The organism is Saccharopolyspora sp. 7B (genome assembly GCF_020177435.1).
Classification (GTDB): Bacteria; Actinomycetota; Actinomycetes; order Mycobacteriales; family Pseudonocardiaceae; genus Saccharopolyspora_C; species Saccharopolyspora_C gregorii.
Map to the genome: position 1 here is coordinate 1 of NZ_JAIUKC010000048.1, position 49502 is coordinate 49502.

46 protein-coding genes and 1 pseudogene are annotated in these 49502 nt (G+C 73.7%); 25 read left to right on the plus strand and 22 right to left on the minus strand.

Annotation, left to right across the window (positions count from 1 at the left end; all coding sequences use genetic code 11):
* Positions 1-71: 71 nt before the first annotated feature.
* The 6 genes and pseudogenes from add to LCD33_RS09120 form a co-directional block, all read right to left on the minus strand.
* Positions 72-1088, minus strand: a complete 1017-nt coding sequence (add, locus tag LCD33_RS09095) for an adenosine deaminase (RefSeq protein WP_224961569.1) — start codon at positions 1086-1088, stop codon at positions 72-74.
* A 48-nt stretch (positions 1089-1136) separates the two neighbouring features.
* On the minus strand, positions 1137-1697 hold the full coding sequence (locus tag LCD33_RS09100) for a TetR/AcrR family transcriptional regulator (protein ID WP_224961567.1): 561 nt from the start codon (positions 1695-1697) through the stop codon (positions 1137-1139).
* Positions 1698-1816: 119 nt separating this feature from the next.
* Positions 1817-2941: a mandelate racemase/muconate lactonizing enzyme family protein gene (locus LCD33_RS09105; protein ID WP_224961565.1), complete on the minus strand. Its 1125-nt coding sequence runs from the start codon at positions 2939-2941 to the stop codon at positions 1817-1819.
* A 36-nt stretch (positions 2942-2977) separates the two neighbouring features.
* Positions 2978-3712, minus strand: coding sequence for a zinc-binding dehydrogenase (locus tag LCD33_RS09110; RefSeq protein WP_224961563.1), 735 nt, complete (start codon positions 3710-3712; stop codon positions 2978-2980).
* Between the two features lie 23 nt (positions 3713-3735).
* Positions 3736-4047, minus strand: a pseudogene (locus LCD33_RS09115) (alcohol dehydrogenase); the annotation flags it as partial.
* Between the two features lie 144 nt (positions 4048-4191).
* On the minus strand, positions 4192-5676 hold the full coding sequence (locus LCD33_RS09120; protein ID WP_224977725.1) for an aldehyde dehydrogenase (NADP(+)): 1485 nt from the start codon (positions 5674-5676) through the stop codon (positions 4192-4194).
* A 1098-nt stretch (positions 5677-6774) separates the two neighbouring features.
* Between LCD33_RS09120 and LCD33_RS09125 the strand changes: the two genes are divergently transcribed.
* Complete coding sequence (locus LCD33_RS09125) at positions 6775-7929, plus strand: sugar MFS transporter (protein WP_224965837.1); 1155 nt, start codon at positions 6775-6777, stop codon at positions 7927-7929.
* Positions 7930-7932: 3 nt separating this feature from the next.
* Here LCD33_RS09125 and LCD33_RS09130 read toward each other — a convergent pair whose 3' ends face one another.
* Entirely contained in the window at positions 7933-8439 is a 507-nt protein-coding gene (locus LCD33_RS09130; protein ID WP_224961559.1) for a CGNR zinc finger domain-containing protein, read from the minus strand.
* A gap of 97 nt (positions 8440-8536) precedes the next feature.
* Here LCD33_RS09130 and LCD33_RS09135 point away from each other — a divergent pair, with 97 nt between their 5' ends.
* The 3 genes from LCD33_RS09135 to LCD33_RS09145 all read left to right on the plus strand — a co-directional run bounded on the left by LCD33_RS09135 (position 8537) and on the right by LCD33_RS09145 (position 11485).
* Entirely contained in the window at positions 8537-9415 is an 879-nt protein-coding gene (locus LCD33_RS09135; RefSeq protein ID WP_224961557.1) for an alpha/beta fold hydrolase, read from the plus strand.
* 328 nt (positions 9416-9743) lie between these two features.
* Entirely contained in the window at positions 9744-10304 is a 561-nt protein-coding gene (locus LCD33_RS09140; RefSeq protein WP_224961556.1) for a GNAT family N-acetyltransferase, read from the plus strand.
* A gap of 173 nt (positions 10305-10477) precedes the next feature.
* Positions 10478-11485, plus strand: coding sequence for a 1-aminocyclopropane-1-carboxylate deaminase (locus LCD33_RS09145; protein WP_224961554.1), 1008 nt, complete (start codon positions 10478-10480; stop codon positions 11483-11485).
* A 118-nt stretch (positions 11486-11603) separates the two neighbouring features.
* On the opposite strand, the gene LCD33_RS09150 is transcribed toward LCD33_RS09145, so the two are convergent.
* On the minus strand, positions 11604-12458 hold the full coding sequence (locus tag LCD33_RS09150) for a LysR family transcriptional regulator (protein ID WP_224961551.1): 855 nt from the start codon (positions 12456-12458) through the stop codon (positions 11604-11606).
* Between the two features lie 92 nt (positions 12459-12550).
* Between LCD33_RS09150 and LCD33_RS09155 the strand changes: the two genes are divergently transcribed.
* Entirely contained in the window at positions 12551-13729 is a 1179-nt protein-coding gene (locus LCD33_RS09155) for a YbfB/YjiJ family MFS transporter (RefSeq protein ID WP_224961549.1), read from the plus strand.
* A 154-nt stretch (positions 13730-13883) separates the two neighbouring features.
* Here the strand turns inward: LCD33_RS09155 and map are convergent, their stop codons facing one another.
* Entirely contained in the window at positions 13884-14669 is a 786-nt protein-coding gene (gene map / locus LCD33_RS09160; protein WP_224961546.1) for a type I methionyl aminopeptidase, read from the minus strand.
* Between the two features lie 86 nt (positions 14670-14755).
* Here map and LCD33_RS09165 point away from each other — a divergent pair, with 86 nt between their 5' ends.
* The gene (locus tag LCD33_RS09165; protein WP_224961544.1) at positions 14756-15025 is read left to right on the plus strand and encodes a helix-turn-helix transcriptional regulator; all 270 of its coding nucleotides are present in this window, start codon (positions 14756-14758) and stop codon (positions 15023-15025) included.
* Positions 15026-15070: 45 nt separating this feature from the next.
* Here LCD33_RS09165 and asnB read toward each other — a convergent pair whose 3' ends face one another.
* Positions 15071-16933, minus strand: a complete 1863-nt coding sequence (gene asnB / locus LCD33_RS09170) for an asparagine synthase (glutamine-hydrolyzing) (protein WP_224977720.1) — start codon at positions 16931-16933, stop codon at positions 15071-15073.
* 109 nt (positions 16934-17042) lie between these two features.
* Between asnB and LCD33_RS09175 the strand changes: the two genes are divergently transcribed.
* From LCD33_RS09175 to LCD33_RS09215, 9 genes are all read left to right on the plus strand, one after another.
* Complete coding sequence (locus tag LCD33_RS09175; protein ID WP_224961540.1) at positions 17043-17726, plus strand: FadR/GntR family transcriptional regulator; 684 nt, start codon at positions 17043-17045, stop codon at positions 17724-17726.
* Between the two features lie 71 nt (positions 17727-17797).
* Positions 17798-19630, plus strand: coding sequence for a Na+/H+ antiporter NhaA (gene nhaA / locus LCD33_RS09180; protein WP_224965834.1), 1833 nt, complete (start codon positions 17798-17800; stop codon positions 19628-19630).
* A gap of 227 nt (positions 19631-19857) precedes the next feature.
* Positions 19858-20766 carry a LysR family transcriptional regulator gene (locus tag LCD33_RS09185; RefSeq protein ID WP_224962774.1) on the plus strand — a complete coding sequence of 303 codons (909 nt, stop codon included), beginning with the start codon at positions 19858-19860 and terminating at the stop codon, positions 20764-20766.
* A 176-nt stretch (positions 20767-20942) separates the two neighbouring features.
* On the plus strand, positions 20943-22313 hold the full coding sequence (locus LCD33_RS09190) for an MFS transporter (RefSeq protein ID WP_224965833.1): 1371 nt from the start codon (positions 20943-20945) through the stop codon (positions 22311-22313).
* Between the two features lie 111 nt (positions 22314-22424).
* Complete coding sequence (locus tag LCD33_RS09195; protein ID WP_224962778.1) at positions 22425-23693, plus strand: NAD(P)/FAD-dependent oxidoreductase; 1269 nt, start codon at positions 22425-22427, stop codon at positions 23691-23693.
* Positions 23694-23772: 79 nt separating this feature from the next.
* Positions 23773-24219, plus strand: coding sequence for a RidA family protein (locus tag LCD33_RS09200; protein ID WP_224962786.1), 447 nt, complete (start codon positions 23773-23775; stop codon positions 24217-24219).
* Positions 24216-24887 (plus strand): DUF1028 domain-containing protein, encoded by a 672-nt coding sequence (locus LCD33_RS09205; protein WP_224965832.1) that lies wholly within the window; start codon positions 24216-24218, stop codon positions 24885-24887. Before LCD33_RS09200 ends, LCD33_RS09205 begins: the two co-directional genes overlap by 4 nt.
* A complete protein-coding gene (locus LCD33_RS09210) occupies positions 24884-26008 on the plus strand; it encodes a M20 family metallopeptidase (protein ID WP_224965831.1) in 1125 nt (374 codons plus the stop codon). The genes LCD33_RS09205 and LCD33_RS09210 overlap by 4 nt, the downstream gene beginning before the upstream one ends.
* Positions 26009-26206: 198 nt before the next feature.
* Positions 26207-26959 carry an HAD family acid phosphatase gene (locus LCD33_RS09215; RefSeq protein WP_224965830.1) on the plus strand — a complete coding sequence of 251 codons (753 nt, stop codon included), beginning with the start codon at positions 26207-26209 and terminating at the stop codon, positions 26957-26959.
* A gap of 224 nt (positions 26960-27183) precedes the next feature.
* Here LCD33_RS09215 and LCD33_RS09220 read toward each other — a convergent pair whose 3' ends face one another.
* A complete protein-coding gene (locus tag LCD33_RS09220) occupies positions 27184-28071 on the minus strand; it encodes a DedA family protein (RefSeq protein WP_224977721.1) in 888 nt (295 codons plus the stop codon).
* A 244-nt stretch (positions 28072-28315) separates the two neighbouring features.
* On the opposite strand from LCD33_RS09220, the gene LCD33_RS09225 reads away from it, so the two are divergent.
* Complete coding sequence (locus LCD33_RS09225; protein WP_224965828.1) at positions 28316-29215, plus strand: alpha/beta fold hydrolase; 900 nt, start codon at positions 28316-28318, stop codon at positions 29213-29215.
* 7 nt (positions 29216-29222) lie between these two features.
* On the opposite strand, the gene LCD33_RS09230 is transcribed toward LCD33_RS09225, so the two are convergent.
* Both LCD33_RS09230 and LCD33_RS09235 read right to left on the minus strand, forming a co-directional pair.
* Entirely contained in the window at positions 29223-30515 is a 1293-nt protein-coding gene (locus LCD33_RS09230) for an MFS transporter (protein ID WP_224963087.1), read from the minus strand.
* The gene (locus LCD33_RS09235; RefSeq protein ID WP_224963090.1) at positions 30512-31774 is read right to left on the minus strand and encodes a lyase family protein; all 1263 of its coding nucleotides are present in this window, start codon (positions 31772-31774) and stop codon (positions 30512-30514) included. The genes LCD33_RS09230 and LCD33_RS09235 overlap by 4 nt, the downstream gene beginning before the upstream one ends.
* Before the next feature lie 186 nt (positions 31775-31960).
* Here LCD33_RS09235 and LCD33_RS09240 point away from each other — a divergent pair, with 186 nt between their 5' ends.
* A complete protein-coding gene (locus LCD33_RS09240; RefSeq protein ID WP_224963092.1) occupies positions 31961-32722 on the plus strand; it encodes an IclR family transcriptional regulator in 762 nt (253 codons plus the stop codon).
* Between the two features lie 297 nt (positions 32723-33019).
* Here the strand turns inward: LCD33_RS09240 and LCD33_RS09245 are convergent, their stop codons facing one another.
* Both LCD33_RS09245 and LCD33_RS09250 read right to left on the minus strand, forming a co-directional pair.
* Positions 33020-33604, minus strand: coding sequence for a TetR/AcrR family transcriptional regulator (locus LCD33_RS09245; protein ID WP_224977722.1), 585 nt, complete (start codon positions 33602-33604; stop codon positions 33020-33022).
* A gap of 57 nt (positions 33605-33661) precedes the next feature.
* Positions 33662-34792, minus strand: a complete 1131-nt coding sequence (locus tag LCD33_RS09250; protein ID WP_224965826.1) for an NAD(P)/FAD-dependent oxidoreductase — start codon at positions 34790-34792, stop codon at positions 33662-33664.
* Between the two features lie 72 nt (positions 34793-34864).
* On the opposite strand from LCD33_RS09250, the gene LCD33_RS09255 reads away from it, so the two are divergent.
* From LCD33_RS09255 to LCD33_RS09265, 3 genes are all read left to right on the plus strand, one after another.
* Entirely contained in the window at positions 34865-35548 is a 684-nt protein-coding gene (locus LCD33_RS09255; RefSeq protein WP_224957635.1) for a TetR/AcrR family transcriptional regulator, read from the plus strand.
* Positions 35549-35795: 247 nt separating this feature from the next.
* Positions 35796-37286, plus strand: a complete 1491-nt coding sequence (locus tag LCD33_RS09260; RefSeq protein ID WP_224957634.1) for an FAD-dependent oxidoreductase — start codon at positions 35796-35798, stop codon at positions 37284-37286.
* Positions 37287-37324: 38 nt separating this feature from the next.
* The gene (locus LCD33_RS09265; protein WP_224957633.1) at positions 37325-37780 is read left to right on the plus strand and encodes a hypothetical protein; all 456 of its coding nucleotides are present in this window, start codon (positions 37325-37327) and stop codon (positions 37778-37780) included.
* On the opposite strand, the gene LCD33_RS09270 is transcribed toward LCD33_RS09265, so the two are convergent.
* Together LCD33_RS09270 and LCD33_RS09275 are read right to left on the minus strand one after the other, a co-directional pair.
* The gene (locus LCD33_RS09270; RefSeq protein WP_224957632.1) at positions 37777-38784 is read right to left on the minus strand and encodes an amidohydrolase family protein; all 1008 of its coding nucleotides are present in this window, start codon (positions 38782-38784) and stop codon (positions 37777-37779) included. The two genes, LCD33_RS09265 and LCD33_RS09270, sit on opposite strands and share 4 nt — an antisense overlap.
* Positions 38781-39488: an SDR family NAD(P)-dependent oxidoreductase gene (locus LCD33_RS09275; RefSeq protein WP_224965825.1), complete on the minus strand. Its 708-nt coding sequence runs from the start codon at positions 39486-39488 to the stop codon at positions 38781-38783. The genes LCD33_RS09270 and LCD33_RS09275 overlap by 4 nt, the downstream gene beginning before the upstream one ends.
* 67 nt (positions 39489-39555) lie before the next feature.
* Here LCD33_RS09275 and LCD33_RS09280 point away from each other — a divergent pair, with 67 nt between their 5' ends.
* Positions 39556-40602: an Lrp/AsnC family transcriptional regulator gene (locus tag LCD33_RS09280; protein WP_224977723.1), complete on the plus strand. Its 1047-nt coding sequence runs from the start codon at positions 39556-39558 to the stop codon at positions 40600-40602.
* Between the two features lie 75 nt (positions 40603-40677).
* Here the strand turns inward: LCD33_RS09280 and LCD33_RS09285 are convergent, their stop codons facing one another.
* Genes LCD33_RS09285 through LCD33_RS09300 form a run of 4 tightly spaced genes read right to left on the minus strand, consistent with a single transcriptional unit; the run spans position 40678 to position 44320 of the window.
* Positions 40678-41511 carry a class II fructose-bisphosphate aldolase gene (locus LCD33_RS09285; protein WP_224965823.1) on the minus strand — a complete coding sequence of 278 codons (834 nt, stop codon included), beginning with the start codon at positions 41509-41511 and terminating at the stop codon, positions 40678-40680.
* Complete coding sequence (locus LCD33_RS09290; protein ID WP_224965822.1) at positions 41505-42959, minus strand: four-carbon acid sugar kinase family protein; 1455 nt, start codon at positions 42957-42959, stop codon at positions 41505-41507. The genes LCD33_RS09285 and LCD33_RS09290 overlap by 7 nt, the downstream gene beginning before the upstream one ends.
* 1 nt (position 42960) lies before the next feature.
* Entirely contained in the window at positions 42961-44058 is a 1098-nt protein-coding gene (locus LCD33_RS09295) for an isocitrate/isopropylmalate dehydrogenase family protein (protein ID WP_224965821.1), read from the minus strand.
* Between the two features lie 34 nt (positions 44059-44092).
* The gene (locus LCD33_RS09300) at positions 44093-44320 is read right to left on the minus strand and encodes a GntP family permease (protein WP_224977724.1); all 228 of its coding nucleotides are present in this window, start codon (positions 44318-44320) and stop codon (positions 44093-44095) included.
* Here LCD33_RS09300 and LCD33_RS29350 point away from each other — a divergent pair.
* The 4 genes from LCD33_RS29350 (at position 44251) to LCD33_RS09320 (ending at position 48332) form a co-directional block, all read left to right on the plus strand.
* On the plus strand, positions 44251-44508 hold the full coding sequence (locus LCD33_RS29350; RefSeq protein WP_224977726.1) for a copper transporter: 258 nt from the start codon (positions 44251-44253) through the stop codon (positions 44506-44508). The genes LCD33_RS09300 and LCD33_RS29350 overlap by 70 nt on opposite strands.
* Before the next feature lie 256 nt (positions 44509-44764).
* Entirely contained in the window at positions 44765-45712 is a 948-nt protein-coding gene (locus LCD33_RS09310) for a helix-turn-helix transcriptional regulator (RefSeq protein WP_224968401.1), read from the plus strand.
* Positions 45713-45932: 220 nt separating this feature from the next.
* Positions 45933-47630 (plus strand): CTP synthase, encoded by a 1698-nt coding sequence (locus LCD33_RS09315; RefSeq protein ID WP_373689962.1) that lies wholly within the window; start codon positions 45933-45935, stop codon positions 47628-47630.
* 21 nt (positions 47631-47651) lie between these two features.
* Positions 47652-48332, plus strand: coding sequence for an NUDIX hydrolase (locus LCD33_RS09320; protein WP_308011254.1), 681 nt, complete (start codon positions 47652-47654; stop codon positions 48330-48332).
* A gap of 701 nt (positions 48333-49033) precedes the next feature.
* Here the strand turns inward: LCD33_RS09320 and LCD33_RS09325 are convergent.
* On the minus strand, positions 49034-49315 hold the full coding sequence (locus LCD33_RS09325) for a TM2 domain-containing protein (protein WP_224962214.1): 282 nt from the start codon (positions 49313-49315) through the stop codon (positions 49034-49036).
* Between the last annotated feature and the right edge of the window lie 187 nt (positions 49316-49502).

Sequence of the window (49502 nt, forward strand, 5' to 3'; positions counted from 1 at the left end):
CCGCCCCCCCCCCCCCCCGCCCCCCCCCGGGGGGCCCCCCCCCCGGGGGGGGGGCCCCGACGCCGGTTCGATCACGGTTCCGGGAACGCCGCCGCGCACCGGTCGACATCGGCCACGTGCGCGGCGATCCGCGCCGGATCGTCGAAGGACGCGCGGAATCCGTTCCGGGCGAGCTCGGCCAGCGCGGCGCGGCCCAGCCCGAGGTGGGCGCGCACCGCCTCGTAGTTGTCGTTGAGGTAGCCGCCGAAGTACGGCGGGTCGTCCGAGTTGACGGTGACCAGCACCCCGGCCTCGACCAGGGCGCGCAGCGGGTGCGCCGCCATCGAGGGCACCACGCGCAACGCGACGTTCGACAACGGGCAGACGGTCAGCGGCACCGCCGCATCGCGCAGCCGCGCCACCAGCTCCGGGTCGTCGATGGCGGCGACGCCGTGGTCGATGCGGTCCGGCCTGCACACGTCGAGGGCTTCGCGCACGTACTCGGCGGGCCCGTCCTCGCCCGCGTGGATCGTGGTGCGGTAGCCGCGGGCGCGGGCGGTCGCGTAGTAGTCGGCGAACTTGGCCGGCGGGTTGCCGCGCTCGGCCGCGCCGAGCCCGACACCCAGCACCCGCTCGCCCCAGGGCCGGATCAGGTCCAGGACTTCCAGCGCGGCGCCCTGCGTGCGGTGCCGCTGGCTGGTGACGAGCAGCGCGCCGTCGATGCCGCACTCGGCCCGGGCGTCGTCGATCGCGGCCAGCACCGGGTCCAGCTGGTCGGCGATCGGCACGCCGGCGTCGAGGAAGGTCTGCACGCCGAGGAACATCTCGGCGCGGCGCACCCCGTCGGCGTCGGCGCGGGCCAGGTAGGCGTGCGCGAGGTCGTAGAAGTCCTGGCCGGTGCGCAGCACCGACGCCGCCCGGAACAGCAGGGCGAGGAAGTGCTCCAGGCCGGTGAACTCGTAGGCGGCGCGCACCTGCTCGACGTCCGGCCAGGGCAGGTCGACGCCGTTGCGGGCGGCGAGCGCGAACAGCAGCTCCGGTTCCAGCGTCCCTTCCAGGTGGACGTGCAGCTCGGCCTTGGGCAGCGCCGGGATGAACGGGTCCGTCATGGCACGACTCCTCAAAAGTGAACTGAACGATTCACTTCTAGTCGTACCCTATCCGAGCAGCCCGCCGATGGCGCGGACGTGCGCCGCGTCCACCCGGGACCGCGGCTCACCGCAGATCAGCTGCAGCTGCAACCCGCGCCACAGCGCGACCACCGCGACCGCGGTCGCCTCCGGATCCGCGACCTCCGGCGCGTCCCGCAACGCCTCGGCGACCACCGCGGTCCACCGGTCGCGGACCTCCGCGAGGAACCCGGCGTACTTGTCGGGCAGGTCGACGGCCATGCCGACGCGCGCGAAGAACAACCGCAGGTGCGGCAGCCGCTCGGGGTCGGCGAGGTGCCCCCAGGCGGCCGCGAGCCGATCCGCGGTCCCGCCCGGCCCGCGCAGCAGCTCCGCGAGCCGGTCGAGCAGCACCGTGCCGCCGAGGATCTCGTCGATCGCCGCGCCGAGCAGCTCGTCCAGCGAACCGAAGTGGTAGAGCAGCATGCGGTTGTTCGAGCCGATCCCCCGCGCCAGCTCGCTCAACGACAACCCGATCACCCCGCGCGCCAGGACGAACTCGCGCGTCAGGCCCAGCAACCGCGCCCGCTCACCAGAACCACTCGCCACCGCCGGATCGTAACCACGCCCGCCCGGGTCGCCGGGAACTCACCGCCGGCCCGACGAACTCACGGCCGGGCGGAGCCGTCCGCGGTACCGCCCCGCGCCGCCCCGCGGTCCGGCCGGGGTCAGCCGCCCCAGCTCGCGATCGGAGCGCCGAGCACCTCCCGGTCGACCTCGATGCCGAGACCGGGTGCGGTTCCGGGCAGCACTCTCCCGCCGATGATCCGGGCGCCCGAGTCCGCCGTGCGCCGGGTGACCATGTCCGCGCAGTTGAGCACGCAGCGCAGCAGCCTCGGCGGCACGGTGGCGCCCAGATGCAGGATCGTGGCGAACGCGATGTCCGAACCCACGGTGTCCTGCACGCTCGCGGTGAGCCCGGCCGCGCGGCAGAGGTCCCGGTGGCGCCGGCTCGGGGTCAGGCCACCCGCCTTGGAGATCTTCAGCCCGATCCCGTCGGCGACGTCCGCCGCGACCAGGTGCGCGAGGTCCCCGTCGGCCTGGGCGAGTTCGTCGACGACGATCGGGACCGGGCACCGGCGGCGCAGCGACGCCGTCTCCCGCCACGTCGCGCAGGGCGCTTCCAAGGTGAAGTCCAGGCCTTCCGGGAGCAGCCGGATCATCCGCAGCGCCGTCTCCGGCAGCAGCCCGCAGTTCGCGTCCACCACGAAGTACTCGCCGGCGCGCCGATCGGCCAGGCAGGCGGCGATGCGTTCGGCGTCCAGCGCGGGCCCGCCTTCGCCGTCCAGCGCGCCGATCTTGATCGAGTGGCCGCGGTAGCCGCGCGCCCGGTGGTCGGCGACCCGCCGCCGCATCTCCTCCGGTTCCCCCGCGTGGATCGAGGAGATCATCGGCATCGGGACGTCCCACGAGCCGCCGAGCAGTGCGCACACCGGCAGGCCGACCGACTTTCCGAACGCGTCCCAGCACGCCACGTCCAGCGGCGTCTTCGCGTGCGGGTGCCCGACGAGCACGTCGTCCATGACGTCGCCGATCCGGTCCACCGCCCGCGGGTCGCGTCCCAGCAGCGCGGGCGCCAGCTCGGCGACGCCCGCGCGGACACCCGCGGCGTGCGCGGCGACGTAGGTGGAGCCGAACGGGGTGCTCTCACCCCAGCCCTCGGTTCCGTCGTCGCACGTGATCCGCACGATCGAGGCGTCGAAGGACTCGTAGGTCCGCCCGCCGGAGAGGGCGTAGACACCGCCCGAGTACGGCAGGTCCACCTGGTAGAGGTCGATCTTCGCTATCCGCATCTGGCACCTTCCTCGTGAGCGTCCGGGCCGGGCTCGTCAGGCGGGTGGCAGGAGCACCAGCTTCCCGACGTGGTCCTTCGCGGCGAAGTCCCGCTGCGCGCGGGCGATCTCCGCCAGCGGGTAGGTGCGGGCGACGACCGGCCGCACCTCGCCGCGCTCGACGTAGCCGACGAGGTTCGCGAAGACCTCGTCCTCCTGGAACGTGCAGCCGAGCACCGCGAGGTCCTTGAGGTACACCGTGCGCAGGTCGACCTCGGTGTGCGGGCCGCCGATCGCCCCGGAGATCGCGCAGCGCCCGCCGGGGCGCAGCACCTCCGGCAGCGACGGGAAAGCGGGTCCGCCGACCAGGTCGAGCACCACGTCGACCGAGGACGTGCCGAGCGCCTCGACGAGGTCCGCACCGCGGTCGACGACCTCGTCGGCGCCCTGGGCCCGGACCGCGTCGGCCTTCACCGCCCCGCACACCGCGATCACCTCGGCCCCGCGCCGCTTCGCCAGCTGCACGGCGGCGAGGCCCACTCCGCCGGACGCGCCGGTGACGAGCACCCGTTCCGCACCGACCGCGGCCCGGTGCAGCATGTTCTCCGCGGTCGAGTAGGCGCACGGCACCGCGGCCAGCTCCGCGTCGCTCCAGTCGCTGCGCACCGCGTAGGTGTCCCGATCGGGCGCGACGGTGAACTGCGCGAACCCGCCGTCGCACTCGCTGCCCAACGTCCAGCACTCGAACGGCCGGAAGCCGACCGGGCTGCGCAGCAGGTTCCGCACCAGCACCGCTGCCCGATCCGGTCGCGGGAGACGCCCGCGCCGACGTCGGCGACGTGGCCGCAGACGTCCGCGCCCTGGATGCGCGGGAAGCGGAGCGCGGCACCCGACCAGGCGGCGTCCGCGCCGTCGAGCCCGGCGACGCCCGCCGCCGCACCGGCACCGGTCGCGGCGGCCACGGACTTCGAGTACCAGCCGATCCGGGTGTTGACGTCCGTGTTGTTCACGCCCGCCGCGGCCACCCGGATCAGCACCTCGCCCGGGCCGGGCCGGGGCACCGGGACGTCGGTGCGGTACTCCAGCACGTCCACCCCGCCGTGGCCGGTCAGGTGCACTGCGGTCATCGTCGTCGGCAGCACGATCCACTCCTCCTCAGGTGGTCCGAACGGGAGCGGGCACGTCCCCTGCACCCGCTCCCGCCGCGAACCGGTGCGCTCCCGTTCCGTGCGGCCCTTCCCCGCGCTCGCACCGGTCGTCGTGGCGCAGGTTCAGCCCGCGCCCTCCCCGGAACGGGGGACGCCCAGCGGGTTCGCCGCCTGCAGCAGCGGTGGCAGCAGGGAGTCGGGGGCGTTCTGGAAGGTGACCGGGCGCAGGAACCGGTCGATCGCCGCGGTGCCCACCGAGGTGTGCGACGGGGCGGTCGTCGCCGGGTACGGGCCGCCGTGCTGCTGCGCGGCCGTCACCGCCACCCCGGTCGGCCACTGGTCGAACACGACCCGCCCGGCGCGGTCCGCGACGAGCTCGACGATGGGGAGCAGCCGGTCCCGTTCGGCGGGCCCGGGATCGCCGGAGGTCTGGACGGTGGCGGTGAGGCTTCCGTCGATCGCGGCCAGCACCTGCCGCAGCTCCTCGTCGGAGGCGTACTCGGCGATCACGGCGGTCGGCCCGAACGTCTCCTCCAGCAGCGCCCCGTCGAGCAGGGTCGACGCGGAACCGGCGTGCACGAGCGCGGGCGCGAACGCGGGCACCCCGGACTCGGTGCGCTGCTCCGCACCACGCACCAACACCTCGACCCCGTCGAGCGCGGCGACCTCGTCGAGCCGCGCCCGGTAGCCGTCCGCGATCTTCGTGGTGAGCATCCGGGCCGCCGGGACCTCCGCGGCCAGCTCGGCGATGCGGGCGGGGAGCCCGGAACCCGCCGGCACCAGCAGGATTCCCGGCTTGGTGCAGAACTGCCCGGCGCCGAGCGTGAACGAGGAGGTGAAGCCGCGGGCGATGTCCGCGCCGCGCTCGCGCTCCGCCTCCTCGGTGACGACGACGGGGTTGATGCTGCCGAGCTCGCCGAAGAACGGGATGGGGTTCGGCCGGGCCGCGGCGACGTCGAACAGCGCGCGGCCGCCCGCCACGGATCCGGTGAACGCGGCCGCCTTGATCCGCGGGTCCTCCAGGGCGTGCCGGCCGTCCTCGATCCCGGTGATCAGCGCGAAGGTGCCGTCCGGCGCGCCCGCCGACCGGAGCGCGTCGCGCACGACCTCCGCGGTGCGCAGCGAGGTCTCCGGGTGCCCGGGGTGCGCCTTGAGCACGACCGGGCAGCCCGCGGCGAGCGCGGAAGCGGTGTCCCCACCGGCCACCGAGAACGCGAACGGGAAGTTGCTCGCGGCGAACACCAGCACCGGCCCGATCGGCAGCAGCACCCGCCGCAGGTCCGGGCGGTGCCCGAGCGCGAAGTCCGGGTCCTCGTGGTCGAACCGGATCCGCAGGTAGGAGCCGTCCCGCAGCAGGTCGGCGAACATCCGAAGCTGCACCGTGGTGCGGGTGACCTCGCCGGTGAGCCGCCCCTCCGGCAGGCCCGACTCCGCGACCGCCACGGGCACCAGCGACCCGGCCGCGGCATCGAGCGCGTCGGCGACGGCGGTGAGCGCGTCCGCGCGCTCGGCAGGGGTGCGCCGCGCCCAGGCGGAGGCCGCGGCAGCGGCGGCCGCGAGCGTGCGGTCGAGGTCCTGCTCGACCGCGCCGCGGACCGGGGTGTCCATCGTGCTCACTGGGAGGTCGTCCTCTCGTTCGGGGAAGGCGTGCGCGGGCGCCGCGGGACGGGCGCGGGCGTCGGGGCGGCGCCGGCTCGCGCGGATCGCCGCGGTGCGCCGGACCGCGGGGCTCGGGCCGCTCCCGGAACCTCCGGCACCGCGGTGGTGCGCTCGGACGGCTGTCACATCGGTGACGTGCACTAGGTGGATGATTAGTTCACATTGTGATCACTAAGCGGCCAGTCTGGACGTCACCGACTCGGAGTGTCAATACTCCGCCAGGGCCCCGATTCCGCCGTCCCCGCTGGACCGCGCGCAGCGGAGCGCGACACCAGCATGCCGCGCAGAACTCGCCATGTGAACGGGACGACCGGTATCCGGACGTTCTGCGCCAACGCTCCGCCCAGGTGACGGCACCCCGGAAGAGCCCACGCCTCCCGACACCCCGGCACGCGGCCCGCGCCCGGCGAGACCGCGGAGGACCACACCGCGTCCCCATTCTTCGCAGTTCGACGGAATCACGCGGTCGGCCAATTCCGCGCGACCCGATACCACACTCCGAAAAAGCAGCCCCTCCGGTCTCCGAAAACGCCGAGAACGGTCTCTCCCGCGGCGCGGCAGGAATGCTGAATCCGCCCCCGAAGAACACCGTGCCGAGTCACGATCGGAGCGCGGCAGTCGGCTCACCGAACGGAGAATCCACCCTCTGAGTACCAGTACTAGCTGGTCAAACCTGCCAACGAACGCAACCCTTGCCACCGCAACGACAATTTTTCGTACACCTCCCCGCCACATCCGAATACTGATGAGATAACACGAATTCAGCCGGACGATCTCAACGAATCGCACGCTAGATCCACTCCGCCGGGCGATCCCGCGCACCGATTCACCTGAGCTAGCCTCCGAACTCCACAGCGCGCGATGCCGAGTTGCACAAGCGCGACATCACCGGTTCCGGAGGAGGTCGACGGTGCCCATCGACGAATTCCCCTTTCCCTCGGCGGTCTGCGGCCCGCTCGACGCGTTCGGCGCCGACCGATGAGCGGCCCCGGGCGAGGATCCGTCGACGCCCGCGCCCACGTCGGCGGGCGGCCCAGCATCGGCGGCGTGATAGCGGGCTTCGCGCTCATAGTGGCCCTGGGTGCGGCGGTCGCCGCGTTGGGAGCCGCGCTGCCGTTCCTGCGCGAGCGGTACGACATCGGCGTCGCCGCCAGCGGGTTCGCGATCGTCGCGTTCAACGTCGGCGCGCTGTTCTCCACCCTCGGATGCGGCCTGGCCGATCGGCGGCTCCCGCCCAGACCCACCGTGCTCGGCCTGCTGGTGCTGTTCGCCGGCGGGCTGGGCGGGGCCGGCGTGGCACCGAGCTGGGCGCTGTTCGTCACCGCGATCATCATCGCCGGGTTCGGCTACGGCGGGATCGCGCTCTACCTCAACACCACGTTCGCGAGCGCGTTCGGCAAGCACAACGTGCTGATGATCAACCTCTTGCAGGCGGCGTTCGGCATCGGCGCGATCATCGGTCCGCTCGCGACGGCGGCCACCGCGGCGGTCGACGTGCGGTGGACGCTGGTGGCGATCGCCGTGGTCACGGCGTGCTGCTGGGCGGCGGCCGGGTGCTGCGCGGCGCGGCGGCGCGAACCCGGGACCGGCTCCGGCGCCGGGTGGAGCTCGATCCGGACCGTGCTGGCGGTCTCGGCACCGTTCGTGATCGTCGGGGTCTGCTACAACGGGCTGGAGACCGCGGTCGGCGCGTGGGCGAGCACGCACCTCACCTGGTCCGGGATGGACCCGGACGCGGCGGCGCGGTCCACGGCGCTGTTCTGGGCGGGGCTGACCGCGGGGCGGGTGATCATCCCGCTGGCGGCGAAGAACCTGCACCCGGCCCTGCTGATCCGCACCTCGCTCGCGGTGTCCGTCGCGATGTTCTCGCTCGCGGCTTCCGGTTCGGCGCCGGTGCTGTGCTACGCGGCGGCCGGGTTCGCGCTGGGTCCGGTGCTGCCCACGACGCTGGCCTGGCTGGGTACCGTCACCCACCGCGCGCAGCTGGCCAACTCGATCCTGCTGACCGGGTGCATGGCCGCGAACGTCACGCACCCGTGGCTGGTCGGGGCCTCCGCGGACCCGGCGGCGCCCTGGTCGATCCCGGCGGTGCTGACCGGGTTCGCCGCGCTCGCGCTGTTCGCGTCGCTGGCCACGACGGCGTTCCGGTCCCGCCGGAGGTCCCGCGACCAGGTGGATCAGCACGTGACGACGAGCTCGTGACGATCAGTCCGAAGTGGACTTCCGCGTGCGCTCGTAGTGCCGCCGGGCCTTCATCCGGTTGCCACAGGTGGCCATCGAGCACCAGCGGGCCCTGTTCGCCTTGCTCCGGTCGAGCAGGAACAGCCGGCACTCGTCGTTGCCGCAGGGCCGCAACCGCCCGGGCAGGTTCTCCGCGACCCAGGCCCACGCCAGCACGGCCCGAGCCGGGAGCAGCACGTCGTCAGCGGCGGCGAGCTCCCAGCTCAGGCCGTCGTCGTCGAGCACCGGACGCCGGTGGACCCCGTCGAGCGCTCCGGCGAGCGCGGAGGGCGGTCGCCGGCCGAGCGCGACGTCGGTGAGCCCGTCCCGAACTTGCCGCAGCAGCCGCAGCTCTCCGGCGCCGCCGGTGCCGCCGTGCGCGGCGGCCCACGCCCGGCCGGCGTCGTCGGTGGCGAGCTCGTCCCGTTCGGTTCCGTCGAGCACCGGCCTGCTGTTGAGCAGCGCCAGCAGCAGTTCCACGTCGTCGACCATCACACCAACCTAACCGCATCGTCACCTGTTGACAGGTTAGCAGGACGCGCTCTAGCGTTCCGCACCTAACCAATAAAAACCAACTGATGGGGTTACGATGCCTGCTGTGCACCACCGGACCGCGACCATCGACGGTCACGAGGTCTTCTACCGCGAAGCCGGCTCCCGCGAGCACCCGACCGTGCTGCTGCTGCACGGCTACCCGACCAGCTCGCACATGTTCCGCGGGCTCATCCCGGCGCTCGCCGACCGCTACCACGTCCTCGCCCCCGACCACCTCGGCTTCGGGCGGTCCGACGCGCCGCCCGCCGACGAGTTCGACTACGGCTTCGACGCGCTCACCACGATCACCGAGCAGCTGCTCGACCGGTTGGACGTGCGGGAGTGCGCCGTCCTCGTGCAGGACTACGGCGCCCCGGTCGGCTGGCGGCTCGCGCTGCGCCGCCCCGAGCGGATCACCGCGATCATCAGCCAGAACGGCAACGCCTACGAAGCCGGTTTCGTCCCCGAGTTCTGGGCGCCGATCTGGGACTACGCCGCCGATCCCGCGCCGGAGAACGAGCAGGCCGTGCGCGGCGCCCTCGGCATCGAGGCGATCCGGTGGCAGTACCTGCACGGCGTCCCGGACCCCAGCCTGGTCAGCCCGGACACCTGGCACCACGACCACGCCCTCCTCTCGCGGCCCGGCAACGACGCGGTGCAGCTGCGGCTGTTCCGCGACTACCCGAGCAACGTGGCGCTCTACCCGCGGGTGCACGAGTACTTCCGGGACAGCCGGGTGCCGCTGCTCGCGGTGTGGGGCGGCAACGACGAGATCTTCGGGCCGGACGGCGCCCGCGCCTTCGCCGAGGACCTGCCCGACGCCGAGATCCACCTGCTCGACGCGGGGCACTTCGCCCTCGAAAGCCACCTCGACACCGCCACCGACCTCATCCGCGACTTCCTCGGCCGGAACCTGCCGCAGAACGACCGGTGACGAGCTCGGCCACGAACGACGCCGGCCGGAGCGACCGGCCACGCCCGACGTGTTGCGCCGGTCAGCGATCGTCCCGGGTGAGCGGGCGATCCCTTCCGTTTTCGGCCTCGTGCGCCCGGAACCTCCCCTTCTCCGTGATCCCGCACGTCGTACCGCACGCCGCCCCGCCACCTCGGTGACCGAGCAGCCGCCGAGCGGGCCACGCAGCCGGTCGGTGGCAGCCGGTCGGTGGCAGCCGGTCGGTGCGGGTTCGGCCGTCGATCGGATTCGCCCTCGGAGGCGATCGCCACGCCTGGAAATGCGGTGCGCTTCGCGGGAAGGTGCGGTGGTGGCCGTACTGGAGTTCCCGAATCCCCCGCTCACCGACGGCACCGTGGCGTTGCGGCCGTGGCGCACGGCCGATGTGCCGCAACGATTCGCCGCCTTCTCCGATCCGCTGTGCCTGCGCTACTCCTGGCCGCACCCGGAACCGTTCACCGCGGAGCACCTGCGGGACCGGGCGGCCGCGGACGAACAGGCGCGGCTCCGCGGGGAGAGGCTGGCGTTCGCCGTGGTCGATCCGCACGATCTCGGCACGGTCCTCGGTGGCGCTGCGCTCTACGACGTGGACCTGGCGCAGCTGCGCGCCCGGATCGGGTACTGGCTCGGTGCGGACTCGCGCGGGCGCGGTGCGGCCACGGGGACCGTTCGCCTGCTGGCGGCGTGGGGCTTCCACGACCTCGGCCTCGCCCGCCTGGAGCTGACCTGCGAGCCGACCAACTCCTCGTCCCGGCGGGTCGCCGAACGGTGCGGATTCACGTTCGAAGGGGTGCTGCGCTCGCACCAGCGGTTCCGGCGCGGGCGGCGCGACACCGCCGTGTTCGGGTTGCTGCCGGGAGAATTGCGGTGATCGGTGTGGCGGTGTGATCCGCGGCGCGCTTCCAGGCTTTCGACGCTGGTCAGCGCGCCGCGGGTGGGTGCGGCGGTCCCGGTGCGCGGGACGGGGGTGGCGCGCGGCCGGGGCGACCCGCACGATCTGGCGGGCGATCAACGCCCCCGGGCGATCGAGATCTAGGAGATGTCATGCCGCTGGCCGATTTCCCCCGCTACCCGCTGCTGTTCGGGCCCAGTCCGATCCACCCGCTGGACCGGCTCACCACCCATCTGGGCGGGGCGCGGATCTGGGCGAAGCGGGAGGACTGCAACTCCGGGCTCGCCTACGGCGGCAACAAGACCCGCAAGCTGGAGTACATCGTCCCGGACGTGCTCGCCTCCGGCGCCGACACGCTGGTGTCCATCGGCGGCTACCAGTCCAACCACACCCGCCAGGTCGCCGCGGTGGCCGCGAAGCTCGGACTCGGGGCGCGGCTCGTGCAGGAGAAGTGGGTGGACTGGCCGGACGCGGTCAACGACAAGGTCGGCAACATCCTGCTGTCCCGGATCATGGGCGCCGATGTGCGGCTGGACCCCGCCGGGTTCGACATCGGCATCCGCGAGTCCTGGGAAGAGGCGATGGACGAGGTGCGGGCCGCGGGCGGCACCCCCTACGGCATCCCGGCCGGAGCGTCGGAGCACCGGCTCGGCGGGCTCGGTTTCGCGGGCTGGGCCGACGAGGTCGCGCAGCAGGAGGAGCAGCTCGGGGTCTTCTTCGACACCATCGTCGTCTGCACCGTCACCGGTTCCACCCACGCGGGCATGATCGCCGGGTTCGCCGGGCAGGACCGGCCGCGGCGCGTCATCGGCATCGACGCCTCCGCGACGCTGGACAAGACCCGCGCGCAGGTCGAGCGGATCGCGCGGCACACCGCCGAGCTGGTCGGCCTCGGCCGCGAACTGCGCGAGGACGAGATCACCGTGCTCGAAGGCTGGGCGGGTGATCGCTACGGCATCCCGGTGCGGTCGACGCTCGACGCGATCCGGCTCAGCGGCAGCCTCGAAGGCATGATCATCGACCCGGTGTACGAGGGGAAGTCCATGGCCGGGCTGATCGACCTGGTGCGCGACGGGGAGATCGGCCGCGACTCCAACGTCCTCTACGCCCACCTGGGCGGCCAGCCCGCGCTCAACGCCTACGCGGGCGCCTTCGCCTGACCGCGGGTGGACGAGCCCCGGCGAACGGGCCGTCACCCGGTGCGGATGCGCCGGGCGACGGTCGCCCCGGCGTTCTCCGCCCGTCGGACGCGGTGCCGGGGAGGTGCGCAGCGGACCGTCAGGGCCCGGCGGCGGTGGCCGCGTCGAGGAACCCGCGCACCAGGTCGTTCGGACGGCCCGGGTGCACGAGGTGCACCGCGCTCGGCGGGGCCCCGGTGAGCGGCACGAACCGCACCGCCGGGTGGTGGGTGCGGCGGCGCGCGACGTCCGGGACGACGCCGATGCCGCGATCCGCGGCGACCGATTCGAGCCATTCGTCGAAGTTCCCGGTCTCCACGACGCGTTCCGGCCCCCGCCCCACCGGGAACGACCACGGTCCGGTGGTGCCGCTGCGGACGTTGACGACCAGCGGCCAGGACGGGACCTCCGACCAGTCGAGCCCGCTGCTCGGCAGGGCGCTGCGCCGCGCGCACACCGCGACCCGCGCTTCGTCGTGCAGGTGCACGGCCCGCGACCCCGGCGGGGCGTCCCGGGGCGCACCGCGGACGACGGCGACGTCCACCGCTCCCCCGCCCAGCTCGCGCAGCGGATCATCGCAGCGCACCAGCTGGACCGAGGCGCCGGTGGCGCGTTCGAAGCGGGTCATCGCGCGCTGCGCCCACGGGTCCGGCAGCAGCCAGCTGAACCCGAGCCGGACCGTGCGGCCCGCGCGCACCGCCGCGACACCGCGCCCCAGCGCGGCCAGGACCTGCTCGGCGTGGCCGAGGAACTCCCGGCCCGCCGCGGTGGGCCCGACCTGCCCGGCGGAGCGGTCGACCAGCTCCACGCCGAGGACCTTCTCCAGCTGCGCGACGGTGCGGCTCAACGCGGGCTGGGTGATCAGCAGGTCCTCGGCGGCGCGGGAGAACGAGCCGCGCCGCACCACCGCGACGAACGCCCGCAGGTGCCGCAGCTCCACGTCCACCGCCTGCACCCCGCTCCACCTCGCGCCATGCCCGGCAGGCATGCAACCAGCCCGATCGGCATTTCACAAGGAGATCCCGGCCGCTTAGCGTCGAGCGCACCATGAACCTCGACACCTCCGAACGCACCGGTTCTCCCCTTCCCGTCGTCGTCGGCTCGGCAGCCGCGCTGGCCGCGGCGATGGGGGTCGGCCGGTTCGCCTTCACCCCGATCCTGCCGCTGATGCAGGCCCAGGCCGGCCTGTCCGCCGGGCTCGGCGCCTCGCTGGCCACGGTCAACTACGCCGGTTACCTCGCCGGTGCGCTGGTCGGGATCGCCGCGCCCGGCGTGGTGCGCTCGACGGCGGTGCTGCGCGGATCGCTGCTCGCGCTGGTGGCGAGCCTGGCGCTGATGCCGGTGCTGACCGGTGCCGCCGCGTGGTCGGCGCTGCGGCTGGTGGCGGGCGTCGCCAGCGCGCTGATCTTCATGATCGCGGTGAGCACGGCGCTGTCCCGGCTGAGCGGGCACGCGCAGCACTGGACCGGCTGGGTGTTCGGCGGCGTCGGCGGCGGGATCGCCGCGTCCGGGCTGCTGGTGCTGGCGCTGCGCACCGCGGGCGGCTGGCGGGAGGCGTGGTGGGCGTGCGCGCTGCTCGCGGCGCTGCTCAGCGCGTTCGCGTGGCGGCTGGTTCCCGGAACACGGCCGGGAGCGGTGGCGGCGGAGCCCGCCGTCCCGCGCGCGCACCGGTGGTTCGCGCCGCTGCTGGCCGGATACGCGCTGGAGGGCGTCGGGTACATCATCGCCGGGACGTTCCTGGTCGCGGCGATCGAGCGGACCGCGCCGGGCGCGCTCGGCAGCGGGGCCTGGGTGCTGGTCGGGCTCGCCGCGCTGCCCTCGTGCGCGGTGTGGGCCCGGTTGTCCCTGCGTTGGAGCAGGCCCGCGCTGCTGCTCACCGCGCTGCTGGTGCAGTCCGCCGGGATCGCGCTGCCCGCGCTGCTCGGCGGCGCCGTTCCCGCGCTGGTGTCGGCCGCGCTGTTCGGCGCGACGTTCATGGGGATCAGCAACCTCGCGCTCGCCGTCGGGCGGGACCTGGCGGTCCCGCGGGCGGTGGCGATGCTGACCGCCGGCTACAGCGCGGGCCAGATCCTCGGGCCGCTGCTGGCCGCGCCGCTGCTGAGCGGCGGCTACGACCGGGTGCTGCTGCTGGCCGGGGCGATCGTGCTGGCGGCGGCGGCCGCGGCCGCGGCGGTCCGCTTCCGCTACCCGCTCGCGTCCCCGCGCCCGGCGATCGCGCCCCGGTGAACGGCCCGTCGGCGGGGGCCGTCCACCCGGCCGCCTGCCTGCGAACCCGCCCGGTGAGTTCTTCCGCTGAGCCGCCGACCATCCGCCCAGCCCGACCACCAGCGGGTTCCGCCACCCCCGCACGAGCAGAAGTGGAGGGACGGGCGGTGAGCGATCAGGCGGCGGCGAGTTCGGCCTCCCGGCGGGTGAGCACCTTCGGACCGTCCTCGGTGATGGCGACGGTGTGCTCGGAGTGCGCGGTGCGGGAGCCGTCGGCGGAGCGGATCGTCCAGCCGTCCTCGTCGTAGATGATCTGGTCGGTGGTGCGCGCGAACCACGGCTCCAGCGCGAGGGTCAGCCCGGTGCGCAGCTTCAGCCCGCGCCCGGCGCGGCCCCGGTTGGCGACGTGCAGCTCCTCGTGCATGGTGCGGCCGATGCCGTGCCCGCCGAACTCGGTGTTGACCGGGTAGCCGTAGTCGCAGGCGACCGCGTAGATCGCCGCCGAGATGTCCCCGATGCGGTTGCCGGGGCGCGCGGCCTCGATCGCCGCCTCCAGCGCTTCCTCGGTGGCGCGGATGATCCGCTGGTCCTCCGCGGCGGGCGTGCCGACGATGACGGTGCGCGCCGAGTCCGCGGCCCAGCCGTCGATCTTGACCGCGAGGTCGGCGGTGAGCACGTCGCCGTCGCGCAGGGTGTAGTCGTGCGGTTTCCCGTGCAGCACCGCGTCGTTGACCGCCAGGCAGATGACGTTGCGGAACGGGCCCTTGCCGAAGGACGGCGCGTAGTCCCAGTAGCAGGATTCCGCGCCGCGCTTCTCGATCATGCCGCGCGCGTGGTGCTCCAGGTCCATCAGGTTGACGCCCACGTCGGCGATCCGGCCGATCTCGGAGAGCACTTCGGCCACGAAGCGGCCGGTCACGTGCATGCGTTCGATCTCCGCGGACGTCTTCAACTCGATCAAGGAAACCTCATCAGGGGTGGTCGGTATAGTTATACCGGAAACGCTAGCACTGGACGGTATAGTAATACCAACCCTATCCTGGTCGCATGGTCCGCCAACCGCTCACACCCCAGCAGATCGAAGCAGGCAGGCGCCTCGGGTCCCTGCTGCGCCAGGCGCGAGCCGACCGGGACCTGGTGGAGGTCGCGCAGGCGGCGGGCATCTCACCGGAGACGCTGCGCAAGATCGAGACCGGCAGGCTGCCCTCCCCCGGCTTCGGCACGATCATCTGCCTCGGCGAGGCCCTCGACCTGCCGGTGGAGGAACTGGCCGCCACCTGGCGCGGCGCCGACCAGCCCCTCGAAGCCGCCGGCTAGCCGGCCCGGCGCCCCGGAAGAGCGCCGTCCGGCCCCCCAACGGGACTACCCCAGCTCCAGGCGCACGTCGTAGTCGCGCAGCCAGCGATCCAGCTGGATCACGTTCTCCATGTCCCGGCGGCGGAAGTTCACGCTGTTCTCCCCCGGATCGCTCGCCAGCCGCTCCCGGGCGCGCCGCTCGTCCAGCAGCGGGCCGACCGGGGAGTCCGAGTCGTCGAGCAGATCGGCGAGTTCGCGGCGCACCGCCCGCTCGTACTCGGTGTCCTGGGTGGCCGGGTAGTGCGCCTTCTTCCGCCCGAAGATGGAGTCGGGCAGCAGGTCGCGGGTGGCGGCGCGCAGCAGGCCCTTCTCCTGTCCGCCCGCGATCTTGGCGGACCACGGGGCGTTGAACACGTACTCGACCAGCCGGTGGTCGCAGAACGGGACGCGGACCTCTACCCCGGCGGCCATGCTCATCCGGTCGACGCGGTCCAGCAGCAGACGGCCGAACCGGCTCAGGTTGAGGTAGGTGAGCTCGCGCATCCGCGCGTCGGCGGCCGGCTCCCCGTCCAGCCGCGGCACTTCGGCCAGGGCCTCGCGGTAGCGCTCGCGGCGGTAGCCGGGCAGGTCCAGCAGCTTCCACAACTCCGGGGACAGCAACGTGGTGTCCGCGGTGCCCTCCCCGGCGAAGGTGTGCTCGGCGTCGGCGAGCCACGGGAACGTGTCCGCGTCGCGCAGCGCTTCGTCGTGGAACCAGCGGTACCCGGCGAACAGCTCGTCGGCCGCCTCCCCGGACAGCACCACCGGCGTGTGCTGCCGGACGCCGGCGAACAACCGGTGGATCGAGACGTCCATGTCGCCCATGAACAGCGGCAGGTCGTAGGCGCGCAGGCAGGTGAGCCGGTGCCCGGGATCGGCCAGTTCGTCCGGGGAGAAGGTGAGCGTGCGGTGGTCGGCGCCGACGTGCCGGGCCAGCTCCTCGGCGAACGGCCGGTCCGGGGAGCCGCGGCCGACGTCGGCGGTGAAGTTCTCGGCCTGCCCGGTGAAGTCCACTGCGAACGATCGGACCGGACCGTCGCCCCGCTCGGCGAGGGCTCGTCCGGTGAGCGCGGTGATCGCGCTGGAGTCCAGCCCGCCGGACAGCAGCGTGCCGCAGCCGACGTCGGAGGTGAGCTGGCGTTCGACCGCTCCGCCCAGCAGCCGCCGCACGGTGGCGACGGTGGTGTCGTGGTCGTCGGTGTGCTCGCGGGCGGTCAGCCGCCAGTAGCGGCGGGTCGTGGTGCCCTCGGGGCTGATCCGCACGATCTCGGCCGGTTCGACCTCGTAGACGCCGCGGTAGCTCGCGGTGCGCGGGGTCTTGACGAAGGCCAGCAGTTCGCGCAAGCCGTCGACGTCCACCACGGGTTCGACGAGCGGGTGGGTCAGCAGCGCCTTCGGTTCGGAACCGAACAGCACCCCGCTCGGCGTCGGGTGGTAGTAGATCGGTTTGATCCCGGCGCGGTCCCGGACCAGCAGCAGGCTGCGGCGCGCCGGGTCCCAGACGGCGAGGCCGAACATGCCGTCGAGGCGTTCGGCGAAGGACTCGCCCCATTCCGCGTAGGCGTGCAGCACCACTTCGGCGTCGGTACCGGTGCCGAAGCGGTGGCCGCGGCCGCGCAGTTCGGCGCGGAGTTCGGCGTGGTTGTAGACGGCGCCGCTGAAGCTGAGCACGGCGGTGGTGCGCCCGTCCTCGTCGAGGACCATCGGCTGCCGCCCGCGCTGCGGGTCGAGCACCGCCAGCCTGCGGTGCGCCAGACCCGCGTCCGCGTCGAGCCACACGTCCCCGCCGTCGGGGCCGCGGTGGCGCAGCGCCTCGCCCATGGCGCGCACCGCGGCCCCTTCGCCGCGGAGGTCGCGGTCGAAGTCGACCCAACCGGCGATTCCGGACATCGCGTGCTCCTCTCATTCCTGCCAGTGCGGCCGCGAAACTACTACAGTTCAGAACTGTTGCACATCACCAGAGGTGAAGACGAAAACGGCGTTCTGGTAGGAAGTGCGCATGACGGTGAGGACGTTGCAGCGCACGAGCCTGCCCGGCCAGGTCATCGCCCAGGTGCAGGACCTGATCCGCCGCGGCGAGTGGCCGGTCGGGACCAAGCTGCCCCCCGAGACGCAGCTGGCCCGCGACATGGGCGTCGGGCACAGCACCGTCCGGGAGGCGCTGCGCGCCATGGCCCACTTCGGCATGTTGGAGACCCGCCCCGGCAGCGGGACCTTCGTGCGCGCCGACAGCGATCTCGCCGCCTCGCTGTCCCGGCGGATCTCCGCGGACGCGCTGGAAGGCCTCGAAGCGCGCAACAGCCTGGAGCGCGACGCGGCCCGGCTGGCGACGCTGCGCCGCACCGACGACGACCTCGCCGCGCTGCGCGAGCACCTCCACGCGCAGCACGCCGCCTACGACGACGGCGACGCCGACCGGTACGCCGAAGCCGACGTCGAGTTCCACCGCTCGCTGGTGGCCGCCGCGCACAACAGCGTCCTCGACGAGCTCTACGCCGGGCTGACGGTGGTGCTGCGCCGCACCATCGGCAGCGCGGTCGCCGAACTGCAGCACGAGCACTCGCACCTGCACGCCTCGCACGTCGACCTCGTCGACGCGGTCGAACGCCGCGACGCGGCCGCCGCGGACCGCGCGGTCGGGGAACACCTCGCCCTCGCCGAGGACCTGTTCCGCCGTTCCTGATCGGCTCCGGCGCCGGGCCGGGGACCGCCTTATGCTGCCCGCGACGGCGCCGGGCGCACCTGCACGCACCGGTGCGCAGGGACCACCGGGACGGGTGCACGTTGACGATGCCGCGCTTCTACCGGCAGCGGCGCGCGCTGCTGCGGGCCCTGGACAGCGAGCCGCTGGCCGCCGCCGCGCTCGCCGCCGCCACCCTCATCGCCCTGGTGTGGGCGAACCTCGGCAGCGGCTACGACGACTTCTGGTCCACCGAGGCCGGGGTGCGGATCGGCGGGCTGGACCTGTCGATGTCCGCCTCGGACTGGGTGGACGACGCGGTGATGGCGGTGTTCTTCTTCTCCGTCGGGCTGGACGTCCGGCGCGAGTTCACCCTCGGCGAGCTGCGCGACCGCAGGCGCGCGGTGCTGCCGGTGTGCGCGGCGCTCGGCGGGCTGGTCGTGCCGGTGCTGCTGTTCCTCGCGCTCAACGCCGGATCGGCGGCCGCGCCCGCCTGGGGCGTGGTGATCTCCACCGACACCGCGTTCGCGCTGGGCATGCTGGCGCTGGTCGGCCCGCGGAAGGCGCCGCGGCTGCGGGTCTTCCTGCTCACGCTCGCCGTCGTGGACGACATCGGCGCGCTGGGCGTGATCGCGCTGTTCTACACCGACGACCTCTCCCCCGGCTGGCTCGCGGTGGCCGCCGCCGGGCTGGTGCTGATCTGGCTGCTGCAGCGCTTCCGGATCTGGCGGGTGATGCCGTACCTGGTGGTCGGGATGGGGGTGTGGCTGGCGATGCACCTGTCCGGGGTGCACCCGACGCTCGCCGGGGTGCTGATCGCGCTGCTGATGCCGGTCTACCCGACGCGGCTGGAGGACGTGGACACCGCCTCGAAGGTGGTGCACCAGTTCCGGCAGGCCCCGGCGGCCCGCGTGGCCCGGCTCGCGCGGTGGAGCATCGACCGGTCGGTGCCGATGAACCAGCGGCTCACCGACCTGCTGCAGAGCTACGTCAACTTCCTCGTCGTGCCGCTGTTCGCGCTGTCCAACGCCGGGGTCCCGCTGTCCGGGCAGGCGCTGTCGGCGGCGCTGAGCTCCCGGCTGACCTGGGGCGTGGTCGCCGGGCTGGTGCTCGGGAAGTTCCTCGGCATCGCGGGCACCTCCACGCTGGTGCGGCGGCTGGTGCCGGGTACCCGCGCGCCGAGCCTCGACGTGCCGCGACTGGCCGGGGTCGGGGCCCTGTCCGGGATGGGCTTCACGATCTCGCTGCTGGTGGTGGACCTGGCGCTGTCCGATCCGGCGTTGCGGGACGAGGCGCGGGTCGGCGTGCTGCTCGCGTCCGCGCTCGCGCTGGGGCTGTCCTGGGCGGTGTTCGCCGCGGGCAACCGGCTGCGGCCGCTGCCCGCACCCGCCGGGCGCACCCTGCAGCGGGAGGTCGACCCGGAACGCGACCACATCCGCGGGCCGGTCGACGCGCGGACCACGATCGTCGTCTACGCCGCGCTGGACCACCGCTACCGGACCCGCACCTTCGAGGTGGAGAACGAGGTCCGCCACCTGCTCGGCGACGAGTTCCGGCTGGTGTTCCGGCACCACGTCACCGCGCAGCCGGACTTCGTGCGGGCGCTGGCGATCGAGGCGGCGGGCGCGCAGGACCGGTTCTGGGAGATGCACGACGCGATCTCCGAGCAGCGCGGCGAACCGGACGCCCGGCTGCTGCGCGGCATCGCGGCCGACCTGGGCCTTGACGTGGAGCGGTTCGTGCACGACGTGCGCACCTACGCCCACCTGGGCCGCATCGAGGACGACAACCTCGACGCCGACACGGCCTCGTTGCCGGACCAGGCCGTGTTCTACGTCGACGGGCACAAGCTCGAAGGCCCGGCCAACTCGTGGAACATCACCCGCACCGCCCGCCTCAGCCGATGACCCGCCCCCCGACGAACCAAGCAGTCTTCCTGTCAGCGGCGAAGCCGCTGAGCCGCCGACCACGCACGCAGCAGGACCACCCGCGGGTTCTCAGCGTCCTCCTCGCGAGGACAGCGTTTTCTCCTGTGGCGGAGCCACCGGTGAAAACGATCCCGCAGCGAGGAGGACGCTGAGGTCCCGCCACCCGAGCACCACGCAGCAAGAGTTCGAAGACAAGGAAGCAACGAATGACCACGCCCGTGGGGTTCACCCTGGTGCAGCTGCGCTACTTCGTCACCGCGGCCGAGCGCGGCTCGATGACCGCGGCCGCCGACGAGCTGCGCATCGCGCAGTCGGCGGTCTCCTCCGCGGTCGCCAACCTGGAGCACGAGCTGCGGCTGCAGCTGTTCATCCGGCACCGGGCCCGCGGCCTCACCCTCACCTCCGCCGGGGAACGACTGCTGCAGCAGGCCCGCGACCTGCTGACCCGCGCCCGCGACGTCGAGGCGGAGGCGCGCGGCAGCGGCGGCTCCGTCAGCGGCCCGGTGGCGATCGGCTGCTTCGTGACGCTCGCGCCGTACTACCTGCCCGCCCTGTTCGCCTCCTGCGGCGAGCACTACCCGGACGTCGAGCTGACCGTGGTGGAGGACGAGGCCGAGCACCTGCACCAGGCGCTGCGCACCGGGCGGATCGACTTCGCGCTGACCTACGGGTTGGGCACGCCCACCGACGCCGACCTGCGGCGGGAGACGATCGACCTGGCGCCCGCGCACGTGATCGTCCCGGCCGGGCACCGGCTCGCCGACCGGGAGGCGGTGGACCTCGCGGAACTGGCGACCGATCCGATGGTGCTGCTGGACCTGCCCTACAGCCGCGACTACTTCCGCGAGGTCGTGGCGTCCTCCGGCACCGCGCCGGACGTGCGGTACCGCAGCCGGAGCTACGAGACGGTGCGCTCCCTCGTCGCGCAGGGCCTCGGGTACTCGATCCTCAACCAGCGGCCGCGGACCGCGCAGACCTACGGCGGCGGCGAGGTCGTCGCCCTCGACCTGCTCGGGGACCGCCCGCCGCTGGAAGTGACGATCACCTCGGTCGGCGGCGTGCGGCAGACCGCGCGTGCCCGCGCCGTGATGGACCTGTTGCGGGACGTGCGCTAGCCACCGGTCCGGCAACACGCCCGCAACCGCGCCGGAATCCGCCCGACATCATCTGTTCTTCAGCTCACGCGCAGCGAAAACATCTATTGGACGAATCCCGCTGCCCGGCGTCAGTCTGGTCCGCACCGCGCCGCCCGACCAGCGCGGTCCCACCGATCCGACGCCTGGAGGCGCGCATGCCGACCTCGCACCACGGCCCCGCCCCGGAATCCGCCGCGCCGGAGGCCACGAGCGCCGCCGGGTTGCGCCGGAGCGTCGCCGCCGGCGCCGTCGGCGTCTTCGTGCACTGGTTCGACTGGGCCGCCTACGCCTACCTCGCCGACACCGTCGCCACCGTGTTCTTCCCCGCGGAGAACAGCACCACCGGGCTGCTCGCCGTGTTCGGCGTGTTCGCGGTGTCGTTCGGCATCCGCCCCATCGGTGCGGCCGTGTTCGGGCCGCTCGGCGACCGGATCGGGCGGAAGCGGACGCTGTCGTTGGTCATCTTCCTGATGTCCGGGGCGACGCTGGCGATCGGCCTGCTGCCCGGCTACGCGTCCATCGGGATCGCCGCGCCGGTGCTGCTGGTGGTGCTGCGCCTGGTGCAGGGCTTCGCGGCCGGGGGCGAGTTCGGCAGCGCGGCGAGCTTCCTCGCCGAGACCGCGCCGCGCCGCCGCCGCGGGTTCGGGGTGAGCTGGCTGGAAGTCGGCTCGCTGCTGGGGTTCCTCGCCGGGTCCTGCGCGTTCCTGCTGCTGTCGGTCGGGCTGGACGAGGGGCAGCTCACCGGGTGGGGCTGGCGCATCCCGTTCCTCATCTCCGCGCCGCTGGGCGTCATCGGCTTCATCATCCGGAACAAGATCGAGGACACCCCGGAGTACCGGGCGCTGGAGGCCGCGGACACCGTGCCGCGCAGCCCCGCGCGGGAGCTGCTGCGCACCCACCGCCGGGAACTGCTGCAGGCGGCCGGGCTGATGACGGCGATGCACGTGCCGTTCTACGTGGTGCTGACCTACCTGGTCACCTACGAGACCGATCACCTCGGGCACTCGGCGGGCAACGCCGGGCTGCTGTCCACGGCGATCTCGCTGCTGGGCCTGGTGCTGGTGCCGCTGTTCGGCGGGCTCTCGGACCGGGTGGGGCGCAAACCGGTGTTCATCGGGGCCACCGGTGCGTTGCTGGTGCTGGCGACGCCCGCGTTCCTGCTGATGCGGACCGGGCTCGTCGGGACGTGGATCGCGGGGCTGCTGCTGGGCGCGTGCCTCGCGGCGATCCTCGGTACCTACGCGGTGTGGTCCGCGGAGATCTTCCCGACGCGCACCCGGCAGAGCGGCCTGTCCATCGGCTACAACCTCACCGCCGCGCTGTTCGCGGGGACGGTGCCGTACGTGCTGACGGTGCTGATCTCCGCGACCGGCAGCACCCTGGTGCCCGGCCCCTACATGATGATCTTCGCGGTGGGCGGGCTGGTCGCGGCCCTGACGTTGCGGGAGACCTCCGGGACCGCGCTGCTGCGCGCCGAGGACCTCTCCCCCGCCGGCGAACCGGACGCCGAACCCGCCCGCATCTGACGAGCAGATGCGGTGCAGCTGCAACGACTGTTGGACAGAACTCACGGCGTCTTCGAGGATTTTCCCGTGGCAGCGGGAAGAACTCGCGACTGCCGGTCGAAGGAGGTCGAGATGTCGAGCGAACGGACCGAGGTGGTGGTCGTCGGCGCCGGCCAAGCGGGCGTGGCGATGAGCGAGCACCTCGGCGAACAGGGCGTGCCGCACGTCGTCCTGGAACGGCACCGCATCGCCGAACGCTGGCGCACCGAGCGGTGGGATTCCCTGGTCGCCAACGGGCCCGCGTGGCACGACCGCTTCCCCGGCATGGAGTTCGCCGGGATCGGCCCGGACGAGTTCGCCACCAAGGACCAGGTGGCCGACTACTTCGCCGACTACGCCGCGAAGATCGACGCGCCGATCCGCTGCGGCGTCGAGGTCACCTCGGTGCGCAAGAACGCCGGCGCCCCCGGGTTCCGGGTCGAGACCTCGGCGGGCTCGATCGACGCTCGGTTCGTGGTGGCCGCGACCGGCCCGTTCCAGCGGCCGGTGATCCCGCCCGTCGTGCCCGCCGACGCCGGACCGGTGCAGCTGCACTCCAGCGGCTACCGGAACCCGGAGCAGCTGCCCGAGGGGCCGGTCCTCGTGGTGGGGGCCGGTTCCTCGGGCGTCCAGATCGCCGACGAGCTGCGCCGCTCCGGGCGCCGGGTGCTGCTGTCCGTCGGCCCGCACGACCGGCCGCCGCGCCGGTACCGCGGCCGCGACTTCTGCTGGTGGCTGGGCGTGCTCGGCCTGTGGGACGCGGACACCCCGCCGCAGGGCGCGAAGCACGTGACCATCGCGGTCAGCGGCGCGCAGGGCGGGCGCACCGTCGACTTCCGCGCGCTGGCCCGCACCGGGATCGAGCTCGTCGGCATGACCGAGTCCTACGTGGACGGTGCGTTGCGCTTCGCGCCGGACCTGGCCGCGAACATCGAACTCGGCGACGCCCAGCACCTCGCGCTGCTGCGCGCCGCGGACGAGCACGTCGAGCGCAACGGGCTGGACCTGCCTCCGGAACCGGAGGCGCACGTCCTCGGACCGCTGCCCGCCGCCGCCACCGATCCGCTCCGGGAGCTCGACCTGGCCGAGGTCGGGTCGATCGTGTGGGCCACCGGCTTCGCCGCCGACTACGGCTGGCTGCAGGTCGACGCGTTCGACGAGAACGGACGCCCCGACCAGCGGGGGGGCGTGTCCGCGGAGCCCGGCATCTACTTCCTCGGCCTGCCGTGGCTGTCGCGGCGCGGGTCGAGCTTCATCTGGGGCGTGTGGCACGACGCCCGCTACGTCGCCGACCACATCGCCACCCAGCGCGGCTACCTCGCACAGCACGCCGCCGCGCTCGCCACCGGCCACGAGAGCTGACCGCCGCTGCCCGCCGGGCGGCGGACCGGCCGCCGACCGCCACAGGCAGCGGTCCAACGACACCGCGAAGGAGCCGACGATGACCCACCACCCGCCGATCGTCGCGGGCGGCCACACCCGCATCCGGCCGTTCAACACCCGCGACACCTATCCGGAGCAGGACCTGGACAACGACCTGTGCCAGGCCGTCGTCGCCGGGGACACCGTGTACGTGCGCGGGCAGATCGGCCAGGACCTCGACACCAGCGAATCGGTCGGCATCGGCGACGCCGCGGCCCAGGCCGAGCAGGCGATGGCCAACATCGCGATGCTCCTCGACGAGGCCGGGGCCCGGATGGAGCACCTGGTGAAGCTGACGATCTACCTGGTGGACCCGCGCTACCGGGAGGCGGTGTACCGCACCATCGGACGGTGGACCCGCGGCGTGCACCCCATCTCCACCGGCGTGGTGGTCTCCGCGCTGGCCCGGCCGGAGTGGCTCGTCGAGATCGACGCGATCGCCGTGCTCCCGGGAGGTGCCCGGTGACGTTCTCCGTGCTCGGCACCGACGGCCGCGGTGCCGTCGGGATCGCCGTGACCTCCTCCAGCCCCGCAGTCGCGGCCCGCTGCATCCACCTGCGCGCCGGGGTCGGCGGTGCCTCTTCGCAGAACGTGACCGATCCGCGGCTGGGCCCGGCGCTGCTGGACGCGCTGGAGTCCGGGTCCGGGGCGCAGGCCGCGCTGGACTCGGTGGTGCGCGGGCACGAGCTGGTGGAGCACCGGCAGCTCACCGTGCTGGCACCGGGCGGCGACGGCGCCGCGCACTCCGGGTCCGCGTCGCTGGGCGTGCACCGGCACCGCGTCGAGCCGGGCGTGGTGGCCGCCGGGAACATGCTGGCGGCGCCCGAGGTCGTCGACGCCGTCGCCGAGTCCTTCGCCGCATCGACCGGCGAGTTGGAGCGGCGGCTGCTCACCGCCCTCGAAGCGGGCCTGGCCGCCGGTGGCGAGGCCGGTCCGGTGCACTCGGCGGGGCTGTCCGTGGTCCGCGAGGTGTCGTGGCGCGAGACCGACCTGCGCATCGACTGGAGCGACTCGCCGATCGCGGATCTCCGCGACCTGCTGGAGATCTGGCTGCCGCAGCGCGACGACTACGTGACCCGCGCGCTCGACCCGACCGCGGCGCCGTCCTACGGCGTGCCGGGGGACGAGCGGTGAGCGGCGCGAAGCAGGCCGCCGGGGCCACCGTCACCGCGGACGCCGACCGGCTCGTCCGGCTCTCCGAGCAGCTGCACGCCCACCCGGAAACGGCGTGGCAGGAGCACCGCTCGGCGCGCTGGGTCGCCGAATCCCTGTCCGAGGCCGGTTTCGACGTCACGCCGGGCTACCTCGGGCTGGAGACCGCGTTCCTGGCGACGTTCGGCAGCGGCCCGTTCCGGCTCGGGTTGTGCGCCGAGTACGACGCGCTGCCGGGGCTCGGCCACGCCTGCGGGCACAACCTGATCGCCGCGATCACCGTCGGCGCGGCGCGGGCGCTGGCCCCGCTGGCCGATTCGGCGGGCCTGACCATCGAGGTCTACGGCACCCCGGCCGAGGAAGGCGGCGGCGGCAAGATCGAAATGCTGGAGCGCGGCGCGTTCGCCGGACTGGACCTGGCGATGATGGCGCACCCCGCGCCGGTGGACGTCGCGGAGGCGGAACCGTTCGCGGTGTCGCACTCGCACGTGTCCTACCAGGGGAAGGCGGCGCACGCCGCGGCCTACCCGGAGCAGGGCGTCAACGCGGCCGACGCGTTCACCGTCGCGCAGGTCGCCATCGGGCTGCTCCGCCAGCAGCTCCCGCACACGGTGCGGGTGCACGGCGTCCTCACCAACGGCGGCGAGGCGCCGAACGCGATCCCGGCGCGCACCGAAGGCCGCTGGTACGTGCGGGCCGAGAGCCTGGACGAGCTCGCCGAGACCGAGGAGAAGGTGCGGCGCTGCTTCGAAGCGGGCGCGCACGCCACCGACGCCGCGCTGGAGATCGTGCCGGAGAGCAAGCCGTACGCGGAGTTCCGCACCGACCGGCCGGCCTTGGACGCCTACGTGCGCAACGCCGAACGGCTCGGCCGCCGCAGCGACCCGAACCCGGTGGCACGCCGGATGAACCGCGCGTCCACCGACATGGGCAACGTCTCGCAAGTGGTCCCGGCGATCCACCCCTACGTCGGGATCGGTTCGCTTCCCGCGCTGAACCACCAGCCCGAGTTCGCCGCGCACTGCGTCGGCGGCGACGCGGAACGGGCCCTGCTGGACGCGGCCACCGCGCTCGCCTGGACCGCCCTCGACGTGGCGTCCTGACCAGTCGACCGCACGCCGGGGCGGATCTCCGGAAGATCGCGGCCGAAGGCGAGCAGTCGAGGGAACTCCTCCCGCGCAGCGGAAATCCGCAGCTCGCCGGAGGCGACTCGCCGTCGGGAACGCGTCAGATCCCGCGCCCGGAGGCGCCCGGCTGCTAGGTTCCGCGCATCTCGACCGCGATCTCCAGGGAGCGACACGATGGCCCACCGCCGGACCGGACTCGCCAAACTCGGTGCCGCCGCCGCGATCGGCGCCACGCTGGCCGGCGGGGTCACCGCCGTCGCCTCGGAGTCGGCCGGCACCGAACCGGCCAACCTCGGGCGGGCCAAGCTCGCCGTCCAGGACTACTACGGCGACCGGGTGGACTCCGACGGGAACCACCACGCCACCGAGGGCAGCGCCTGGGACCGGCAGGTCGACGAGGCGGTCGCGCACGCGGAGGGCTACCTGCGGCAGCGGCTCGCGGAGGGCGTGCCGAACCCGGCGATCGTGCTCGACGTCGACGACACCTCGGAGCTGACCTACGGCTGGGAGGCCGACAACGACTTCGGCTTCGACGAGGAGAAGCAGCGCGAGGCCATCGACGACGCCGAGTTCGAACCGATCCGCCAGACCCGGGCGCTCGCGAACTGGGCGGCGGAGCACGGCGTGCGGGTCTACTTCCTCACCGGGCGCGGCGACGACCTGCAGAAGGCCTCGCTGCGCAACCTCGCCGACGAGGGCTTCCCGGAACCGGCCGGGGCGTTCTTCAAGCCGACCACCGAAGCGCCCGAGCACCTGCCGTGCGGGCTGGGCTGCAGCACCGTGGAGTACAAGTCCGCGACCCGCGCCCACATCGAATCGCTCGGCAGCACGATCGTGCTGAACCTCGGGGACCAGCACAGCGACCTGCAGGGCGGCCACGCCGAAAAGCCCGTCAAACTCCCGAACCCGATGTACTACCTGCCCTGATCCTGGGGCGGACTCGGCGGCCCGGCGCCAGTTCCCCGTCAGCGGCGAAGCCGCTGAGCAGCGACCACCAGAGCAGAAGGACCACCCGCGGGCTCAGCGGTTCCCTCGCGAGGGCAGCTTTTTCGCCTGTGGTGGAGCCACCGGTGAAAAAGATCCCGCAACGAGGGAACCGCTGAGGTTCCGCCACCCGCCCCGCGAGCAGCAGAAGCAGGCGCCCCCGCAGATCAAGCGGCTTGGCGCTTCTTCTCCTGCTGCTCCTTGTTCGCCTTGCGGCCTGCTTGGATCGAGACCCAGACGACCAGGGCCAGGGTGAGGTAGAGCGCGTAGTCGTCGATCATCAGCACGAAGTCCACGGCGTGCTGCCCGATCCCGTAGCCGAGCCCGGCGACCAGGCCCGCCATCAGCCCGGCACCGATCGCGTCGAAGACCAGGAACCGGACGAGGCCCATCCCGCTGACCCCGGCCACCGCGAACACCGCGGGCGCGGGGATGCCGGGCAGCGCCGCGGCGATGATGACCAGCGGCATCGCCCAGCTCGGCCAGGACCGGACGCGGGCCACGAACCGCTTGCCGAACTCGCCCGGCGCCCACATCTGGATGATCTTCTCGCCCCAGCGGCGTCCGGCGAGCCAGAACAGCCAGTCGAACTTGACCATGCCGAACACGCCGGCCGCCACGACCAGCCACAGGTCCAGCTCACCGATGCGGGCGAACGCGGCACCCGCGCCGATCGCGGAGAGGCTGCCGGTGACCGCGCTCAACCCCAGCGGGTGCGAGGCCAGCAGTAACGGGCGGAACGGCATCGAGCCGAGCATCAGCAGCACGACGCCGAACGTGGCGAACACGAGGAACTTGTCGCCGCGCGACATCGGGTGCTCCCACGGCATCGCGTCGCGCCACTGCTGCTGAGCTTCGGCGAGCTCTTCCGGCGTGTAGTCCTTGCTGCGCCAGCGGAGGCGCTTCTTCGCGGCGGGCGCGGCGGCCCGGTCCTCCGCGGTCGCGCCGGTGGTAGCGGTCGTAGCGGTCGCGCCGGTCGCGGTGGCTGCGCCCGCCCCCTCGGCCGCGTCCCCGTTCGGCCCGGGCTGCGCGCCCTCGTGGTCGATGCCGGTCATGTCTCTCCCTCTGGATGGCTTGCCCCCTCGACGAGAAGAGGAGGTCGTCTGCCGTGCGGTCCCGGGTGGCCCGGGCCGTCGCGAATCGGCGAACCGACCAGCGCGCCTCGTCCGGGAGCAGTGTCCAACCATGCCGCAGCGGCACGGAAAGCCTCCTGGCCCGAGGTGTGTCCGCGATCACCCCGGGCGCGGGATGCGCGGCGTCGCCTGGGAGCATCGGCGGCGGACTACGGGAGGTTCGGACGTGGACGACGCACCCGCTCCGCTGGGAGCGCGCTACCCGGTTCCCGCCGGCCAGATGCTGCTGCACCGCTCCGGTCGCGGCGGCCCGCCCGCGGTGTTCCTGGCCGGTGGCGGGATGTCCGGGCTGCACGGCCTGCGCTTGCACGAGCGGGTCGCCGAGTTCACCACGAGCGTGCTGGTGGATCGCCTCGGCCTCGGCTGGAGCGATCCGGTGGAGCTGCCGCGCAGCGGCACCCGCGTCACCGACGACCTGCGCGCGCTGCTGCGGGTGGCGGACGTGCCGGGGCCGCGCGTGCTGGTGGGGCATTCGCTGGGCGGGCTCTACGCGCGGTTGTACGCGAAGCGGTTCCCGGACGAGGTGGCCGGGCTGGTGCTGCTCGACCCGACGCCCGAGGAGATCGTGCAGCGCCTGCCCGCCGAGGCCGCGCAACGGCTCCTGGCGTGGACCACCGACGTCGAGCTGCCCGCCGACGGGTTGTCGGCGATGCGGAACGCGTACCGGGCCGCGGTCGGCCGGGCGCTCGCCGACTGGCCCGCGGAGATCCGGGAACCGCTGCTGGCACGGGGGTTCGGCCCGGCCGCGCACCTGCGGTCGCTGCGCGAATCGATGAACCTGCCGGAGCTGTTCCAGGAGGTCCGCGACGCGAGTCCCGACCCGGACCTGCCGCTGGTGCTCGTCTCGGCGATGGGGTCCGACGCGTTCGCCGCGGAGCTCTCCCCGCCGGAGGCCCGCGCCGGTGCCGCCGCGGCCGCCCGCGCCAAGCACGAGCTCTACGCCGACTTCGTCGCCGCGCTCCCCCGTGCCGAGCTCCGCCGCCTGGACGACATCGGCCACTCCGGTCTCGTCTGGTCCCGGCCGGACGTCGCGGCCCGGGCGGTCCGCGACGTCCTGGCGGGCTGATCCGGCATCAGTCGAGGACCTCGGTGCTGGTCTCCGGAGCCCACAGCCAGCAGATCGCGGCACCGAGGAACAGGACCACGACGCAGCCGCCGAGCGCGACGTTCATGCCGTAGGCGTCGGCGACCAGCGGCAGCAGGAACGTGCTCGCCGCGGAGCCGATCCGGCTGGCCGCGACGGCGAGCCCCACCCCGGACGCGCGCAGGTCGGTCGGGAACAGCTCCGGCGGGTACACGAACTCCAGGTTCACCGCGGCGGCCAGCACGAACGCGAACGCGGTGAACAGCACCACCGAGGTGGCCGGACCGCCGGAGAACAGCGTCAACCCGGCCAGCAGCACGCCGCCGAGCACGAACGACCCGATCAGGAACAGCCGCCGCGAGATCCGGTCGATGAGGGCGAGCCCGACGACGGCTCCGGCGAGCAGGAACCCGTTGTAAAGCGCGCCCGCGCCGAGTTCGCCGGTGACGCCGAACGCGGCCATCACCTGCGGCGAGAAGGTGCCGAGGGCGAAGAACGGCACGACCTGGCACACGTAGAACACGGCGCCGACGGTGGTGCGCCGCCGGTGGACCGGGCCGAACAGGGCGCGCAGGCCGCGGCGGCCGGTGCTCGGCGGGACGGTCGGCGGCAGCACGTCCGGGCCGAGGTGGCGGCGCACGGCGGCCGCGGCCGCGGCTTCCCGCCCGTGCCGGACCAGCCACAGCGGTGACTCGGGGATCCCGAACCGGAACCCGGCGACGAGCAGCGCGGGCACCGCGCTGACCACCAGCATGTAACGCCAGGCGTCCGGGCCGAGCCCGGTGAGCAGGAACCCGGCCAGGTAGGCGAACACGTATCCGGCGGCCCAGGCGACGGCGAGCAGGCTCATCAGCCTGCCGCGGTACCGCACCGGCGCGTGCTCGGTCACCAGCGATTTGCTGACCACGTAGTCGGCGCCGAGCACGATCCCCAGCAGCAACCGCAGCACCAGCAGCTGGCCGGGCGTCTGCACGAAGAACTGCGCCAGCGACAGCACCGCGAACACCGGCATGTTCCAGGCGAAGATCCCGCGCCGCCCGATGCGGTCGGCGATCGGGCCGACGAGGACGGCGCCGGCGAACAGGCCGACCAACGTCGCCGCGCCCAGCAGCCCCTTCCACAGCGCGGTGAGGCCGAGCGATTCCCCGGCGGCGGCGATGACGATCCCGATGATGCCGAGGATGAACCCGTCGCTGAACTGCCCGCCGGTGCCGGACACGGCCACCCGGAGGTGGAAGCGGGTCAGCGGCGCGTCTTCGTAGGCGCAGGTCGTGGTGCTCATGCGTCACCTCCGCCGTCGCGGAGCCGACCGGTGGCGGTCTCGTAGCCTTCGGCGGCGGACAGCTCCACCCAGCGGTCCAGCGCGCCGGTCAGGTTCCGCTCCCGGTGCGGGCCGTCCCAGGCCAGGCCGTCGACGCAGCGGCGGGCGAAGGTGGTGGCGGCGGCGGTGAGGTCGTCGAAGGTGCCGGTGAGCGCGTCGAGCACCACCGGCTCCATCACGTTGAGCTCCAGTTCCCCGGCGGCGACGGCGCATTCGACCGCGTGCCCGTGGCCGCGCACCCGGTAGCTGAGCTGCATCACGTATTCGGGGACCACCGGGTTGACCTTGGCGGGCATGATCGACGATCCGGCCTGCACGGCCGGGATGGTGAGGTCGCCGAACCCGCCGCGCGGGCCGGAGGACAGCAGCCGGATGTCGGCGGCGATCTTCGCGGTGGTGAGGGCCGCGCGGGTCCCGGCCGCGGCGATCTCGGCGTACGGGTCGAAGTGCGCGAGCGCGTCGAAGCGGTCCGCGGCGGCGGTGATCGGGCGTCCGGTGAGCTCGGCGAGTTCCGCCGCGCACCGCTCGCCGAACCCGTCGGGCGCGCCGATCCCGGTGCCGACCGCGGTGGCCCCGATCGGCACGGCGTGCAGGCCTGCGGCGGAGTTCTCCAGCCCGGTCGCGACGCGGTCGACGGCGGCCGCGTGGGCGCGGTGGGTGTCCCCGGCGGTGAGGCGCACCGCGTCCTGCAGGCAGGTGCGGCCGAGGTGCGGGGTCTCGTCGAACTCGGTGGCCTTGCGCCGGAACGCGGCGGCGAGTTCGCGCAGCGCCGCGACGGGTTCCGCGACCAGTTCCAGGATGGTCAGCGCCATCGCCGTCGGATAGGTGTCGTTGGTGGACTGCGAGGCGTTGACGTGGTCGTTGGGGTGCACCGGCAGCCCGGCGATCGCGCTCGCCCTGGCCGCGATCACCTCGTTGGCGTTCATGTTCGCGGTGGTCCCGCCGCCGCCGTGCACCAGCGGGGTCGGGAACTGGTCGGCGTGCTCCCCCGCGATGATCTCCTGGCAGGCGGTGCCGATGGCCGCGCACCGGGCCTCGTCGAGCACGCCCGCGGCGAGGTTGGCGCGGGCGGCGGCGAGCTTGACCCGCGCGTAGTGGCGCACGAACGGCGCCAGGTCGCCGAAGGTGCGGCCGAGCGGCGGGAAGTTGCGCACTCCCAGCTCGGTCTGGGTCCCGTAGAGCCGGTCCCCGGTGGTGGTGGTTCCCGCGTCGGCGGTCATCGGCCGTCTCACTCTCCTCGTCGAGGGCGAACTGGTCGCTCGCAGCGCGGTCACGCTAAGCCCGGCCACCCGAACGGTCCATCGGCGTTGTTGTCCCGACAACGCCTGCGAGCAGCTGTGCTGGGAGTTCGTCGAGAATCGCGATAGACGTGTTGTCGCTGCGACAACAGGTGGCAGACTCCGGGGATGGACACCGGAGCGGAACGCGTCGCCGCCCTGCTGCTCGCCTTCGGCGCCGGCGGGGCCGGGAACGACCACGGCGTCAGCGACCTCGCGCGCGCCGTCGGACGGGAACGCAGCCAGGTCTCCCGGATGCTGAAATCGCTGGAGCGCGGCGGGCTCGTCGAACAGGATCCGCAGACGAAGCGCTACCGGCTGGGCTGGACGCTGCTGGTGCTCGCCTCCAGCGCCGGGGACGCCGCGCTGCTGCGCGCCGCCCGGCCCGCGCTGCGCGGCATCGTCGCGCGCACCGGCGAGGTGGCGCTGCTGTCCGTGCAGCGCGGCAACCGGTCGTTCACCGTGCTGCGCGAGGAGTCGAACCAGTCGCTGCGCGCCGGTGGCTGGGTGGGGCGGAGCTCCCCGATGCACTGCACCGCTTCCGGGCGGGCGCTGCTGTTCGACTCCGACGACGACCTCGTCGACGCGCTCACCGAGCAGGACCTGCGGACACCGATCTCCGGTACCGCCGCGCCCCGCGACCTCCCGGAACTCCTGGAGCGGCTGCGGGCCGAACGCGAGAACGGGTACGCGGTGGCCGGTGAGGAGGTCGAGATCGGCCTCACCTCGGTGGGCGTTCCGGTGCGGGACCACTCGGGAACGCTGGTCGCGGCCGTCAACATCTCCGGCCCCACCTCGCGGCTCGTCGGCCGGATCCAGGACTCGGTGCACCGCCTCCGCACCGCAGCCACAACGATCGAAACCGCCCTGTCCCGCCCCTACCGCCCGTAACCCCGGCAGCGAGCAGGCGGCGAAACCTAGCCCCCGCCACCGACGAGCGAAAGAACCCGACGGCAAACAAGCACTTGTCACCGCACGCAGCGGCCCGTGTCCTTTTCCTGTCAGCGGCGCAGCCGCTGAGCCGCCGACCACCAGAGCAACTCGCACCGCCGCGGGTTCTCAGCTGTTCCCTCGCGAGGACAGCGATTTCTCCTGTGGCGGAGCCACCTGTGAAATCGATCCCGCAGCGAGGTAACAGCTGAGGTTCCGCCACCCACTCCCCCACCAAAACGAGCAGAACAAGCCTCCTCAGCAGTTCAAGACTGCGTGGATCATTCCTACTAGTTGTTCTGCTGCTTCGGTGGTGTCGTAGTCGGGGGTGTGCAGGCGTTCGGTGAGGATGCCGCTGACGGTGCCGCCGAGGGCGATGGCGTCGGTGCGGGCGTCGACGGGGGCGTCGCGGGCGCGGGCGGCGGCGTCGACGATGCCGGCGAGCGGGGCCCAGCGCTCGCGGGGGGTGCGCTCGGCGCCGCCGGTGCCATCGGCTTCGATGATCAGCCGCACGTGTCGCGGGTGGTCCCGCAGGTGGCCGAGCGTGGCTCGGACGTAGGCGGCCGGTCCGTCGGCGGCGCCCGCGGTGTCGACGGCGGTGGTGACCGCGCGGTCGAGTGCGGCCAGCACCGTCTCGTGCGCGGCCCGCACCAGGGCGTCCTTCGCGGTGAAGTGGTAGAGCACGGCGGCTTTGGTGATGCCGGCGGCCGCGGCGATGCCGGCCAGGGAGGTGCCCTGGTAGCCGTGCACCGCGATGAGGTCGATCGTCACGTCGATCAGCTGCTCGCGCCGGATCCGCTCGGTCGGGGTCGGTTCGCGGTCCGGGTCCCGCTTGGTCACCACGCCGCGAAGGTTACCGTCCGACCCCGTCCGCTCCACCGTCCGGTTAGGACGGTTCGGTCATTCCTGCCCTGCTGCGGCGAAGAAGTCGACCACGGCGTGCGGCGCGTCGGGTCCGAACATGAGCTCGTAGGCCTCGGCGCCATCGGCCGCCGCTTCGGCGCTGCGGGTGAACATCGCCCGCTCGTGCTCGGCGAGCGCGGTCTCGACGTCGCCGGGGTGCGCGGCGAGGGCGGCGCCGAGCTCGGCTCCGTCGAGCATCGCCAGGTTCGCGCCCTCCCCGTTGGGGGCGGCGAGGTGCGCGGCGTCGCCGAGCAGCGTCACGCCCGGCACCCGCTCCCACCGGTGCCCTACCGGCAGTTCGTGCAGCGGCCGCAGCACGGGCGCGGTGTCGGATTCGGTGATGAGCGCGGTGAGTTCCGGTGCCCAGCCGGGGAATTCGGCGGCGATGCGCGCGGTGGCCGCGGCGGCATCGGTGAAGTCGACGGCGGCGAACCAGTCACGGGGGTGCTCCAACGCCACGTAGGTGTGCAGGGTGTCGCCCCGCTCCCGGTGGGCCTGGATGCCCTTGCCGGGCGCGAGCGCCAGCATCGCGCCACCGCCGACGGCTTTGGCAGCCGCCGGGTGCCGGGTGTCGGCGTCGTGCAGGTAGGTCTCGACGAAGGACCTGCCGGTGTAGCGGGGTTCGGCGCCGGACAGCAGCGGACGCACCTTCGACCAGGCGCCGTCCGCGCCGACCAGCAGGTCCGCGAGGTGCACCGCGCCGTCGGCGAACACCACCTCGTGGCGGCCGTCGTCGCGGGGGCGGACGGCGGCGACCTTGCGGCCCCAGCGGACGGTGCCCTCCGGCAGCGAGTCGAGCAGCAGCCGCCGCAGCTCGCCGCGTTGCACCTCGGGCCGCCCGCCGGTGCCGTCGTCGGGTTCGTCGAGCAGCACCCCGCCGTCCCGGTCGAGCAGCCGCATCGCCTGGCGGCCCTCCAGCACGAGGTCCTGGAACCGCTCCAGCAGCCCGGCGGCGTCGAGGGCGGGCTGGCCGTTGTGGTCGTGGATGTCGAGCATGCCGCCCTGCGGCCGGGAGTCCGGGGACGGTTCGGCTTCGAAGACGACGGCGGGGATGTCGTGGACGTGCAGCACGCGGGCGAGCACGAGGCCGCCGAGTCCTGCTCCGATGATCGTGACGGGGTGGCGCATGGGCGGCTCCTCCTGGACTATGGAATGCCATTCCAATATGGAACGGCGCTCCAGATGTGTCAAGATGGCGGCATGGCCACACGGGAACAGCGGTCGCAGCGGCGCACCGACGGGCTCACCAGGGAACGCATCGTCGAGACCGCCGTCGCGCTCCTCGACTCCGCCGGTGCGCGCGGGCTCACGTTCAAGGCCCTCACCGAACGCCTCGCCACCGGGCCCGGCGCGATCTACTGGCACGTGCCGAACAAGGACGCGCTGCTCGCCGCCGCCACCGAGGCCGTCGTCAGCACCGCCCTCGCCGCGGGCACCACCGCGGCCGCGCCGCGGGAGCAGGTCCGGGAGGTCGCGCTCGGCCTGTTCGACGCGATCGACGAGCACCCGTGGCTCGCCGCGCAGCTGACCGCGGAGCTCTCCCGCAACCCGCGCGGCGCCGTCACACCGCGGATCTACGACAGCTTCGGCAGGCGGGTGCGCGCGCTCGGCGTCCCCGAATCCGGCTGGTTCACCGCCACCTCGGCGCTGGTGCACTACGTGCTCGGCGCGGCCGGGCAGAACGCGGCGAACGCGGTGGCCGCCGATCACGAGGTGGACCGGGACGAGTTCCTCGACTCGGTGTCGAACGCTTGGGAGGCGCTGGATCCGGACGACTTCCCGTTCGCGCGGGCCGTCGCCGACCAGCTGCGCGGCCACGACGACCGGCGGCAGTTCCTCGACGGCCTGGACTTCGTCCTCACCGGCATCGCCGCCGATCGCTGACGCGGGAGAACAGCTCGTGCGGGAAGGCGGCGACCTGCGGCGTCGGGTGCGGGGTCGGACCGCCACCGCGCGGTGCTCGACCTCCGCGCAGTGGCCCTGGAGCGGCCCGCCGCACGGGTCGCCGCCGCGCCGTGACCGCCCGAACCGGATGCGGGCCGCCAGCCCACCGGTGGCCGCGCTCCGGTTTGCCGGAGGCCGCCCGGTGGGAAGCCTGGGCCACGACCAGACCCGGGCGAAGGAGTGCGCCATGTCGCGATCGCTGTGGTGGGACACCGCGCGGCGGCCCGAACCCCACCCGCCGCTGCCGGGCGACCGGCGGTTCGACGTCGCCGTGCTCGGCGCGGGCATCACCGGCTTGACGACGGCGCTGCTGCTGCGGCGGGCGGGCGCCCGGGTCGCGGTGCTCGAAGCGGACCGGGCCGGTTCCGGCGCGACCGGGTCCAGCACCGCGAAGGTGACCGCGCTGCAGTCCACGACGTGCTCCACGATCCGCGCGCACCGCGGTGCCGACGCGGCCGCCGCCTACGCCGCGGTCTGCGCCGACGCCGTCGAGCTGGTCGCCGAACTGGCGTCCGCCGAGGGGATCGACTGCGAGCTGCGGAGGCGACCCGCGTGCACCTACGCGACGAGCGCGGCCGAAGCCGACGAGGTGCGGGCGGAGGCCGACGCCGCCCGGAACGCCGGGCTGCCGGTGGAACTCGCGGACTCCGCCGAGCTGCCGTTCGCCACCGACGCCGCGGTGCGGCTGGCCGACCAGGTCGAGTTCCAGCCGGTCGACTACCTCGCCGGCCTGGCCCGCGCGGTGCACGGCGACGGGTCCGCGGTGTTCGAGGGCACCCGGGTGCTCGACGTGCACCAGGGCTCGCCGTGCGAGGTCGTCACCTCCGGCGGCGTCGTGCGCGCGGACCGGGTGGTCGTGGCGACGCACTTCCCGATCCTGGACCGCGGGCTGTACTTCGCGCGGCTGGAGGCGGAGCGCTCGTACTGCGTGGCCGCCCGCGTCGGTGCGCACGCGCCGCTGCCGCTGGCGATCAACGCCCGGTCGCCGAAGCGGTCGCTGCGGTCGGTCGGCGACCTGGTCGTGGTGTGCGGGGAGAGCCACCCCACCGGCGCGCACGACGGGCACCCGCCGTACGCGGCGCTGGAGGAGTTCGCCCGCCGCCACTGGCCGGTCGACGAGATCACCCACCGCTGGTCCGCGCAGGACCCGACCGCCTACGACCACTTCCCCCTGTGCGGCCCGTACCTGCCCGGCTCGACGCGGGTGTTCGTCGCCACCGGGTTCATGAAATGGGGGTTGTGCGGCGGCACGGCGGCCGCCGCGATGCTGACCGACCGCATCGTGCGGGACCACACCCGGCCGGAGGCGGAGTTCTTCGCACCGCAACGGGTCTCGCCCCGTGCGGCGGGGCGGTTGGCGAAGATGAACCTGAAGGTCGGCGCGGACTTCGTAGGCGACCGGCTCACCGCGGGCCAGGTCGGCTCGGCCGACGAGGTCGCGCCCGGCACCGCCCGGGTCGTCCGGGAGGGCACCGACCTGACCGGGGTGTACCGCGACGAGGACGGCGCGGCGCACGCCGTGTCGCTGCGGTGCACGCACCTGGGCTGCCTGCTGCGGTTCAACGACGACGAGCGGAGCTGGGACTGCCCGTGCCACGGTTCGCGGTTCGACGTGGACGGCGCGGTCCTCGAAGGTCCCGCCGTGCACCCGCTGCCCGTGAAAACGCCGCACCGCTGACCCGCGGCGCGACGAGCCCGATCTCCGAGGAGGTTCCAGTGCACCACCACCTGTTCCGCGGCGTCCTGGCCGGAGCGGCCGGGACGACCGCCCTGAACACGGCCACCTACCTGGACATGGCGGTGCGCGCCCGGCCGGGCAGCACCAGCCCGGAGCGGACCGTGCAGGAGGCCGAGCACCGCTTGGGCGCGCTGCCCGGTGGTGAGTCGGCGGTGCACAACCGCCGCTCCGGGCTCGGTGCGCTGCTGGGCATCGGCGCCGGTCTGGGGGTGGGCGCCGCCTACGGCTGCGTCCGGACCGGACTGCCGCGCGCCCCGCTGCCGCTGATGGCGGTCGCCGCGGGTCTCGCGGCCAATGCGGCAGGTACGGCGCCGATGACGGCGCTCGGGGTGACGGACCCGCGCGGGTGGACCGCGCAGAGCTGGGCGATGGACCTGGTCCCGCACCTCGCCTACGGCGTCGTCACCGCCCTCACCTTCGAGGCGTTCCGCTAGGCCGCCGCCGGTCCCCCGATGCCGAGGAGCTCGGCCGCGTTGCCGGAGCAGAACCGGCGCCGGTCCGCCTCGTCGGCGAACTCGCCGAGGAAGCGCGCGATCTCGCCGGCGGTGGGCCGTTGGAACGGGTGGTCGGTGGAGAACAGCAACCTGTCCGCCGCGGTCACCGCCAGCACGTGCCGCAGCAGCGCCGGTTCGAGCATCCCCGAGCAGGTGAGGTGCACGTGCGAGCGGACGTACTCGGAGACGGTACGCGGCAGTCCCGCCGCCGCGGACAGGGAATCGGCCCGGCTCAGCCAGAACGGCAGCAGCTCGCCCCAGTGCCCGAGCACGAGCCGCAGCCCGGGGAACCGGTCGAAGGTGCCGCGCAGCACCAGCCGCAGCGCCGCGGTCCCCGCGTCGACGTGCCAGCCCCAGCCGTAGGTCGCCAGCCCCAGTCCGACGGCGTCCCCCAACCCCGAGCACGCGGCCTCGCGCACGTCGCGCGCGGGCGGGCCGGGATGCAGGAACAGCGGCAGCCCGAGCGCCTCCGCGGTGGCGAACAGCTCGTCGTGGCGCGGGTCGTCGAGCGGCACGTCGGCGGCGCGGCCGTGCACCACCGCACCGACCAGGCCGAGCCGCGCGGCGCGGCGCAGTTCGTCGGCCGCCACCGCGGGAGCGACCACCGGCAGCGTCGCGAAGGCGCGGAACCGGGTCGGGTGCCTGCGCACGGCCTCGGCGGCGGCGTCGTTCGCGTCGCGGCACAGCGGGACGGCTTCGGCCGCGGGCAGCGCGCCGGTGCCGGGCGGGTTCGCCGGGGACAGCACCTGCACGTCGACGCCCTGCGCGTCCATGTCGGCGATCCGCGCGTCCCCGAGATCGTCCAGGCGCGCCGCGAGGTCGCCGTGCTCGCTCAGGACCAGCGCGTCGTCGCGCAGGCCGGCGGGCCGCGCGCGCAGCGCGGCCGTCGCGGCGGGCAGGTCCCAGTGCTCCTCGACCGCGATCACGGTCTGCTCGCCGATCACCACGGCACCGCTTCGCCGAACCGGTCCAGGTAGGCGATGCCCGGTTCGCCGAGCCTGGACAGCAGCACGTCCACCAGCAGCGGCGCGCTCTCCTCCACCGCGTAGCGGGCGTCCGGGCCGCCGAGCGCGGTGCGGATCCAGCCGGGTGCCAGCAGCAGGAACGACCGCCGCGCGGCCGAGTCCCTGGCGGCGAGGCAGCGCACGAACATGTTCAGGGCGGCCTTGCTCCCCCGGTACAGCTCGCGGGATCCGGTGCCGGCGTTCGCGATGCTGCCCTGCCCGGAGGACATCGCCCCGAGGAGCCCTTCCGGGATCACGAGGTCGGCGAGCGCGTCGAGCACCCGCACCGGGCCGAGCGCGTTGGTCACCATCACGTCGACGAAGGTGGTGATGCCGACCTCGCCGATCGGGGTGCGCACGTCGTTCGTGGTGCCCGCGTTGACGAACAGCACGTCGAGCCGCGTCCCGGCGAGCCGCTCGCGCAGCGCGGGCAGCCGCTCGGGTTCGGTGACGTCGAGCCGTTCCACCCGCACCCGCCCGCCGGAGTGCTCGGCGAGCTCGTGCAGCGGGGTGCGGGCGGTGCTGTCCCGGACGGTGCCGATGACGTGCCACCCCCGTTCGTGCAGTTCGGCGGCCATCGCGTGCCCGAGGCCGCGGGAGGCGCCTGCGATGAGCGCGGTCGGTCCGTTCGTTTCTGGAGTCATGCCCCGAGCCTGCTCCCCGGCGTGTCGACCGGGCACGTACCGCGGCCGGATTCGTAGGATTCCGCGAATGGAGCCGTCCCTGGTGAGCGAATCCGCCGATGTGAGCACCGATGATGTGCGTCTGCTGCGCGCGCTGCAGATCGACCCGCGGGCGTCGTTCGCGTCGATCGCGGCGGCGCTCGGCGCCTCCGAGGGAGCGGTGCGCCGCCGCTATCACCGCCTGCGCACCGGGGGCGTGCTGCGCGTCGCGGGCATCGTCGATCCGGGCGCGCTGGGGCAGAGCCGGTGGCTGGTGCGGTTGCGCTGCCGTCCGGGCAGCGCGGCGGCGATCGCCGAGGCGCTCGCGGAGCGGGACGACGTGAGCTGGGTGGCGCTGGGCGCCGCCGGGTCCGAGGTGACCTGCGCGGTGCGGTCGCGGACCCGGGAGCAGCGCGAGGAGCTGCTGGGCCGCCGGCTGCCGCGCACTGCGGCGGTGCTCGACATCCGCGCGGCGGCGCTGCTGCGGCAGTTCGTCGGTGGCCGCGGGCACCACTGGGCGGCGCTGCGCGGCGCGCTGACCGAGCAGGAGGAAGCGGAGCTCGGTTCCGCGGGGAACCCGTTCGCGGAAAACCCCGTCACCGCAGGAGATCCGGTCGAGTTGTCCACTTCGGACGAACGGCTGCTGGCCGCGCTGGCGGCCGACGGCCGCGCGGGATTCGTGGACCTGGCGGCGGCCGCGGACCTCACCCCGGGCCGCGCCGCGCGCCGCCTGCACGCGCTGCTGGAGCGGCGCGTCGTGCACGTCGACGTGGAGATCGCCGCGGCCGCGCTGGGCCTGCACGCGCGGGCGAACCTGTGGCTGCGGGTGCACCCGTCGGCGGTGAAGGACGTGGGGCGCGCGCTGGCGCGGGAACCGGAGGTCGGGTTCGCCGCGGCCGTATCCGGGCCGCACAACCTGCACGCCGTGGCGCACTGCCGGAACTTCGACGACCTCTTCGAGTTCACCACCGACCGGATCGGCGCGCTGCCGGGCGTGCACGACGTGGAGGTGTCGCCGTTCGTCCGGCACGTCAAGCAGGCGGGCACCCTCGTCGACGACGACCGGCTCGCCGTCCCGGGAATCCCCCGCCGCTGACTCCACCCACCTCGCGGAGCCGCCGGCACCCCATCGCCGCGGCGGCCGATCACCCGCTCGCACGGCGAGTTCCGGTCACCGCGGGCCGAACGAGCGGATCGCGGCCACCACCCGTTCCTCCACCGCGTCGCGACCGGCCCGCCACACGGCGACCGCGTCCGATCCGGGCAGCGCCGCGGGCAGTGCCTCGGCGACGGCCTCCAGGTGGGCGCGGCGCAGCTCCGCGTTCACGTTGATCTTCGCGACGCCGGAGCCGACCGCGCTCCGGATCTGCTCGGCGGGCAGCCCGCTCGCCCCGTGCAGCACCAGCGGCACCGGCACCGCGGCCCGGACGGCGCGCAGCCGGTCCAGGTCCAGCCGCGCGTCCGGGGAGAACCCGTGCACGTTGCCGACGGCGACGGCCAGCGCGTCCACCCCGGTGCGGCCGACGAAGTCCGCGGCCTGCTCGGGTGAGGTCATCGCCGCGGACCGGGCGCCGGTGGAGACGTCCTCGTCCCCGGCGAGCGCGCCCAGCTCGCCCTCCAGCCAGGCACCGTGGTCGTGGGCGATGCGGACGGCTTCGGCGGTCGCCGCCACGTTGTCCTCGTACGGGTCGTGCGCACCGTCGTACATCAGCGAGGTGTAGCCGAGTTCGGCGCACCAGCGCAGCTCGGCGAAGTCCCGGCAGTGATCCAGGTGCACGCCGACCTCCGCGTCGGCGTCCGCGGCGGCCGCCAGCGCGACGGTCGCCAGCAGCCGGCCCGCGTGCCGGAAGTGGCTCGATCCCGCGAGCAGCAGCACCGGTGCCCCGGTCCGCTCCCCCGCCCGCACCACGGCCTGCACCTGCTCCAGGTTGTAGGTGGCGAACGCGCCGAGCGCCCACCCGCCATCGGCGGCGGCGCGCAGGGTGGCCGTCCCCCGGCTCAGCACGCGGCCTCCCGGAGCCTGCGCACCGCATCGCGCAGGCCGTGCTCGTCGCCCACGTTCCCCGCGAACACGCCGTAGGGCACGCCGGTCGCCGGACCGGACACCGGTTCCCAGATCGAGGCGGTGCCGGGCAGCAGCGTGCCGCGCGACCACGCCCGGCGGATGCCGAGGCCGCCGGTCGCGACGTCCGAGGAGGTGATGCCGCCCTTCGCCAGCACGAACGCGGGCCGGACCTCGGCGAGCACCGACCGCACCACGGCGACCAGGGCGGCGCTGACGGTGCGGGCGATCTCCAGGCTGTGCTCGGCGTCGCGGCCGCCGACCAGCTCGCGGCTGGTGCGCAGCACGACGTCCTCGGCCGCCCCGGCGCGCAGCAGCGCGACGACGCGGGCGGTCAGCTGCGCGATGTGCTCGGCGCAGGCCGCCGGATCGAGCACCCGGGCCACGTCGAGCTCGGCCTCGGCGCTGCGGCCGTCGGCGTGCAGCGCGGCGAGCTGGCGGGTGGTGAGCCCGACGTGCGAGCCGACGACCACCAGCCCGCGGCTCGACCGGTCCCGCGCATCGTCCGGGCCCGGTTCGGCCGCGCGCAGGTCCGCCGGGTCCGCGGGCGGGTGCGCGCGCTGGCCGGTGCGCGCCCGCACGAACGACGGGCCGGTGCGGTAGACGAACCGCCCGCCGTCCGCCTCGGCGCGCAGCAACCCGGCGACGAGCACCCGCAGGTCCTCGTCGGTGGCGGCGTCGGCGACGACCGGCAGCCCGCCGGTGATTCCGCCGAGGATGCGGGCGACCGCCGCCGGCCCGCCGGAGCGCAGCTCGGCCAGCGGCACCGCGGTCACCGCGTCCCGCGGGACCCGGCCACCGGTCTTCTCCGCCACCCAGTCCCGCAGGTCGGAGCTGCGGTAGCCGAAGGTGCGGTCGCGGGCGAACTCCGTCTCACCGACCGGCACCATCCCGTCCACGGTCCGCATCCAGTGCACCGAGTCGACGGTGATCCGCCCGGGTTCGATCAGGGCGGGGACCAGCAGCACGCCGTCCACGTCCTGCCCGGCGGCCGCGCTCTCCGCACCGAGGACGTCGGTCTCCAGCGGGAAGTGCCCGCGCAGCGTCGAATCCCCGCGGCTGGCGAAGGCGCAGTCGACGCCGAGGTCGCGGGCGACGTCGAGCGCGGCCCGCGCGACCTCCCGGTTGGTCCGGGCCGCGTCCTGCGGCGCGAGGCTGCGCGTGTTGGTGAGCACGAAGAAGCCCGGGGTCTCCTGCGCGAAGGCCCACTCCAGGTCCTCGCGGGTCCAGACGGTGAGCACCGGCAGGTCCCGGATGCTCTGCGTGCCGGTGGGATCGTCGTCGAGCACCACCACCCGGCGTCCGGCCGCGACCGCCGCGGTCAGCTCGGCGGCCGGGACGTCCCGCGGTTCGGGGGCGTCGGCGAGCAACCGCTGCTGGGAGATCGTCATCTCAGGACTCCAGCTCCTTCAGCGCGCGCACGATCGCGTCCCCGGCCTGCACGGTGGAGGCCGAGCCGCCGAGGTCGGGGGTGCGGCCCGCCGGGTCCCGCAGCGCCGCGTCCACGGCGCGTTCGACCAGCGCGCCCGCGCGCACCGCGCCCTCGTCGCCGCGGCGCCGCCCCAGCCAGTCCAGCATGAGTCCCGCCGAGAGCACCGCGGCGACCGGGTTCGCGATGCCCTGCCCGGCGATGTCCGGCGCCGAACCGTGCGAGGACTGGAACAGGCCGTGCTCGTCGCCCACGTCGCCGCTGCCCGAGAGCCCGAGACCGCCGACGGTGGCGGCGGCGAGGTCGGAGATGATGTCGCCGAACATGTTCTCGGCGACCAGCACGTCCAGCGACTGCGGGCGCTGCACCTGGTAGGCCGTCATCGCGTCCACGTAGGCGTGATCGCGCTGCACGTCCGGGTACTCGTCGGCGACCGAGTCGAAGACCTCGCGGAAGAACGCGTAGCTGGACAGCACGTTCGCCTTGTCCACGCAGGTCACCTTCGCCGGGCGCGCCGGGTTCGCCGCGTGCCGGGAGCGGGCGAGCTCGAACGCCTGCCGCACCACCTTCTCGGTGCCCCGCCGAGTGATCACGATGGTGTCGGTGGCGACCTCGCCGCGCACGTTCGTCCCGCCTTCGCGGGAGGCGTAGAGGCCTTCGACGTTCTCCCGCACCACCACGTAGTCGATGCCGTCACCGCGGGTCAACGGCTGCGGCAGCGCCGGGATCGAGTGCACCGGGCGGATCCCGGCGTAGAGGTCGAGGCCGAAGCGCAGCCGGAAGATGACGTCGCCGTTGACCTCGCGGCCGTCCGGATGGCGCGCCTCGGGCAGGCCGATCGCGCCCATGTAGATGGCGTCCGCGGCGGCGCAGGCCGCGTACTGCTCGTCGGGCATGGCGATGCCGGTGCGCTGCCAGCGCCCGGCGCTCGCGTCGAGCTCCTCGAAGTCGAGGCCGAACCCGCCCAGTTCGGCGGCGGTCGCGGCGACCTTGAGCGCTTCGGCGGTGGTCTCGGGCCCGATCCCGTCCCCGCCGAGCACGGCGATCCGGTAGGTGGTCATGCGATTCCCCTTCGGTAGCAGCGAATTCGGTGGCTCACAGCAGGACCCACAGCAGGCTCACCCCGGCCATCGAGGTCACCGACAGCACGGTGTGGCTCAGCGTCCACACCCGCAGGTTCTCGCCGACGGTCAGGCCGAAGTACTCCTTGCTGAGCCAGAAACCGGCGCTGTTGACGTGCAGCAGGAACGAGGATCCCGCGCCCGCGGCCAGCACCAGCAGCGCCAGGTGGACCGGGTCGAGCGCGCCGACGCTGGGGGCCACCAGCGGGGGCCCCGGGCCCCCCCCCCCCCCGGGGGGGGCCCCCCGGGGGGCCCCCGGCGCACACCGCGGACAGCCCCCAGGGGCGGGTGGCCGCGGTGCTGGCGCTCCGCGAGCAGCTCGACCACCGGGCCGGGCACTACGGCACGGCCAGCAGCGCGCAGGGAGCGGTCCCCGGCGTGCGCGACTGACCGGCGCGGTGCCCGGCCCGGCGGTATGGCCACGCCGGGCGGCGCGGACGCGGGGGCGCCGCCCGGCTGGGCGGCTCGGCACGGGGGGCACCCGCGCCGCGCCTCGGGACGGGGGTGGACGCGGCGGGTCGGGTCGGTGCCGAGCCGGGTTCGGAGAGCCATGCCATCGATGATGTTCGAGAATTATTCGATCCGCGATAATTCGATGGAGTGACATTCCTGTGCCGCGCCGAAGATCGCGGCCAGAATCGGATCCATGGACGAGATGCGAAGCGCCGCGGACCCCGGCTCGACAGGGCGAGCGCCCGGCGGCCCGGAACAGGACGACCGCCAGCTCGACGACCGCCAGCCGTGCACCGAACCGAGCCCCATGGTCCGGCGGCACCTGCTCGCGGGCGAGCTCCGGGAGCTGCGGCACGCGGCGCGGCTGACCCACGCCGACGTGGCCCAGCGGCTGGGCTGGCCGCAGGCGAAGGTGAGCAAGATCGAAGGTGCCCGCCAGCAGGTCGGGGTGGAGGCGGTCATCGCGCTCGCCGACATCTGCCACGCGGGCTCCGACCGGCGGGACCGGCTGGTCGAGCTGGCGCACTCCGCGCGAGGCCGCGGTTGGTGGGAGGCGTACCGGGACGTCCTGCCCCCGGACGTCCGCCGGCACGTCGGGTTCGAGGCGGAGGCGGTCGTGGTGCGGGCGTTCGCCGTCGAAGAGCTCCCCGAGCTGGTGCGGACGGACGAGTACGCCGCAGCGGCCGACGACGCCCGTGCTCCGGAACGCTCGTCGGACGCGGCCGAGCGGTCGCTGGAGGTGCTGCGGCGCAGGCGGCGCCGGGTCGAACGTGGCGCGCTGGCGCTGGACCTGGTCCTCGCCGAGTCGGCCCTGCGCCGCGAGGTGGGCGGCCCGGAGGTGCTGGCGCGGCAGCTGGACGCGCTGCGCGGGCTCGCGGAACTGCCGACGGTGGCGGTCCGGGTGCTGCCGTTCAGCGCCGGCGCGCTGGCGACGGGGGCGCCCTTCTCGGTGCTGTCCTTCGAACTCGACCTGCCCGAGGTGGTGGTGACCTCCGCCGCCGGGGCCACCGAGCTCGCCGACGACCCGGCTTCGGCGGGGGCGCACCACGAGCTGCTGCGGCGCTTGGCGGCGGCCGCGCTGCCACCCGAGGAATCGGTCCGCTGGCTCCGCGCGGAAGGGAGCCCCGCGATGTCCGGGTGACCGCGCGGGGCGCGTGCGGTGATTGGGGCGGTCGTCCGGACCGTGCCCTCGACGGCGGTTGACCTGGAGCTCTGCGCCGTGGTGGAGGCCATGCGGGTCGCCGTGTACCCGCGGTTCATCGTGCGTTAGGCTGAAATCCCGTGGGAGCGACGGATTCAGCCGTCCTGCCAGCGCAGATTCATTCAGCCCGGCGACGGCTTGACCACGGGGAGCCTTCTTGGTGCCGCAAACACGCACGATCAAGCACGTGTTCGTCACAGGAGGTGTCGCCTCCTCACTCGGCAAAGGCCTGACCGCGTCGAGCCTCGGCGAACTCCTGACCTCCCGCGGACTGCGGGTGACGATGCAGAAGCTCGATCCTTACCTCAACGTCGACCCCGGAACGATGAACCCGTTCCAGCACGGCGAGGTGTTCGTCACCGAGGACGGGGCCGAAACCGACCTCGACATCGGGCACTACGAGAGGTTCCTGGACCGGGACCTCACCAAGAACGCGAACGTCACCACGGGGCAGGTCTACTCGGCGGTCATCGCGAAGGAACGCCGGGGTGAGTACCTGGGTGACACCGTGCAGGTCATTCCGCACATCACCGACCAGATCATCGCCCGCATCCGCGCGATGGCCGAACCGGACGAGGACGGGCGCACGCCCGACGTCGTGATCACCGAGGTCGGTGGCACGGTCGGCGACATCGAATCGCTCCCGTTCCTGGAGGCGTGCCGCCAGATGCGGCACGACGTGGGCCGGGACAACTGCTTCTTCCTGCACGTGTCGCTGGTGCCGTACCTGGCGCCGTCGGGCGAGCTCAAGACGAAGCCGACCCAGCACTCGGTGGCCGCGCTGCGCAACATCGGCATCCAGCCCGACGCGCTGGTCTGCCGGGCCGACCGCGAGCTCCCCGAGGACCTCAAGCGCAAGATCGCGCTGATGTGCGACGTGGACTCCGACGGCGTCGTCGCCTGCCCGGACGCCCCGTCGATCTACGACATCCCGCGGGTGCTGCACGGCGAGGGCCTGGACGCGTACCTGGTGCGGCGGCTCGGACTGCCGTTCCGGGACGTCGACTGGACGGTGTGGGGCGACCTGCTCGACCGCGTGCACAAGCCGACCGAGCGGGTGCGGATCGCGCTGGTCGGCAAGTACGTCGACCTGCCGGACGCGTACCTGTCGGTCACCGAGGCGCTGCGCGCGGGCGGGTTCGCGCACCGCGCGAAGGTCGAGATCGCCTGGGTGCCCTCCGACGAGTGCGACACCGATGCGGGGGCGGCCCACGCCCTGGCCGGCATGGACGGCGTGCTGATCCCCGGCGGCTTCGGCGTGCGCGGGATCGAGGGGAAGCTGGGGGCGATCCGCTACGCCCGCACGCACGGCATCCCCACCCTCGGCCTGTGCCTCGGCCTGCAGTGCATGGTGATCGAGGCGGCCCGCTCGCTGGCCGACCTGAAGCGGGCGAACTCCGCCGAGTTCGAGGAGCCCTGCCAGCACCCGGTGATCAGCACGATGGCCGATCAGCGGGACGTGCTCTCCGGGGACCGGGACATGGGCGGCACGATGCGGCTCGGTTCCTACCCGGCGAAGCTGCTGGAGGGGTCCGTGGTCGCCGAGGCGTACGGCGAGACCGAGATCGCCGAGCGGCACCGGCACCGCTACGAGGTGAACAACGCCTACCGCGACCGGCTGACCAAAGCCGGCCTGGTGTTCTCGGGCACCTCGCCCGACGACCGCCTGGTGGAGTTCGTGGAGCTGCCGCGCGAGCAGCACCCGTTCTTCGTCGGCACGCAGGCGCACCCGGAGCTCAAGAGCAGGCCGACCCGCCCGCACCCGCTGTTCGCCGCCTTCGTCCGGGCCGCCGTCGACTACCGCGCGGCGGAGCGGCTTCCGGTCGAGCTGTCGGACAACGTGGAAGCCGGGGTCTGATCCGGCCCGTAGGGTGACGCCGTGAGCGCAGCGAATACGAACGGCACGGGTAGTGGTGGTGGCGACGTCCAGCGGACCGACGGCACGCACGAGTTCGCCACCGTCGCGTCCCAGGACGTGTACGTGGGCAAGATCCTCGCGTTGCGGGCCGACGAGGTCGCGATGCCGGGCGGTGGCCAGGCGCGGCGCGAGGTCGTCGAGCACCTCGGTGCGGTGTCGATCGTCGCGCTCGACGCGGACGACCGGGTCGTGCTGATCCACCAGTACCGGTACCCGGTGGGGCGGCGGCTCTGGGAGCTGCCCGCCGGGTTGCTCGACGTCGCGGGGGAGGACCCGCTGCGCACCGCGCCGCGGGAACTCGCCGAAGAGGTCGGACTCGCCGCCGAGGACTGGTCGGTGCTGGTGGACATCGCTTCGTCCCCGGGCTTCACCGACCAGAGCGAGCGGGTGTTCCTGGCCCGCTCCCTGACCGAGGTGGGCAGGCCGCCTGCCGCCGGTGACGAGGAAGCGGACCTGGTGGTGCGCTGCGTCCCCTTCGACGAGGCGCTGCGGATGGTGTTCGCCGGGGAGATCGTGAACGCTCCCGCGGTGTCCGGACTGCTGGCGGCGGCCGCGGTCCGGTCCGGTCGTGCCGAGCCGCGATCCGCGTCGGCGGAGTGGCTCGACCGCCCGCACCGGTTGGCCGAGCGGTTGCCCGGCTGATGGGAAGCCGTCCCGCGCAGAGCTGATGTGCAGCGCCCCACTCGATCGGTCGATCGAGGGGGGCGTTCGGCTGTGCGCGGTCGGTTCCGGCGGAGGTGACCGGGGCGGGTGCGCGTGGACGCTCCGCCACCGGAGCGGCGGGCCCGGCGCCGCGCTGAACTCGATTCCACTCGCAGGCCCGGGACCGCGGGAAACTCCGACGACCGGGACCGGGGGGACTCGGCAGCAGGGACGACATGTCACCTGTCGCTTCGAGTTGATCTTGCAGCTGTCCGTGCGGCAGCCGCACCCGGCGAGCGACGCCATCCCGACGCCCAGCCTCGATTCAATCGCCCGATCCATGTCGAGGTCCGCTCGCCCGGACACCCACCCCCGCCCGGCGGCCGGCCCGATCCGGTGGTCCGGCTCGATCTGGTGGTCCGGCTCGGCCCGGTTGTCCGGCTCGGCCCGGTTGTCCGGCCCGGCCCGGTGATCCCGCCCAGTCCGCCGGCACGGCCCGATCCGGCGGCCGGACCCCGATACGGCCGACCCCGCCTCCCGATCCGATCACCCGGCTTTCTCCGGACATCGGCTCCATCCGGGCGTTCAGACGCGGACCGGAGCTCTACGCCGGCGGATCGACCCGTGCGGTTCGCCGCCGATCGGATGCCGGTCCGAACGCTCCCGCGCGGCACCAGCCGCACCGCCCGAGCACGACCGGCTCAGGACCGCAGCACGCGCCCGTTCGAGTCGGTGCTCTCCGTGCTGAGGATGACGATCCCGTCGATCACGCACCAGATGATGGAAGCGATGGTGCCCAACCCGCAGAAGATCAATCCGCCGAGGGTGAACAGCAGCAGCTGCGCGACCGCGATCCCGGTGTGCCCGGTGTAGAACCGCCCGACCCCGAACGGCAGCAGGATCTGCAACAACCCCGCCCCGAGCTTGGACTTGTCGGACAGCGCGACGTCCTCGTACGGGTTCCGCGGCATGCCGTACGGCATCGGGGCGCCCTGGCCCCAGCTCGGCCCGGGTTGGGGAGGTGCCGCCGGGTAGGGGGCCGCGCCTCCGGCGGGGCGGGGTGCTCGGGGCGGGGGGCTCCTAACAGCGTCCCCGCCGATTCCCGTTGCGCCGCGTCGAAATCGGCGGCGTCCCGGTGCAGCCGCGCCAGCAGCACGTCCAGGTCGCGGA

Bases quoted from the DNA above. Each gene is read 5' to 3' on its own strand.
- LCD33_RS09165 (WP_224961544.1), top strand. From the start codon at position 14,756: ATGGTCCGCCAACCGCTCACACCCCAGCAGATCGAAGCAGGCAGGCGC.
- LCD33_RS09275 (WP_224965825.1), bottom strand. From the start codon at position 39,488: ATGACTCCAGAAACGAACGGACCGACCGCGCTCATCGCAGGCGCCTCC.
- LCD33_RS09220 (WP_224977721.1), bottom strand. From the start codon at position 28,071: ATGACCGGCATCGACCACGAGGGCGCGCAGCCCGGGCCGAACGGGGAC.
- LCD33_RS09250 (WP_224965826.1), bottom strand. From the start codon at position 34,792: ATGCGCCACCCCGTCACGATCATCGGAGCAGGACTCGGCGGCCTCGTG.
- add (WP_224961569.1), bottom strand. From the start codon at position 1,088: ATGACGGACCCGTTCATCCCGGCGCTGCCCAAGGCCGAGCTGCACGTC.
- LCD33_RS09200 (WP_224962786.1), top strand. From the start codon at position 23,773: ATGACCCACCACCCGCCGATCGTCGCGGGCGGCCACACCCGCATCCGG.
- LCD33_RS09155 (WP_224961549.1), top strand. From the start codon at position 12,551: ATGAACCTCGACACCTCCGAACGCACCGGTTCTCCCCTTCCCGTCGTC.
- LCD33_RS09190 (WP_224965833.1), top strand. From the start codon at position 20,943: ATGCCGACCTCGCACCACGGCCCCGCCCCGGAATCCGCCGCGCCGGAG.
- LCD33_RS09175 (WP_224961540.1), top strand. From the start codon at position 17,043: ATGACGGTGAGGACGTTGCAGCGCACGAGCCTGCCCGGCCAGGTCATC.
- LCD33_RS09295 (WP_224965821.1), bottom strand. From the start codon at position 44,058: ATGACCACCTACCGGATCGCCGTGCTCGGCGGGGACGGGATCGGGCCC.
- LCD33_RS09195 (WP_224962778.1), top strand. From the start codon at position 22,425: ATGTCGAGCGAACGGACCGAGGTGGTGGTCGTCGGCGCCGGCCAAGCG.
- LCD33_RS09105 (WP_224961565.1), bottom strand. From the start codon at position 2,941: ATGCGGATAGCGAAGATCGACCTCTACCAGGTGGACCTGCCGTACTCG.
- LCD33_RS09230 (WP_224963087.1), bottom strand. From the start codon at position 30,515: ATGAGCACCACGACCTGCGCCTACGAAGACGCGCCGCTGACCCGCTTC.
- LCD33_RS09280 (WP_224977723.1), top strand. From the start codon at position 39,556: ATGGAGCCGTCCCTGGTGAGCGAATCCGCCGATGTGAGCACCGATGAT.
- LCD33_RS09185 (WP_224962774.1), top strand. From the start codon at position 19,858: ATGACCACGCCCGTGGGGTTCACCCTGGTGCAGCTGCGCTACTTCGTC.
- LCD33_RS09215 (WP_224965830.1), top strand. From the start codon at position 26,207: ATGGCCCACCGCCGGACCGGACTCGCCAAACTCGGTGCCGCCGCCGCG.
- LCD33_RS09120 (WP_224977725.1), bottom strand. From the start codon at position 5,676: ATGGACACCCCGGTCCGCGGCGCGGTCGAGCAGGACCTCGACCGCACG.
- asnB (WP_224977720.1), bottom strand. From the start codon at position 16,933: ATGTCCGGAATCGCCGGTTGGGTCGACTTCGACCGCGACCTCCGCGGC.
- LCD33_RS09240 (WP_224963092.1), top strand. From the start codon at position 31,961: ATGGACACCGGAGCGGAACGCGTCGCCGCCCTGCTGCTCGCCTTCGGC.
- LCD33_RS09325 (WP_224962214.1), bottom strand. From the start codon at position 49,315: ATGCCGTACGGCATGCCGCGGAACCCGTACGAGGACGTCGCGCTGTCC.
- LCD33_RS09130 (WP_224961559.1), bottom strand. From the start codon at position 8,439: ATGGTCGACGACGTGGAACTGCTGCTGGCGCTGCTCAACAGCAGGCCG.
- LCD33_RS09310 (WP_224968401.1), top strand. From the start codon at position 44,765: ATGGACGAGATGCGAAGCGCCGCGGACCCCGGCTCGACAGGGCGAGCG.
- LCD33_RS09260 (WP_224957634.1), top strand. From the start codon at position 35,796: ATGTCGCGATCGCTGTGGTGGGACACCGCGCGGCGGCCCGAACCCCAC.
- LCD33_RS09290 (WP_224965822.1), bottom strand. From the start codon at position 42,959: ATGACGATCTCCCAGCAGCGGTTGCTCGCCGACGCCCCCGAACCGCGG.
- LCD33_RS09235 (WP_224963090.1), bottom strand. From the start codon at position 31,774: ATGACCGCCGACGCGGGAACCACCACCACCGGGGACCGGCTCTACGGG.
- LCD33_RS09135 (WP_224961557.1), top strand. From the start codon at position 8,537: ATGCCTGCTGTGCACCACCGGACCGCGACCATCGACGGTCACGAGGTC.
- LCD33_RS09255 (WP_224957635.1), top strand. From the start codon at position 34,865: ATGGCCACACGGGAACAGCGGTCGCAGCGGCGCACCGACGGGCTCACC.
- LCD33_RS09145 (WP_224961554.1), top strand. From the start codon at position 10,478: ATGCCGCTGGCCGATTTCCCCCGCTACCCGCTGCTGTTCGGGCCCAGT.